Consider the following 57,671-nt stretch of genomic DNA (forward strand, 5'->3'; position numbering starts at 1 on the left):
GCGGTATCTAAAATTGATATCTCCTAAATGGTAGAGTCCGTTGCCGGATCTGATCTCCAAGCGGTCTCCGGGAGTAAAATCAAATTCAGAATCTGATTTTGGAGCCAAAGAAGCTACGGTTTGCGAAGCCTTGACCAACTTCAGTATAAATTGATCGGTTTCTAAGGTTTCAAAGCCCGATTCTAAGCCTAAAGTCGCTTCTCGCTCTTTCACCTTATCCCAATATTCCTGGGCTTGTACTCCGGCGGCAATGCCTATAAAAAGAAGAATAAATACCCCTAAGGCTTTTTTATACGTGTTCATATCCGTTGATTTCTAATTTAATTTGAATTTATAGATTCCCGCCGACTCCCTAGCAATCTCTAAGCTGTTTTGCTCCAACTCAAAAGAAGTTTCTTCGAGGTAAATACTGTTTTTGTGCATCACGTCATTATACACCATATCGTTGGCTCCTGTGATCATAAAAGCTGTTCCTTGTGTTGGAATGTCCTCTGTAATAAAGTCAAGCGCCAATTGATACTCCTGATGCGTAGCATTGATAACCGAAAGCGTTAAATAGTTTCCATCTTCGGTTAGCGTGGCCGCAACATCTAAAGGTTCTGGAGCACCCGAAACCGCAACAGGAATAGTACCGAATTCTTTACGATATACTTTTAAAACCAATCCGGTTCCCTCAAGCCAGCTGTCGGTGGGTGTTGTTTTTATCGCTCCGATCACATTTACCGTTTGCGCATAATTGGCCATATAGTACATCTCAGACTGGCGTGAGAATTCATTCAATCCGGCGGCAATTCCTAGAGCATCACGCAAGAAATAACGTGTACCCAACAATCCAAACTCGTGCGGACCGTACCAATAATTCCATTCATCAAGTGCGATCTTAATATCACGATCTGCAATCTCTGGAACCTCCTTACGAGCTCGACGGTGTTCTTCTGCTATTGCTCTAATCGCATCGGGCATTTGCTTAACGTGTGTAAGCAAACCGCCTGCGTGCCAATCCTGACGGTAAAAATGCTCGCTGATGTAAGTCATATTTTCAGCAGTATTTTGATACATCATATCATTCCATTCCCCGGGATAACCCACAGCGATGAGATCTATATCAGGATCTACTGCCCACATTGCTTCGGCTACTTTGTTATGCTTTTTTACATACTCTTTGATTGGCATATGGCCTAATTGCCAGTCGCCAAACATCTCGTTTCCTACCGCCCAAAGTTGAACATCATACGGCTCAGGATGACCATTTGCCGCTCGGCGTTTTCCCATAGGCGTAGTGGCAGCACCGTTAAAGTACTCCACTTCGTTTGCTGCCAATGCTGCATCACCTAAGCCGGTATTCACGGCAATATTGGCTTCAGCATCTAGAATTTTGCAGAGTTGCATAAACTCGTGAATTCCCACATCGTTATATTCTAAGCCATTCCAAGCGCGCTCATATCGTGTAGGACGTGTATCGGGATTCCCAATACCATCTTTCCAATCATAACCCGAAACAAAATTTCCACCGGGCCATCGGTAAATGGGAGAATCTAATTCTTTCAACAACGCGATCACATCCGGGCGAAAACCATCAATATTATCTTCCGGCATTAAGGAAATTGCGGCGAGCGTGACCGTACCCTTTCCTTCAAAAGAGATCTCTAGACTTGCTAAACTTCCTGAATTCTCCCCTGTATGCAATTCAAATTCTTTGGTAACAAATGCTTCCGATTCCGAAATACTGAAACCAACCGTATTTTTAGAATTGAGCGCCTCCAAACCAATACTAACCTCTTTAAAAGGTCCTTTAGTTTTGTAAACAATTCGGCCTACATAATTCGTATTTGGTTTAACAGCGATTGAGTCTTGTTTCAAGAAAATTTGATTCTCATCCAATTTAAAAACTGGCAATGCCTGTTCTGAGAAGCCATTTTTTGCATCTAAAGCTATCGCTGTACTGTCTACTGAAACTTCCCAAGGCGAAGCTGAAGTACCGGGTTTGTGGTAAAATTTACGGTCGGTAAGCATTTCAGCCCAAAGTCCGCCGTAAATAGATTTTCCCATATGTTCAATAAACTGTCCATAGATATATGGCGACATCGGCACTTTTTGCGCTTCCAGATCGATGCTAACTTTAGGTTCAAGGGTTTGCGAGGAAAGTTCTTCAAGCTTAATATCCTTAAAATAAGCCGTTCCGGAAGCAGGCGCATTTTTCCCTAATAGACATTCTATAATAAAACTGTCGTCTCCTTCTGTATTAAATGTCATTTCGACCGGTGTCCAGTCTTTGGTTCCCTTAAAAACAGTATCTGTTTTAGAGGAAAATTTCCCCAAACCAAATCCCGCTCCGGCATTGGATTTTTCAGTCGAAACATCCTCTGTTTTAATAAATCCGCTAACCTTATATTGAGCATAGGGCTTGACATTTACTTTCTTAAAAATACGTCCCGTTTGAAGACTGTCGTGCGTGATCACTAATACTTTAGTATCGGTATCCTTAAAAATACTGTCTGAATAATTCTCTTGATTGCTCCAATACTCTGTTTCCCATCCGGCATCTTTGAATGCAAGATTTTTATCTGGCGATAAGAGCACCGTAGATGGTTGCTTTTCGGTTGGAGCGCAACCAGAAACCAACACAAACAGAATACTTATAAAATTGATTTTATATATAGTGTGAAGCGATTTAGTCGTGAAATTCATACCCGGAAGAAGTCTTAAAATAACAGATAAAAAGTCTGACTAAAATAAATGTAATTAACCAAGACCTTATTTGTTAAAGTTAGCGAAAGATAATAGCATATTAACTGAAATACAGTTTTTACTATACCGTTATAGTTAATCAAGTACTAATACCGATGAAATATCGCCCAAATAAAACGTTTTATGCAGTTCAAGTAGAAGCCAAATGTTAAAGTCTCTTTTTTATGATGAATAAGTAACCTATGTTGATACTATATTACCCCTAAACTTGACATGAATCATTTTTTAATGCCAATTTTATAGCAAGCACAAACAAATAGTCACCCTTACCCCTATGAAAGTTCTTCCTTTTAAAATACCCAAGCCCGGTAAAGAAGCGCTTGTTTACCAAGAAGATCACGAACTCAAATTTTACGACAAACTTCACGAGCACGAGGAGATCCAAATCAGTTATATCGCAAAAGGTTCGGGAAATTTAATTCTTGGTGATACGATTAATGATTATCGAGAAGGCGATATTCTGGTCATTGGCGAACACGTTCCGCACGTATTTAGAAGCGATGATAACGCGATCGATAAATCTGTTATGTACACGCTATTTTTCACTAAGAATTCCTTTGGAAAAGAGTTTTTCAAGCTTACTGAAATGTCAGGAATAGATAGTTTTTTTGATGAAGCCGAATACGGAATGAAGATCGAAACGAATACCGAATCACTCATTAGAAAATTTTCTAAGTTGAAACATCAAAGCCGTATTGAACGCTTGGCTTCATTTCTTCAAATTCTTGATTTGATTCAGCAGTCAGATAAAACTCCACTTTCATCCTTTGTCTACCATAAAAAATACACAGATATCGAAGGGAAACGTATGAGTGACGTGTATCAATACACGCTTGATCATTTTCACGAAAATATTACGCTTGACACCATCGCAGAAATCGCCAATATGACCAAAAACGCGTTCTGTCGTTATTTTAAACGGCGTACCAATAAGACGTTTTTACAGTTTTTGATCGAACTGCGTATCGAGCACGCGTGCAAACTTTTGTACAAAGAAAAAGAGCTTTCTGTAGCCGCCATTTCTGAACTGTGCGGGTTTCAGAACATAGCCAATTTCAACCGAAAGTTTAAAGAATTAAAGCATACTACACCGTCACAATACCGCCTGCACGTAGCTTAAGAGATCTTGAGCAATAGATTAGGATCAGGGCAATTATTCTTATAAAAATCCAGCTTTTTATGCGTGGAAACTCCGGGATAATCGCCTTTAAACTCTTGCATATCCTTTATGATTTGAAAGTGCAAGTGCGGCCCGTAATCGCCATTTTCTTCTGAGGTTCCCAGATGCGCAAAGGTTTGACCCGCCGAGATCTTCTGCCCAACGGTTAAAGCAGATAAGGAGGCCCTAGACAAATGACCATAGAGTGTATAAAAATGGAAATCTTCAAAACGGTGTTCTAAAACAATACACGGACCGTAATCTCCATAGTTTGTGTTGTCTTTAAAACTATGAACGGTACCAGCTACCGGCGCCAAAATCGCTGTTCCGGCGGGAACCCAGACATCTAATCCCAAATGGATGTTGCGCTTAAGTTCTGGATCATCATTATTAAAATAAAGGCTTCGGTCATAAATACTACGCTTTTCTAGATAACCGCCATATGCGACACGCCCACCAGTTTTTGCAAGAAATGTATTGATATAAAGCTGAATCGCTTTTGAAGAACTTGTATCTACTTCCTTTAGGATCTCGTTAGTCGTAGAAAGATCTAAAAATCGGTAATCTGAAGCCGCGTATACCGCATCTACCACCGGTGTGAATTGGGCAGTACATTGTGCGATTCGGTTTAAAAAAAGGCTGTGTTCCATCGCGCCAAAAATACAATTCTCTATGCAGTCTAAAACAAAAAAGTCCGTTCTGGCAGGAACGGACTTTTTACAACAATTAAACTAAAAAACTCAATTAAGGACGATATCACTATACTTAGATGAAATCGCTATAATACTGTCTGTATTTCTTGATTTATAGAAGCCGTTAACCATACTGCTGTTGTAGCCTTCCATAACTTTAGCCTCGATCTTTCTCGGATAATTTAGACGACTGCGCACACCATTAAAATTAAAATGGAAAGGTGTTTCCGGCAGGTTGAGTACTACATCGCTGTTCTCTACACTAATGTTTAAGGTTTTAAAATTCTTACCCAATTTTGGGATTGAAAGTTCGCCAAAGCTTCCCGTAATCACCGCCGCATCTTCGAGTTCGTTGATCACGATACTGCTTGCTCTAGAATCTACATTGATGCTTTTTGCTTTATCAATCACACAGTTCTTAATATAATTTGCGCGTAACGTACCGTAATCCCAAGTAGTCACATCAACCGGACTGTACGCAACGTTGATCAAGGTTTTTTCACCAGAAATAGTATTTGCCATAAAATCTCCGTGCGCGAGCGTTACCCGGGCGTTGGTAGCCTCAGAGATCTTCACGTTACCGTGGCGTACGTTAAGGTCTAGCTGTGCCGCTTTAGGCATATGCACGATAATTTTACGAGAAAATGTGCCTTTAGGCTTTACTGCGATAGCAGCCCCAGAAGGAGCCCCCGAATAGCTATAGGTCATTTGCGTGCTCACATTTCCATTAGCGTCTGTAGTAACCGTTTTTTTAAGACTTCCGCCTTGGGCTTCAGCCATTTGCTCTAATTTCTTTGCAAAGTCATTACTCCAACTTTGCATTGCTTTTTCAACATTTTGCCCTAAAGCCGCCATATCACTCTCAATAGCACGGCCAAAGGTAGCTCCCAAAGCCTCAGTAGAACCGCCCAGCTGCTTACCAAAACGTTCTCCCCAAGCCTTCATATCTGCACTAAACTCATCGCCCCAATCTTCAATGGCACTACGCCACTGATCTACTTGAGAAACACTTACATTGGTTCCGTATTTTTTATTCATCGCGGCAACGTAGGCTTTCTTATCGCGATTAAAAGCAGCGCTGTCAAAACTCATATCTTCTCCGAAAGGTGATTTTGGCATCCCGAGTAGACTGCTTCCGGCAAGACCTTGCCCTGCGGCAACTCGCTTTTTATTATTCTGCTCCCATTTTTTCATTACCACATCAAAATCTTCTCCCAGATTCTGCTCAATCTTGCGCTTATACTGCTCTAAATATTTAGCCCCGTCACGTTTATACGCCTGGTAGTCAAATGAAACAGCATTCATCCCCTTGTAGAATTCTGCAGGAATCTGCATAGATGCAAACTGTTGCAAAACTGGTGAAACATTAGGTTGCTGCATCACCGGCTGAATCATTTGCTGCATAGATGCCGTGATCAAGTCATTGATGCCACGTACTTGAGTATCCCCTAAAGCTATACTGGCCGTCGAAGGCGCACCACTGCTAATGATACGTACAGCTTTACTATTGCCTTGAACGTTAACTTGCCAGCCTTTAAGCAGCTGATTGATCTCTTCTTTACTTAAATCTTCAGACTCAATAACAGCTTCGACTTCAACTTCATTTTTATTCCAATCTTCAAAAACAATGTCAGCGTATTGTGACTCTGTAAGGATGGCCACGTTAGCATTAGTAGCAAAGCGCTCATTGAGCTTGCTGTTTGTAGTTTGTGCGTTTGCCTGCGGAATAAAAACCAAAACCGCCAACAGCTTCGCATAACACTTCATAATCCTCATCATCGATTTATAAGGTATTGGTTTGTATCTCATTATTTTGAGACACTTGTAATTCGTTTAATTTCTCTTTCAATTTGTTCAATAAATCCAATCTAAACTGAAGGTTATCAATCAAAGATTGAATATTGTAATCGTTCACTCCTGTTTCTACCAGATCAGCGTTAAGACGATCATACTCTTGATTCAACTCTTCGAGCTGGCCCATATAAGCATCAACAATGGCTTTGTTATCATCGGTGACGTTAAGTTGTGCCAATTCCATATGAATGGTTGCCAGATAACTATCTTCAATTTGCTTGTACTCTGGAGAGAAGTCGCTCAGCTGCACTTTTACCGGCTGGGTGGTCGCAAGCGAGTTAGCCTCTACGGCTTGCTCAGCCTGAGTGCCGGTACTCAATGGATTGTTTAGCAACAGCCCACTAATTGCGATCAGCACAACCAAAACGGCTGCTATTTTCATCCAGAGATAACCTTCGGCTTTGGCTTTTGCCTCCTTCCCAAAGTGCGCATTCAGACGCGCATTAAATCGCGCTTCGTGCCCTCGTTTAAGCCCCTCATCAGGAATGCTCAAATCATTTTTAAACATTTCTCTAATATCCTGTGCCATGATATTTAGTTTTAAGTTTCTCCTGCAATTTTTTCTTTCCGCGGTGCACCAGCGTACGCGATGCAACCTCAGTTATTTCTAATATTTCTGATATTTCCTGGTGGTCGTATCCCTCTATTAAAAAGAGCATCACCGCATAGCGATACCGCTCTGGTAATTCTTCAATAGCTGCTTTGATTTGATCTAGCGTAATCCCATCATCTACAGACCAGTCATTATGCTCATCTACCGTACCCAATACTTGTTCATTAATGGCGACCAGCTCTAGTTTTTTAGCCTTCAGCATATCAATACTTTTATTGATCACGATACGCTTTAACCAAGCCCCAAAAGTCACCTCTCCGTTGTATTGATGCATTTTAGTAAACGCTTTTACAAAACCTTCCTGCATTGCTTCTTCGGCTTCAAAAGAATTCTTTAAAAACCTAAAAGCAACATAATACATGCCCTCGCTATACTTATTATAAAGTTGCATTTGCGCACGCCGGTCGTTTTGCTTACATCGTTCAAGTATTTCGGTAATTTGCAAAATGGTAAATGGTTAGTTGCTAATTCCTTTTCTAAAGACGAAGTTTTTTCGTCTGCGTTGCAAAGTGCAACATTTTTTTTCGTTTGCTTAAAACTATCTACTAAAACTCAATTACAAGCAAAAAAAAACCCGCTTAAAAAGCGGGTCTCAATCTTTAAAGTAAGTATGAGTTACTCGTCGTCTAACAATAAGTTTAACGTGACATCAATGTTATCCATCGTAGCTCTAGAATATGGGCAAACCTCGTGAGCCTCATTTACTAAAGCCTCACCTTCTTCAACATCCACAGTAGGTAAATAGCAATCAAGCACTACTGCAAGCTGAAACATATCTTCTTCATTCTTACCGATCTTTACCGTAGCAGTCACCGTATAATCGCCAAGATCTACCTTTTTTCCACGTGCTACGTGCGCCAATGCACTACCAAAACACGCCGAATATCCCGCCGCAAACAATTGCTCTGGATTGGTACCTTCTCCACCGGCTCCACCCAGTCCTTTAGGCACACTCAAATCAAGATCGAGAGTTCCGTCATCTGTTGAAACACTACTGTCACGACCACCTGTGGCGGTAGCCTTTGCCTTATATAAAGCTTTCATAATAAAATTTTCGTTGATTAATATTTTGAATATACCAATCCTTTAGAGAGGAATCAACGTGAGATTCTTAAAGATTTCACAAAAATCCGCAAGCCGGATTTTGAGCCAAGATTTTTGAACGGTAAGAGCGGTATCGGTAAGGTTTTCTTTTACCTTTAACAGTTCAGAATAGAAGACTTGAAAACACCTAAGAATAAGCATATTGACCTTATTGCAGCTCAAAAACTGATTAAAAACAGAAAGCGCCCTATTGATCCTCAAGTGTTAAGCGCCGAAATTTTAGCAGGAAATACCATTGCGCTCAGCAGGGCGATCACGCTGATCGAAAGTACAACCTCAGCACATCAGGAAACTGCTCAAGAAGTTCTGGCGGCCTGTCTTCCGCACACAAAAAATGCATTGCGCGTAGGGATCACCGGTGTTCCGGGTGTAGGAAAAAGTACCTTTATAGAAGCGCTAGGAATGCTTGCCATCGCACAAGGAAAAAAAGTTGCTGTTCTTGCCGTAGATCCCAGCAGTTCTATTTCTCAAGGAAGCATCCTAGGCGATAAAACCAGAATGGAACGACTTACGGCTAATGCTAAGGCTTTTATAAGGCCTTCACCGGCAGGTGACGCTTTGGGCGGTGTGGCTCGTAAAACCCGAGAGGCCATAAGCCTTTGTGAAGCGGCAGGCTTTGACCTCATTTTTATTGAAACGGTGGGCGTGGGTCAAAGTGAAACAGCCGTGCATCAAATGACTGATTTTTTCTTACTGCTGAAGCTTGCCGGAGCGGGAGATGAATTGCAAGGTATTAAACGTGGAATTATTGAAATGGCCGATGCGATCGTCATCAACAAGGCAGACGGTACAAATACCACAGCGGCCAAACATGCTAAAACCGAATTTTCAAGAGCGCTTCATTTATACCGACCTAAAGCAAGCGCCTGGCAACCAAAAATCATGTTGTGCAGCGCACTCGAAGAAACAGGCATTGATGAGATCCGGCAGACGCTTCTGGAATTTGAAGCGCACACAAAAGCTAATGGCTTTTTTGAAAGTAATCGTCAAGATCAAAATAAATACTGGTTACAGGCTACTGTTGTGAATGCTTTAAAAGACCGATTTTATAAAGATGAAACGGTTAAACAGCAATTACCGCAACTGTTAGACGCCATAAATGCAGGTGAGGTTTCGGCGTTTCAGGCGGCACAAGAACTCTTGAAAAACTTCAAATAAGTTACCTCTGGCAATTCTATCTATCAGCGATACCTATTAACTACTAACCAAACTTGATCAGGATTTTAAACGTGCATACCGCTTTTCGTTCTTTTGGTATTTTAAAAAGCCTACAACAACACCTAAAACCAAACCGATTACACCAAAAAGTATAAAATCTGTAGTATCAAAAATACCTCCCATAAAATAAGTGATCACTAATTTATAGGTGAGCGCTCCTAAAATAACTTGAAGTGTAACCCCGAGAATAAATTGAAATTTAGCCTCTCGCTTTTCTTTCCAGTCGGTTAAAAATTTTCGGTCTTTAGGATCTAGTCGCATCTCAAATAATTAGTCTACAAATTCTTGACGGTACCATTCTATTTGTTTCTGAAGACCTTCTTTTAAGGTCGTTGAAGGATTGTAATTCAGCAAGCGACGCGCCTTCTCAATATTGGCTTTGGTAAACATCTGATCCCCGCCACGTTTCGGTACAATATCCTTGCGAATTTTAGTATTCAGAAGTTCTTCAACAATCGCAATACCTTCTCCGGTGGTGTGTTCTTGTTCAGTACCCAGATTGATCACTTCGCCGCGCACCACATCTTCTTTTCCGATAACGCTAACTACACCATCAATGATATCATCTACAAACGTAAAACTACGCACGTGATCCTCGCTACCTTCAAACAGCGGAAATTCTTGATGGAAGAAGCCGCAGCCTATTAATTTAGTGTATAACTTTTCTGGACGCTCACGCGGACCGTAAACCGAAAATAAACGCAATGAGCAGGTATTCATTTTTTGCTCTCTGGTTTTAGAGAGTACGATTTGCTCTGCTGCAAGTTTAGTCACGCCATAGAAAGACGCAGGTTCTGGAGCCGCATCTTCGGTCAAGGTCGCTCTTAAACCGTAAATAGACGAAGTAGAAATATTAGCAAACAGTTTAAGACCCTCACATTTTAACGCAAAATCGATCAGGTTTTTAGTCGCCACCAGGTTGTTCATCAAATAATCTTCAAAGCTTGAAGTCGCTGCAATACCGGGCTGTGCGGCAAAGTGAAAGATATAATCAAAATCTGTAGGAAGCTTTTCAAAATCTTTAGGCGTTCTAAGATCTACAATAAGAATTGGGATTCCCGCACACTCCAACGCTTTGGCATTTCGATCTTTTAAATCCGGACTGTAATAAGGAGAGAAATTGTCTATCCCTGTTACTTCGTGATTCATCGCCTGTAAACGTTCGGCGCAATGTGATCCTATAAAACCGGCAGCTCCGGTCACCAATATTTTCATACTAATATGTTTCTTTAAAAATTTTGGCATAGCCAAAACGATGCAGCCACTGCATCAGTAAACCAATGAGGCCGCCAATTATAAATCCGGTGAGTACATCGCCGGGATAATGCACACCTACGTAAATTCGGCTGTATCCTACAAGCAGCGCCCACACGATTAAAAACGGAAAAATCCACTTGAATCTTGAGCGCAAAAGCAAGCCTACAAAAATGGCCAGCGCCATTGTACTTGCTGCATGTGCCGAAAAATACCCGTAGCTTCCGCAGCGTACTGCGATAAAACGCGCCTGTTCCATAATTCCTTCTTGCCCGCAAGGACGCAAACGTTCAAAACCGTGTTTAAAAACATTGGCTAACTGGTCTGTAGCCGTGATCAAAAGGGTAACAGTCACTAGCGTATACAGTGTACCTTTAAGACCGAATTTCTTAAAAATCAAAAACAGTAACAACGCGTACAGCGGAATGCTCGACCATTTATTGGTCAAAAATAACCAGAATGGATCCCAAGTCTCTGACCCCAAATTATTGAGGAAGAGATACAACTCATAATCCAATTCTTTTAATTGATTCATTTAATCTTCTTCGTAGCGTGCTACTTCTCTATCGTAAAAATCAGTTGCCGCTTGAATTAAACCTTCGGCTTCGGTAGCGAGTTCTTCTTCATCATTTTTATCAAAATCCTCCAGCCACTCCACATCGTCAGTTTTAAGGTCAATGATAAACCGCGGAAAATCAGTGTGAATCACAAAGATAGATTCTGGGTAATCAGTGTTATCGCCCAATATAAATTTAGGAAGCTCCATAAATGAAATTTAAGTTTAACGTCTTGATAAAACGGTCGGCAAATTTAGGCATCTCAACTAACATTTAATTTAAAAGCCCGCCGAAAATTGCATTATTCTGAGCAAAGGTAAGTTTCCTAAAGAGAACCGCCTTAAAAGCCCGCACTAGCCCTAAGTTCTCAAAACAGCGACGCCACATTGTTGCAATTTTATACCGTATCTTCGTGCCCAATTCTATAAACCCTCAAGCGCTATGCAGCCCACAACCATTCTCCTATTAATTGCTGGCTATTTTATCACCTTGATGTTGATCTCCTATTTCACCGGAAAAGGTGGCTCTAATGAAGATTTTTTTAAAGCGAGTAAACAATCGCCGTGGTATCTGGTCGCATTTGGGATGATCGGAGCTTCGCTTTCGGGAGTGACGTTTATTTCTGTGCCGGGTTGGGTTGAAGCGTCACAGTTTAGCTACTTTCAGGTGGTTTTAGGTTATACCGTGGGATATGCTGTTATCAGCCTTGTTTTGCTTCCACTCTATTACCGATTGAATCTAACTTCGATCTACACTTATCTTGAAGGGCGTTTTGGTGTCGCTAGTTATAAAACCGGCGCATCCTTTTTTCTACTCAGCCGTGTGGTTGGTGCGAGTTTTAGATTATACCTCGTGGCAAATGTGCTACAACTCTTGGTTTTTGACAGTATGCAAGTTCCGTTTTGGGTAACCGTAACCATCACCATTCTGCTCATTTGGCTGTACACATTTAAGAGCGGTATCAAAACCATTGTATGGACAGACACGCTGCAAACCCTGTTTATGCTTACCGCACTGGGTGTTGCCATCTATTTTGTCTCAACCGATTTAGGCCTTCAGCCCGGTGGGATTTTTAATTTTATTGCGGAAAGTGATCTATCGCAAATGTTCTTTTTTGATAATTGGAAAAGCGAAGATTTCTTCTTTAAGCAGTTCATCAGCGGGGCGTTTATCGCAATTGTGATGACCGGTCTCGATCAAGATATGATGCAAAAAAATCTTACCTGCCGAAGCCTTAAAGACGCTCAGAAAAATATGTTTTGGTTTACGATCGTACTCACCGTGGTGAATTTTGTGTTCCTCGCACTTGGAGTTTTGCTTACCGTTTATGCACAGAAAAATGGGATCGAAGCTTCAAAAGACGATCTTTTCCCATTCATCGCAACAAAAAGCGGATTGGGCTTTGGGATTGCCATCTGTTTTATTTTAGGGTTGATTGCTGCAGCCTATTCGAGCGCAGACAGTGCATTGACTTCGCTCACGACATCTTTCAGTATTGATATTTTAGGGATCGAAAAAAAGTATGATCAGGCGAAGCAGATCGCCATTCGTAAAAAAATACACGTTGCAGCTTCTTTGCTTTTAATCCTTGTGATCATTGGTTTTAAATACCTCATTGCTGATGAAAGCGTGATCGCCAGATTGTTTGTATTTGCAGGCTACACCTACGGGCCTTTATTAGGCTTATATGCTTTCGGATTGTTTACAAAATGGCAAGTCAAAGACAGGCTTGTCCCGGTCGCTGCCGTAGCTTCTCCGATTTTAGGATACATCATCAGTCAGTTGACCTTGACCTACCTTAATTTTGAATTTGGTTTCTTTATCTTGATCTTAAACGGACTCCTAACCTTTTTGGGCTTAGTAGTTATTCGTACTCAAAAGCACTAACGTACACGCAGGATCTACTTCTACATCTGCGGCTTGCAGGAGTTTATAAAACTCCGGATTCTCAGTCCCCGGATTAAAGATCACACGTTTAGGTTGCAATCCTATGATATAGTCGTAATAAGCTTCCTGACGCTGTGCATTGAGATACAGCGTGACCGTATCTATATACTCATATGCTGGCATACCGGTGTCAATGGTTATCCCGGCGACTTCCCCTTCCCTTAAACCGATCGCCACCACAGGTTGGTTATTTTTCACCAATTTATGTATTGCCATATACGAGTAGCGTATAGGTTTTAGAGAGGCGCCAAGCACCAAGGTTTTCTTTGCTTTCATAAATCAAAGTTAAAGGTTTCCCGCAGCTGTAACAATAGCTTTTAAGACTAGTCTATGTAATAGAAGTCGACTTCCAAGTTTGAATCGTTTATAAATTAGTTTTGATGGTTAGTGTTAATTTCTAGCGTTCAAGCTTGATAACCCGAGATTTAGCGGTCTCGGGTTATCTTTTATTCTAGTACATCAAATTTATTCCGCTTACAACCGCTTTAAAATCAATAAACTAGCGTGGCTAAATTAGGGTTTACAGAATAAATGTAACTTTTACTGTAACAGATTTAAAACACGTTCGTCTATTTATAAACCGCTAATCACGGGGTACTTTGTTTCAGCTATTATGCATTACAAAGTATTATGTTTTATCAATCAACAAAATCGAACAGTTATGAAATCTAACCATGGGCTTTTATGCCTACTCTTCACACTATGTACCACGCTGCTTTTTGCTCAGCCAAAACCCAATGAGGTAGTTACCGGCTCTGTAAGTGGTGTTGTACTTGACGCCGACCTAAACCAGCCTATTCCCTACGCTACCGTAATTATTACTTCGGGAGAACAAACGATAACCGGTGGCATCACCAACGACGATGGGGCTTTTGAAATCAACAAAATTCCGGAAGGTATTTACACGCTTAGGGTTCAATTTATAGGGTATGAAGCTTTTGAACGCGATTTAAAAATCGATCGTGACCATCGCAAGCACGATATGGGCAACCTAAATCTTAGCGCTGTTCCGGCAGAATTAGATGCCGTGAACATTGTCGCTGAGCGCACGACGATAGAGCAAAAAATTGACCGTAAAGTGATCAACGTTGGGAAAGATCTGACTACTGCCGGAGCTTCGGCAGCAGATATAATGAACAATATCCCTTCGGTGAATTTAGACCAGCAATCAGGAGCACTTACGCTACGCGGAAACAGCAACGTACAAGTTATGGTTGACGGAAAATTATCTAATATTCCTGCAGATCAATTATTAAAACAGCTTCCGTCTAACTCGATCAAAAAGATCGAATTGATCACCAATCCTTCAGCCAAATACAACCCGGACGGAATGAGCGGGATTATCAATATTGTATTGCACAAAAATGTGAACATTGGCTTTAACGGTGATGTAAGCGCCGGTCTGGCTTATGAGAAAAATCCGCAGTTTAACAGTGGTTTGAATTTGAACTACCGCAACGGTAAATTCAACCTGTATTCTAATTACAGTAACACCATCGCAAAACGTGCCAATTACGGAACGATCTTTCGCGAAGGCGATAATTCGACACAATTTTTTGATATGCTGAATGACCAGAATTCACACCTGCTTAAAGTGGGTCTTGACGTGTATCTTAATGATAAGAACACGCTTTCCGTTTTCACTTCTCAAAATAGTTTTATAGGCACTCCCGGCGGAAATATAAACATTGTTTATGCTGATGATATGACGCGCAATCTGATGCAAGATTTTGGCGCAGATATGGACAATTACTCGCAGCAGTACAACTTTGACTACAAACTTGATTTTGAAAAAGAAGGGCACAACATCGAGTTTGAAGCCGATTACAATACGTTTGACGCAGACGAAGACACCTTCTTCGACTTTACAGGTGCTACGCCTCTACCCGATTACGAAGATTTTGTAGATACCAAGCGCGATCGCACTACCTTGAATTTAGATTATGTCAATCCACTTTCTGAAAGTGAAAAACTTGAAGTTGGCTTACAAGCGATCTTGTTTAACACCGATATTGGCTACAGCAGCACCGGACAATCTTATAACTCAGAGGGCAATCTGGTTCCTACGCCCAACACGCTTTTTGACTACAGTAGGGATATTTATTCGGCATATGTGACTTATGGAAAAAACTACGAGAAGTGGTCGTATCAAGCCGGGGTGCGTGCAGAGCAGGTGAACGTAGCTGCAGATACCAATAGCGTTCGCGCATTTACCAACGACTATTTTGAGTTGTATCCTTCGGCTTATGTAACCTTTAATCCTTCGGAAAAAAATCAGTATCAGGTAAGTTATAGCCGAAGAATTGATCGCCCGGGCGTTGGGCAGGTCAATCCTATTAGAGAATGGAGTTCACCATTGGTAACCGAATACGGAAACGTGAATTTACGTCCGCAGTTTACTAATTCGCTAGAAGCCAATTACACACGTTCTCTGGACAAGGGAAGCATCACCGCCGGTGTATTTTACCGCATCATTGAAGATCAGATCAACCAGGCGGTTTATGTAGATCGCTTCAATCTAGATCGTATGGTATTAACCAACGATAATTTTGATTCAACCACCGCATACGGTTTTGAAGTAAGTGCCAACTATAAACCTACCGAATGGTGGAGCTTGAATGCAAGTTTTGATCTGTTTAGTCAGACGCAGACCGGTATTTCAGAATCCTTAGATCCAGACATTGAGAATCCAACAGCAGCAGATATTATGCTTACGGAACGTGAGGTGACCAATTCTATATTCAACACCCGTATTATCAATAATTTTACGGCTACTCAGCGACTTACCTTTACGGCGTTTGCGATGTTTAGAGGTCCTGCGGAAAGTATTCAGTTTAGAAACAAGTCGATGTTTATGACCAATGTTGGCGCGCGTTATAGCATTTTTGACGGTAAAGGGACCATCAGCTTAAACTACAATGACATTTTTAATACGATGAAAGCGCGCTTTACGGCTGTGAGTCCGTATCGCGTAGAGGGTCAGTTCAACTGGGAAAGCAACACGATATACGTAGGATTTAACTATCGTTTTGGCGATAGTAAGTTCAGAGCGAAGAAACGCAAAAACCGTGATGACAATGAAAAAGACGGCGGTGGATTATTTTAACACAATTTTAATTTTTTTATTATAATTGCAATAGAATTGAATATTTGGTAACATATAATCAATCAACCTATTAAAACATACGGTTATTGTTTATTAGAGTTAGCCTTCTACAGACGAATAACCAATTAATGGGTAAAAAAAACCCGGAGCGCCTGCTCCGGGTTTTCAATTTTAAAAATGTTTTCTCTTTTAGAGTTTCTCCAGCAAGTTTTCGGCCTCTATAGCGCCGTGGGAGGTATGATAGGTAACCGTCCCATTTTTGATCAATAACAATTGCGGACTCTCGTGCTGTACGTTGAATTTTGTTGCAATTGCATTACTGATGTCGCGATGCGCTTTTAGATCTAAAAAATAAGGCTCTAGTTGCTTTTTGTCGTAATTGTATGCTTTCTCAAAACTACGCAGTACCATTCTACTGATTCCGCAGGTGGTACTATGCTTAAAGATTAGCACCGGCACCGCATTAGAAATTTCTACAATTTCATCAAGCTGTTCCATACGCTCGAGTGGGATCCAGTTCATTTCCTTTATCTCTTCCTTCGCAATATCACGCTGACTTTTAAACATATCAAAAAGTCCCATAGTCTTTTCTTTTTAAAGTTTGTTAACGCTCGTAATTCCTAAGCGGTTGTAAATTTAAGGAAACTAAACCGGCTATTGTATTAAGGAAATCCAAAGCCTTTAACCGACAAAAAGACAGCTAATTCCATGCTACAACTGACTAAACGTCGGTTTTAACAAATGGTACAGCAATTGCCATATCAACATCGAAATACAAATACGATGAACTTTAATAATTTCACCATAAAATCACAAGAAGCCATACAGCAAGCCCAGGCGCTTGCTCAAGGGTATGGCCATCAGCAAATCGAGAATGAGCATATTTTTAAAGCCATTCTTGAAGTTGATGAGAACGTTACTCCGTTTCTGCTTCAGAAACTGGATGTGAATGTAAATCTGTTAAAGCAGATTTTAGAGAGCACGCTTACCAGTTTTCCTAAAGTAAGCGGTGGCGATATTATGCTGTCTCGTGAAGCCGGTAAAACGGTAACCGAAGCCAGCAACATCGCCAAAAAAATGAACGATGAGTATGTTTCTTTAGAGCATTTGATCCTGGCGATCTTTAAATCGAGCAGCAAGATCGCACAGATCTTAAAAGATCAGGGCGTTACCGAAAAACACCTGAAAGCTGCGATTGAAGAATTGCGCAAAGGCGACCGCGTGACTTCACAAAGCGCTGAAGAAACCTATAATTCGTTAAGCAAATACGCCAAAAACCTCAACCAACTCGCCCGCGACGGGAAGCTCGATCCGGTGATCGGTCGTGATGAAGAGATACGCAGAATCCTGCAAATTCTTTCACGTCGAACCAAGAATAACCCGATTCTCGTTGGGGAACCCGGTACCGGTAAAACCGCGATCGCAGAAGGTCTCGCCCACCGAATCATCGATGGCGACGTGCCTGAAAATCTTCAGGAAAAACAGATCTGGGCGCTCGATATGGGAGCCTTGATCGCCGGTGCAAAATATAAAGGCGAGTTTGAAGAGCGTCTAAAAGCCGTGATCAAAGAAGTAACTACCAGTGCCGGCGATATCGTCTTGTTTATAGACGAGATTCACACGCTTGTAGGTGCCGGTGGCGGTCAGGGTGCAATGGATGCCGCAAACATCCTCAAGCCTGCGTTGGCTCGTGGGGAATTACGCGCAATAGGTGCCACCACGCTAGACGAGTATCAAAAATACTTTGAGCAGGATAAAGCTTTAGAGCGCCGCTTTCAGAAAGTGAGTGTTTTTGAGCCCGATACCGAGTCTGCGATTTCCATCTTAAGGGGAATCAAAGAAAAGTATGAGACGCACCACAAGGTGCGTATTAAAGACAACGCGATCATTGCGGCAGTAGAGCTTTCGCAACGCTATATCACCAACCGCTTTTTACCCGATAAGGCGATCGACCTGATGGACGAGGCAGCTTCAAAAATGCGTATGGAGATCAACTCCAAGCCCGAAGAACTTGACGTACTCGACCGTAAGATTATGCAACTCGAGATCGAGATCGAGGCGATCAAGCGCGAGCAGGATGAGAACAAGCTCAAGTCCTTACGCGCCGATCTTGCCAATCTTAAAGAAGAGCGCAACGAGATCAACGCCAAGTGGAAGAGCGAGAAAGATGTGGTAGATAACATCCAGAATGCCAAGCAGGATATTGAAAACTTTAAGCTGGAAGCCGAGCGTGCCGAGCGCGAAGGCAATTATGGTCTGGTAGCCGAGTTACGCTACGGAAAGATCAAGCAAGCTCAGGAACAGTTGGAGAAATTGCAGGAGCAACTGGCCGCACAAGCCGATAACAGCCTTATTAAAGAGGAAGTAACCAGCGAAGACATCGCCGAAGTGGTAGCTAAATGGACAGGAATCCCCGTAACCAAAATGCTGCAAAGCGAGCGCGAAAAATTACTGCACCTGGAGGGCGAACTGCACAAACGTGTGGTAGGTCAGGAAGAAGCGATCATCGCCGTGAGTGATGCGGTGCGCAGAAGCCGCGCCGGCCTGCAGGATCAAAAACGACCTATAGGTTCGTTCTTATTCCTCGGGACCACAGGGGTGGGTAAAACCGAACTCGCAAAGGCGCTGGCAGAATATCTGTTTGACGATGAGAACAACATCACCCGTATAGATATGAGTGAATACCAGGAGCGTCACAGCGTGAGCCGTCTGGTAGGTGCACCTCCGGGATATGTGGGTTATGATGAAGGCGGGCAGTTGACCGAAGCCGTACGTCGCAAGCCCTACAGTGTGATCTTGCTCGACGAGATCGAGAAAGCACACCCAGACACCTTTAATATCCTGTTACAAGTGCTTGATGAAGGTAGACTTACAGACAACAAAGGCCGTCTGGCTGACTTTAAGAACACCATCATCATTATGACCTCAAATATGGGAAGTCATATCATACAGGAGAAATTTGAGACCATCAAAGATCCTGAGACCGCGATGGAAGGTGCAAAAACCGAAGTGCTGGGGATGTTGAAACAAACCATACGTCCTGAGTTTATAAACCGTATAGACGATATCGTGATGTTTACCCCGCTTACGCGAAAAGACATCGAGCAGGTCGTGAGTTTACAACTCAAAGGCGTGACCCGTATGCTGGCAAAACAAGGCATCACGCTAGATGCTACGGCCGAAGCCATCAAGTTTTTAGCAGACCGCGGTTTTCAACCGGAGTTTGGGGCACGTCCTGTAAAACGTACCATACAGAAAGAAGTGTTGAACAAACTGTCTAAAGAGATCTTAGGCGGAAAAGTCACCACAGACAGTATCATTTTACTCGATGCTTTTGATGACGAACTCGTGTTTCGTAACCAAAGCGATCTGGTAGAAAATGACTGAAGAGCATTGCTCGTATAAATCAAAAGCGACATCGTAGTGATGTCGCTTTTTTTTGGTTTTAGATTGTCGCGTTGATAACTCGTTGATAAGAGCTTCTGATTTTCTGCAGGTTGCGTTTTTAAAAAGGGTAGTTTTAGGAATATAAAATTGGTAATCTACTTAAGAATTGCATATCAACAATAGATGCATAATAAAAATAGTTGCCACACATTTGAAAAAACTATGGAATTGAAAACAGTTAATCAAATTCGAGAAAAAAGAGACGAAATTCGAGAGCAAATTAAAGGTTTGAATTTGAGAGACTATAGTGATACAAAATATGGAGGTGAGAACGAATACAGTTTTAAAGGTTTAATAGGGGGGAATTGAAGCGCTATTAACCGACGTTTCAACACTAACTCGTTATCCATCTAAATTTGTTAAAATATCGTCCCATACCGAGAGAAGTAATATTCTATCATATTTAATACGAATAGACACATATTTAGAGACACCTGTAAACTATATTACCCAATTCGAAGCGCTAAAAACACTTTTACGAAGTTTCAACGTTCGCTATTTTTCTGATAGACAAGTTGAGTTTGAATCTGAAATCGACGAAGTCCGAAAAATTAAATTACAGCTTCAACAGGTACTTGTAGATTCTAAAAAACTAAAAGATGATATTGATGAGAATAATAATAGTATAGAAGAAAAATTAGAAAAGGCAACCGAAAAACTAGCAGAAATTGAGAGTGAGTTAGAAACTATTATTGATCGCAAAACTCAATTAACAGAACAATCAGAAACTTTAGAATCACTAAATAAAGATTTAGAATCAATTAAAGAAACTGCTAGCGGAAACCTTGCAGAAATAGAGGAATCACTTACTGAATGTAAATCAAACGAAAAGCTAATTACATCATTTGCTAACAAGGTTCAAGACAGAGAGAAAAGATTAGATGATTTAGAACAGAAAACTGAAGAAAATAATAAGAAGCTATCAGAATACGAAACAGAAAGAAAAGCAATATTAAACCAGGCCAATCAACTTATCGAATCATCCAAAAAAGCTTTAAACTATACTACTGCAGAAGGTATTAGTGCTTCATTTCAAGGTCAATACGAAAATTCAAATAATAAGTGGATTTTTGGAAGTTGGATTTTAGGTGCTGTAGCTTGTTTAATTGGTACTGTATGTTTAGGAATTTGGATTTTAAAAGCTAATCCAAATAATATTGGTGTTTTGGTCGGTAGAATATCTCTATTACCTTTACCCATAATTGGAGCGATCTTTTGTGCAAATCAATACACTAAACAAAAGAACATCATAGAAGACTATGCTTATAAAATGGTATTATCTAAAGCTATTGTTGGTTTTTCAGAACAATTAAAAAAGAATGGAACTGATGGGAACGAAGAGTACGTTCATTATATAAAAACAGCATTAGAAGAAATCCATAGAGATCCATTGAGAAAAAGGGACTCCAAAAAATCAAGCGAAGTAAAAGAGTCAAGTTTAAAAGATTTGGTTGAAATGGCTGAGCGTATTGTTAAAATGACCAAATTGGATTAAAAAACCTGTGGTGACAATGTTTAAGATTTGCGTCAATGTATATTAAGGTCACAACCGTTCCAATATATAGGTCGATAATTTTAGTCAAACTCCTACATTTTATAAAATATTAACCAAATAATATACTTTAAAATTTAACTAACTTATAATAAATAAAATTTTGAAAGTTCTTAAGTATACTATCCTAGCAACTTTTTGTTTACTCATTTCTTGTAATCAAAAAAATGAAAATGAATTTACATACTCCGAATTTAAAGAGGCACTCTATTACAATGAATCTTCAGGTAGTTTTTCTGATTTAGGCAATCTAGAAATGTGTATCAATAGATGGGGAGAACCTAAATATGTGAAATCAATTGGGACTATGAGTGATCTTTATGGTACAAATTCAAAACTTCATACAATAGTATTTAAATGGAGTAATATAGAAGTAGATAATAAACACGTAGAGATTTATTTCGAAATGGATGATAGTGGTAAAACTATCAACGATGTATTTAATAGAAGTATAAGATCCTTAAATGCAAAGCACGCAATTGTAAAAGAATTCAGACTAACAAATTGATATATTTTACCTCACTCCCCTATTGCCATACTATGGCATCAATTATAACAAGCTAGTACAATCGCGCAGGAGCACATAAAAAAATAAACTAATCTCCAGTTACCCTCTTGTTACCGCGCGATTGTATCGCGTGGGAAGATCCTACCCGCCACCTTCAGGGTCATTTCCTGTAAAAAAATAAGAGCGATTTCCTTTTTAAAAAGGGTCAACCGCTCTGATAATGTGACGCATAGCCTTGCTAAGTTTGTATCAAACGAATCCAAAAAAACTTAAGTTATGCCACATTATGCACAAGGAACTTCAGGATGGACCAAATTAAACGGCTATCAGGCGCTTTGGGATCCTAAGATCGATCTGGGTAAATTCTATTTTACCACCTTTCAAGGTAAACGCGAAGAAACGCCGTATATGACCGCAGAAAATTTTGCCCGCGTCATCGACATCCTTAGAAACGAAACGCCGGTTTATGGTAACGCCAGCACCGGCTCGGTCACCACCCAAGCCGAAGAAGTGGGTGAAGAAGAAAGTTAGTCTTCAAAACTTCAGAGAATTGCTAACAACCAGCCAAAACGCAGCAACGCCTATATCTTTTGATGTAGGCGTTGTTTTTGTTGTTGCGCGATACAATCGCGTAGGAGCACCATAAAAATAAACTCATCTTATGTTACCGCGCGATTGTATCGCGTGGTAAAAAGTTAGAATTACTCTTACTAAAATCAACTACACAGAATAATAGAATAATAAATCATATAGTATAAGTTGCTACCTCTGCGCGATGCAATCGCGCAGGAGCAAAAAACTAGAAAAAACTACCTTTAAAGAATAGATACCGTTACCGCGCGATTGTATCGCGTGGTAAAATGTTCAAATTATAAAAGAGGCTAGCCTATTTGCAAAACTGCTCTAGTTTCTAGAATTTTAGGTAAACAATTAATCCCAAGCAGCGCGATACAATTGCGCTGTAATAAAAACTAGAAAAGAACTACCTTTTAAAAATAGACACCGTTGCCGCGCGATTGCATCGCGTGGTAAGCCACAACGAGCCACGCGATACTCGCGATTGAGCAGCTTTTTTAGTTTAAATAAACCAATCTAAAATGAGCAGAAACTATAAATTCCATAATCCTGAGGGTTTGTATTTTGTAAGTTTTGCTGTTGTAGAATGGCTTGATGTTTTTACAGGAGATTACTATAAAGATATTCTTGTAGACAGTTTAAAGTACTGCCAATCAAATAAGGGAATGGAACTTATAGCCTGGTGTATAATGACGAATCACGTACATCTGATTTATAGAAGTTGCGCCGGGCAAAAACCGGAATTACTCCTCGGAGACTTTAAAAGACATACTAGCAAAACATTAGTAAGAGTCATTCAAGAAAACCCCGAGGAAAACCGAAAGGAGATTTTCCTAAAGCACTTTCAAAAAGCAGCTCAGAAATCATCAAATGTTAATAATTATCAATTTTGGCAACACGACAACCATCCTATTGAACTCTGGAGTAATGAAGTGATATGGCAAAAGGTCAACTATGTCCATAATAACCCGGTAAAAGCAGGTTTGGTTGAAAACCCGGAAGATTATACCTATAGCAGTGCCAAAAACTATGTAGACGAAAAAGGTTTGCTAGACGTAGTAGTATTTCAATATTTTGGATAAACTAGAAATATATTTTGTGTTCAATAGTGAGGAGCTGCGCGATACAATCGCGCAGGAGCAGAAATATTGGAGATCTAGCTCTAAAGAATAGATACCGTTGCCGCGGTGCCTCTCGGAAAAGAAAGGAAGCCCAGTTGCCGCGCGATTGTATCGCGTGGTAAAACCAAAAATCATCCTCTTTTCCAAATCTAAACTTTGGTTAGATTCCTATCTTACCGAGCTATCTGTCCCAGTACATATAAAATTACCTTAGGTCGGATAAGCTTCAATCGTCTGATGCTAAATTGGTGTATATTTACACCAAATATAATGTTATGGCACGTCAAAGTATTTCCTTTACAAAACCCAATGATGATTGGTTAAAAGAACAGGTGGACTCTCAAGAATACACCAGTAAAAGTGAACTGATCAATGATCTTGTTAGACAAGCCCGCAAACAGCAAGCTGAGATAGACTGGATACGCACTAAACTCGACGACGCCGAACAAAGCGGCTTTACAAGCGAAAGCAAAGAAGAAATTTTAGCTCAGGCTAAGTCTTCTTTAAAATGAATTATCGGCTTAGCAATACCGCTAAAGACGATTTAATTCGCATTTACAGATACGGTGTTTACAAATTTGGTAGTGCTCAGGCTGAGCAGTATTTTGAGAACTTCTTTCTGTATTTTGATCGCATTGCCAAAAATCCATATGCTTTTGAAGCAGTTGATTTTATTAAAATAGGATACAGACGTTGCGTCTGCGGAGTAGACAGTATTTATTATAGAATCAATAAAAATACGGTGGAAATTATGACCATCATTGGCAGGCAAGACACTCAAACTAAAATCTAATAGTATTTTCATTTGCTACGCTTAATTCGATATCTATTGGTATTGAATCGACTGATTTTATACAGATTCAACTAAATCAAAAAAACTACTAGAGTACTAGCCTCACAGGCGTTATTTCCATATTTGCGCCCATAAAAAACAAATTCCTTTGAGGCCTTTTTACCATCTGATTGTTCAGAATAATTGAACCGTTTTAAGGGTCGCTAGGGCGTCATTTTTAAATTTTATTATTTTTATTTATTCTAAATAAAAACATTTTATACATTCGCATCGTAACTTTTTAACCTTTAATAACTATTCAAAATAACGACGCAGATGAAACAACTAACTACACTGCTCGCCCTAACTCTTCTAAGTTTTTCGTTGTTTGCACAACAAGGAAATGCTATCAGCGGTACGGTAGTCGACCAAAATGGAAATGCATTGCCCAACGCCAATGTATATCTTGAGAACACCAATTATGGCACCTCTTCTAACGAAGATGGTTTTTATCAAATAAGCAATATCAGTAACGGTACTTATGTGGTTAAAGTTTCTGAAATGGGTTTCAAAACCTTCACTTCAAAAGCGATCACGATCAATGGCGCAGTAACGCTTAACGTGAAACTTCAGGAGGATGTGAGCGCACTTGATGACGTGATCATCTCAGGTGCGGGAAAATCTGAATATGTCGAACGCAACCCTTCGGCTTCTTTACGCCTGCAACAGGATCTTAATAAAATTCCGCAGAACATACAGGTGATTAGCGCAGACGTGATCAAAGATCAGCAAGCCATTAGTATGATGGAAAACATTACCCGTAACGTGAGTGGTGCGCAGATGATTGAGCACTGGGGCAATTTTGCACGTATCAATATGCGCGGATTTAGAATTCCGCCATTTAGAAATGGACAAAATGTGTTGTCTACTTGGGGACCTCTCGCCGAAGATATGGCGCTTGTAGAACGTATTGAAGTGGTAAAAGGTCCGTCTGCATTTATGCTTTCAAGTGGCGAACCCGGTGGTTTGTATAACGTGGTCACTAAAAAACCTACCGGCATTTCTCACGGTGAAGTTGGCTTAGTGACCGGTAGTTACAACACCTTGAGAGCCACCTTAGATGTAGAAGGCAAGCTTAGCGACGATAATAAATTGCAATATCGCTTTGTGGGTGCCGGTACTACACAAGAAGCACACCGCGCGTACGAAGACCAAAATCGCTATACGTTTGCTCCTTCGGTAAAATACTTGATTGACGATAAAACTTCGGTTACTGTGCAATACACGTTTCAGTATTACAAAACCCGTTTAATAGGTTCTGCTTATGTTTTTGCTCCTGAAGAATATGCCAGCCTCGACAGAGATTTTACTTTAAACGATCCTAAGTTAGGCCCGTCAATTATGAAAGAACATTACGGACTTGTAAATTTTGAGCATAAGCTTAGCAACAACTGGTCAGTTAGCGCGCAACTCGCGTATCTTAATTACCAGCACGAAGGCTCTAGCCTTTGGTTAGATGGTAGTTTTGGTGTTCAAGCCAATGGGGATCTAATTCGTCGCGTGAGCATTTGGGATGCCAAAGAAGAGAAAAAACTGGGGCAGGCTTTCGTAAACGGAACCGCAAAAACCGGTGGCATGAGTCATAAAATTTTGGGCGGACTTGATTTTGGAAATAGTTCGTATATCGCAGATTGGTCTACCGGAATCAATATTGATACCGAAGAAAATCCGTTTAATATTTACAATCCGCAACCGGCGGCGATCGCTCCTGTTTTTGACCGTTCTACTCCCCTTACCCAGCGTGCCGTAGGTTATATCACTTATGAGTATCTGGCCTATTACGCACAAGATGAATTGGGCTTTTTTAATGATGATTTACGCCTTACCCTTGCCGGAAGGTACACCGAAATGAAGACCAACAGTTACGGTTCTACCTCTACAGATAAAGTGTTCACCCCGCGTGTCGCAGCTTCCTACTCTATCTTAGATAACTTGAGCGCTTATGCTATGTTTGATCAGTCATTTTTACCCACGCAAGGTGCAGATGCCGAAGGAAATTCTTTTGATCCCGTTACTGCCGAAGATATCGAGGGAGGAATCAAATATGAATTTGGCGATGGAAAGTGGAATGTAGCCGCAGGATACTTCAACATTACCAAAGATAAAATCTTAGTTCCGGGGCCAGATCCTAATTATTCTATTCAGATTGATAGTGATGTGACTTCTCGTGGGTTTGAATTTGACCTGCGCGGTGAGCTTTTTACCGGTCTGGGTGTTGTGCTTAATTATGCCAACACTAATGTAGAAGATGCAGACGGAAACAAAGTCGTAGGCTTCTCTAAACACATCACAAACGGATGGTTCAATTATAAATTTCAAGAACGCGCTTTAGAAGGCTTTGGAGTTTCGCTTGGCTATCAATACCTCGTAGATCGCTCTACTTGGGCTTGGGGCGCTGATGGAGAAACAGACCTTCCTGATTACTTTAGAATGGATGGTGCACTGTCTTGGGAAAACAACAAATTCCGTGTGGCGCTTAATCTTAACAACCTGCTGAATGAGTACCTCTACAGCGGTGCTGATTATGGCTCGTATGTATATTGGCAAAGTGAGCCGGGTCGCAATTTTAGACTCAGCTTGAATTATAAATTTTAGAGCGCTCGTGCTTTGCGTTCTTAAACCAGAAAAGCTATCTCTCGCGAGATAGCTTTTCACTTTTTATAAAAATATTGATTATCCTAAAATAGCTGTTTCTTGCTCCAAGATCATATACGGCTGACGGTAATAGCGCTTGCTCGTCGCTTTATACAAAGCATTGGCCAGAGCTCCTGCAACCGGTGGCAAACCGGGTTCGCCCAATCCCGTAGGTGCGATTTCGTTTTCTGCGAAAAATACTTCGATCTCTAGCGGAGCTTCGTTGTTTCTGATCAATCGGTAGCGGTCAAAATTCTGTTGTTCCGGCGCCCCGTCTTTAAACGTCAACTGGCTGTACATCGCGTGTCCTAGTCCGTCTACAATTCCACCTTCAATTTGATTTAAAGCGCCTTCTTTATTGACTACAATTCCGCAGTCTACCGCACACCATACTTTTTGTACAACCGGATTTCCGCGATCATCCATCACCAGATCAATCACCTGCGCCACATACGAATTGTGACAGTAATACGCCGAAACACCGCGGTAAACACCGTCAATCTCGGTTCCCCAATTACTCTTCTCACGCACGAGTTTTAGAACTCCGGCATAACGCTCGGCATCATAATCGTTGCGCTCCCCAACCGGATTGGCGATCGCGTTATCAAAAAGCTCCAATCTAAAATCAATAGGATCTTTACCTGCGGCTTCAGCAACCTCATCAATAAAGGATTGCTCTGCTCCCGCGGTAAAATTAGAACGCGGGGCACGCCAGGCTCCTGTTGAAATATTAGTGTCAATACCAAAATTCTCAGCACGATAGTTGGCGAGTGTTCCCGCCGGATAGCGATCTGCAAACACCGGACTTGATGGAATACCACTTCCTTGCACCTCAAAAGCTGTCAGGTTTTTATTGGCGTCCAAGGCGGCTTTATATTTTAAAGTGTACGAAGGACGATAGGTCCCCTGCGTCATATCATCTTCCCGGGTGTAAATGAGTTTTACCGGAGCTCCTATTTTTTGCGAAATAGCAGCAGCCTCAAGACCGAAATTTCCATACAATCTGCGACCAAAACCGCCTCCCATACGTGTCATATCTACGTGAATGTTATTCTCAGGGATATTGAGCATTGCAGCAGCCGAACCGCGTAAAGCTTCCGGAGTTTGAATAGGCCCGATCAAACGCGCCGAATCTGCTTTGACATCGGCAAAAAAGTTCATCGGCTCTAACGTATTATGCGCTAAAAACGACCCGAAATACGTGCGTTCGATCACGGTATCGGCATTGGCAAAAGCTGCATCAGGATCGCCGTCTTGACGCGCTACTTCTCCCTTTCCTTTAGAAAATACTGAGGCAAATTGCTCTAAATGCGCTGCGGTACTTTCCGCAGTTGCTTCGGTTTCCCATTCGGCTTGTACCGCCTTTTTAGCCTGCATCACCTGCCAGGTACTCTCTCCCACTACAACAATGAGTTCATTAAACGCATTTACATCTGCCCAGCTTGGGTTTTGTAAAGAAGTGTCTACGGTAAATACGTCTTTGATTCCCGGCATCGCTTTCGCTTCGCTAGCATCAAAACTTTTGAGTTTCATTCCAAAAGCGGGTGCGTGAATGAGCATGGCAATCGCTGCGCCCTCTTCCATATAATCTAATCCGAATAAGGGTTTTCCCGTAGCGATCTTAACGCCATCTACGTTTTTAACCGCGGTCCCAATAAGTTTAAAATCTTTAGGCGCTTTCAGCGGAACTTCTTCCGGTATTTCAATTTTTGAAGCCTCATCGATCAGTTCTTTGTACGCAATAGTTTTATTGGTAGGTAAATGCTTGACCATTCCTTCTTCGGTTACCAGATCTTCCGCAGGAATATTCCACAGTTTTGCAGCTGCATTCACGAATAAATACCGCGCAGTGGCGCCTGCCATACGCAAGCCGTCCCAACCGGCGCGAATAGACTGACTTCCTCCTGCGATTTGACGACTGAACTTTTTAGTATCCAGAGGTGCTTGCTCTACCGTTACCTGATCCCAGGCTACGTCTAATTCTTCGGCCACAATTAGCGGCATTGAGGTTTTTACGTTCTGACCGATTTCAGGATTGGGTGAAAAGATAGTCACGGTGCCATTCCCATTTATGCGTATGTATGCATTGAGGTCAAACGCTATATCTTCTGGTTGCGCATCGCTTTGAGCCAAGCCCGAAAACCAACTGAATTGCAACAGCAGTCCCGCGCCGCCGGCAGCAGAAACTTTTAAAAACGATCTACGGTTGTGTTTTGTCTTAATAAGTGCCATAATCGATTATTTTTTTGTTGCTGCAAGAGCGACAGCTTTATTGATTCGGGTATAGGTTCCGCAGCGGCAAAGGTTACCGCTCATTGCGTTTTTGATCTCATCTTCAGAAGGAGTTGCATTGCGATTGAGCAAAGCGGCTGCGCTCATAATCTGGCCAGCCTGACAATATCCGCATTGCGGAACGTCAACTTCTACCCAGGCTTTTTGTACCGGATGATCACCGGTTTCTGAAAGCCCTTCTATTGTAGTAATCTTCATCGAAGCATTTGCGATGGCACTCACTGGTAGCGAACACGAGCGCACGGCGTTTCCGTTTAAGTGAATGGTGCAGGCTCCACATTGGCCAATACCACAGCCGTACTTGGTTCCTACCATTTTAAGATGGTCTCGCAACACCCAAAGAACGGGAGTATTTGCGGCGACATCTACTTGATGTTCTTGCTCGTTAATCATTAGGGAATACTGTGGCATAGCGCATTATTTTTATTAAACATCTGTAATTGAGCGCAATAGAAAAGCGCAATGCTTTAAAGTTACTTATTTTAAACGTGCGCCACTTATACTTTTCAAACCAAATCTTAAGCTAGAAACCTTTAAAAAATTAGCATTTCCTTACAATTTGAGCTGATTTTATCCGCTGTTAAAGGGCTACTTTTGCCTGAAAATCAACAATGCCGAGAAACTTACGCGCGCTTTTATTGGGTCTACCCCTCGTGCTTTTAGCTGTTCAGCTGCAAGCGCAAGACACTTCAATTCCCAACGAAACTCCCAAAAAAGGATTTATTTCCCGTTATCTCAACAGGGTTTTTAACGATACCGTCTCTCAAGAAAAACCACAATTCTTGATCTATCCGGTTTTAGGTATTCGGCCTGAAACAGGTCTGGAATTTGCCGTTGCGCCACTCTTTGTGTTCTATGCCAATGAGGACACTAATAACCGACTTAGTGAAATTAATACTTATGCGTTTTTTACCTTTAATGGGCAGTACGGTATACGCATCAACCACGCCGTTTATTCTGATCAGGACAAATGGTTTTTCTTAGGTGATCTAGATGCAGAACGTTTTCCGCTGAAATATTACGGAATAGGAAATGATGTTCCTAAAGACAATATTGCTCTGGTAGATGCTACGCAAATTCAGATTAAAGAACGGGTATTGCGCAAGGTTGTAAAGAATTTTTATGTAGGTCTCGAGACCGACTTTAGAAGTCTGTCTAACGTTTCTTTTGAAGCTCCCGAAGACAGCGATGAAGCTCTGGACATTGAGCTTCCCTTTGGTGCCGAGGGAACGACCAGCTTTGGTATGGGTGCCGGTCTGGTTTACGACGCCCGTCACAATGTATTGAATGAGCGGAATGCCTTTTTTAGCGAATTGGCTTACCTCAATTACAACCCATTCTGGAAAAGCGATGTAGAATACCAGACCATCACCACAGACAACCGGTTTTTTACACCCATAGGCAAAAGAGATGTACTGGCGGCTCAGGTAATTGGTCAGTTTAGTTTTGGTGGCGAAGTGCCCTTTAACCAGCTATCGTACTTAGGCGGTGAGAATATTATGCGTGGTTATTTTAGCGGAAGGTTTAGAGATCGCAATCAAGTCGCAGCACAAGTAGAATATCGTTTTCTACCGCTCAAACTGGGTTTTACTGACCGTTTAGGAGCAACTGTTTTTACCGGTGTAGGCGAAGTATTTGACGATTGGAACGAGCTGGAGATGAATAAGATCAAATGGTCTGCCGGTGCCGGTGCACGCTTTCTGATCTTTAGAGAAAAAGATATTTTTATTCGCTTTGATTATGCGTTTACCAAAGATGGAAATAACTTTTATCTGAGTATAGGAGAAGCTTTTTAGTCCAACTTGACCAAAAACTTTCAGACAATAATTTAATAAGCTTTTGGCTATTCAATCCCTTGCCCACTACTAAAAATAATTTCTGAAGAGCGCTTTACTAATTTCTTCTTGCAATTTATTTTCAGGGGCTTTTCGCTTTAATTGATAAGCGCATTTTACACGCTCAGTTGACGGGTCGTCGTTTACCGTCAGATCAAGCTCCAGCGCTCCATAGCTTAAATACTTCTCGTAATCTGGGGTCTCTGTAGTTTCAACGTAATGGCGCAATTCGTCTAAAGGTTTACCCGCCATTTGAGCGACCGTTTCCCAAAACTCTTCTTCGGTATAGCCGCGCTGTTGTTCACGAAAATAAGTTTTATACATCGCTCGCATCACATCATCTAACGACTTTTCATTTTCACTCTCGTGGCGAATGGCAAGATCAAGCAACAGCCCTATAATTGGGCCTTTATGATAATAGGAAATCGTTGTGGCATCTGAAACAGCATCGTTGTTCAAGAAATGATTCCAAACATCATAACTGGAGCGTTCTAAAGACATATGCTCTTTCCCCTCTTTATTTTCGATCGCCTGAAAGTGACTGCTTAAATACTGCAGCATATCTTCTTCAGTTATCAAATCTGCATCACGCATAATGAGATATTCGTAATACACCGTAAAACCTTCAGCCACCCAGAGCATCGTCGTGTAATTTTCTTTGCTATAGTCAAACGGTCCCAATTCAATAGGCCGTAAAGCTTTTACATTATACAGGTGAAAATATTCGTGCGTGATAAAATTGAGAAAGGCCTTGTAGTCAGCATCGGTTTTAAAGTCAAAACTTCCATAGGTGAATACCGCTTGCGAGTTGGCGTGTTCTAGTCCGCCTCCGCCGGGTTCCATCATAATGAAAGCATATTCCTCAAAAGGAATGTGCTGCATTAAATCGGTCGTACGCAAAATGATCTCTCGCAAATCTGTTACAAATTGCTGCTCATCTAATCCCTCTGGTGTTGCGATAGCCAGCGTAAACTCTTTACCCAATTGCTGAAACTCGATCATTTTCTGATTTCCCAGATAAAACGGACTGTCATAAAGCACGTCTGCTGACGCAGCATAAAAAGTGGTTTGATTTACTTTTCCTAGTCCAGTCGCAATGTGCTCCCAAGTTTCCGGAAGTTGAAAGGTCACCGAAATGGGTGCTTCTTTTTGCCCTTCGGGAAACATAAAAATATCAGTATTCGCCAGAAAAGCCCGAGTCTCCTTCACATTAGATTCTGCCACCGAAGTACGATTAGCATAAACCCGGTAGGTCACCTCTAATTCGGTATTTTTAGGATGCGTGATCGTCCATTTGTTTTTAGAAGTTTTCTTCCAATCTAGTGCAACACCTTTAGAAGCCTGCACCTTAAAATCAACAATATGCGCCGGGTTGTCGAGAATCTTGTAATATCCCGGAGTCCAAACCGGCAAAACGAGTGTGGTTTTGGTAGTGTCTTGCTGATCAATATGCAAGGTAACTTCAACATAATGCGCTTCTGCCTGAGGAAAGGATAGTTGATACTGCATTTGTGGATCGCCCTTCTGCGCGAAAAGAGTTCCGGAAATCAGAAGAATAACACAAGTCAGATAAACACGTAGAATCATAAATGGAAATTAATTGTGCCTGTGAAATTACTCAATCTATCACGAAGAATAGTTGCCGTTTATCCCTAAAATATTCGCAAGAGCTGATACGATGTTAACCTAAAATACATCCCTCTATTTAAACAACTACCAATCAAGTTAGCGTAATTTTAAAATACTGCAAGACTCTATTTAGTATGTAAATTGAGCATAAGGTGTTTTTAAAGTTTGTCTATGAATAAAAAACTATCTAGAACTGAAAAACTAGGATATTACCTCACTCCTATTGAAGTTGTTTTTACCGGTTTTCGGCATAACTATACTGATCGACTTAAGAAAAAACAGGATAAAGAATTAAAAGCTTTAAAGGAATTCGGGGAACTTGAGAAAGTGAAAGAGCTCAGGGCTATTCACAAAAGCTATGGGAAATTTTATGTGTATTGCTGCATAGCAATGATGCTAGTTTCCCTAGCAGAGTTTCTTTTTGAAACCCAGATTAAGCTTTATTGATCTTTTTTGTTACTACCTTATTCGCAAAAATCAAACGGATTAGATAAGTTCCAGTAATTAAGCTACTCAAATCGATACTTTTCTTTGATTCTATTTCTCTAAGATACCTCCCACTTAAATCAAATAACTCTATTTTTTCAGGGAGTTCATCGTGATACTGAATGGTTAAAAAATCACTTGTTGGATTGGGATAAAAACTTAAAGAAATAAGATTGGGGTCTTCTATGCTTAAACCACCTCTACACTGTTCTAGAACCTCTTCTTTACTCGAGCAGCCTTCTTTATTGTAACCGAAAGAAATAATTTTGTCCTCTTCTAAAAATTCACAAATGATCTTTAAATTACAAGTGCTTAGATTGGGATTGTTATAAATTCCTATTGAACTACCAACTTCTTCAATATTATCTAAAGAACCTATGTAATCTAAATTTTTGTTGTTCCCTAAGTAAAAACGATCGCCTATACTTTTTAAATTCTGAAATCCTTCAATTCGCTCAAATCCTTCATTAATATTTATATCTAGATTCTCCCCAATGACAGTCAAATTAGAAAAGCCCTTAAACTCATTAATGTGAGAATATGACATCTCAAAACTTACTTCAATATCTTCCAAAGCATCAAACCCGGTAAAGTTTTGAACACTTGTGTTATTTATACGTATCCATCGTATAGAAGTTAATTTGTTAAAGCCACTGAACTCGGAGATACTTACTTTATAGGTTGAAAAATCTCCCATATAACCTTCAAGATTATTTAACCCTCCTAAATTGATAACCCCGGTATTGTATGATATAGACATTGATCCTAGGTGTACGAGACTGTTAAACCCACTAATATCTTCGAGTGCATTTTCACTTAACCTTAAATCACCTTCAATCCTATCAATTGTACTGAAGCCTTTAATCGTTTTTAAAACAGGATTATTCTCAATTTCCAGACCTCCTCGCAGAATTCTCAATTGATTAAATCCGGATAGCCCCATCAAAAATTCATTATCCCAAATCCTGAAATCTCCTGATACTTCTTGAAGTTTATCAAAACCGTCTACTGCTCTCAAATTGTAACCTGATCTAATCGAAAGGTTAGAGACCCCAAGGGTTAGTGCATTAAAACCATCTATATTTTCTAAGGCATGTAGGAATAGCATAAATTCTCCTTGTATACTTTCTAATTGCTCGAATTGACTCAAAGAGTTGAGTTTAGAATTATACATAAAAGACAAGTTCCCCTCAATTTTTCTTAAGTTATTAAACCCCTCTATTCTTAATAATTCTTCATTCTTATAAAAAGACAACCCATCTCCTATTGTTTCGATTTCTTCAAATCCAACCACTTGTTCCAAAGTCCTATTATCTTCAAAACTTAAATAACCTCCTATACTTTGTAGTTTATTAAAACCAAGTATTGCTACTCCATTCCCTTCGAATTCTAAATTACCTTCAACGTTTTCTAAGTTTTCAAAACCTTCGATTCTCTCTGATCGATTGTGTATTATCCTAACAGAGCCTAAAATGTTTTTAATCGTTTCAAAAGCACCTAAGGAACTTAAAGCATGATTATAGCTTATATGTAAATTTCCTGCTAAGTGACTTAGAGAACTAAATCCATCAAAATTCACAAGATTTTCGCAATCACTGATCGTAAGGTTCCCTTCTACAGTCGTTAATTTTTCAAATCCCTGTACGTCATTTAGCTGAGTATTATTCTCGATTGTGAGATCACCCCCTAGCCTCTCTAGTTCGTCAAATCCTTTAATCAAGTGACTTTCGTTTTGTCTTAATTGTAAACTCCCCTCGATCTCCTTTATTGAAGAAAAACCTGAAAATTCAGGTATTCGCGTATAAGCTATATCGACATTTCCTCCTATAGTTTGTAATGCATTGATTGAATTTAAAACCTCCGCATCGCCAGTACTACTAAAAATAAAATCTCCACCTACAGACTCTAGATTATCTAATATAGATACTTCATTATTTGTGTTGTAGGTATAGGTTAAATCATCTCCTATAGAAACTATACTTTTAAAACCTACAAGTTGATCAACTGTGATATTGGAAATTAATAAGTTACCAGATATGGTCTCTAAATTATTTAAGCCATCAATATTTATAGTCCCGTCGAAGAATTGAAAAGTCAAAGTCCCATTGACTGCGGTCAGGTTTGAGAAAGCATCCAAATTCTCAATAGAGCCATTATTATTCATTAATACCAAATCATAATCTAATGTTGTACAATTAGGATAATCTATTTTAAATGCGTCTACATCCTCTTGTGAATATATATAAAGTGTTTGAGGAGGGCACTGCGAAAAAGCTATTGCTGATGAAAATAAAATTAAGAATAAGTAGTTTTTTTGCATAAAGAAATGGTTTAATGCAAAGTAACATTAATTACATTTAGTAATACAAAATATTATTTGGTATATATTTTTTCTAAAATATATAAACCAAAGGCTCTTTATTGTCCGCAATAATTAAAATTGTAATTCCGTACAAACCTCTCAATTTTCGTAACTTCACGCCTCCTCCTACGCGATTAAATCCAAAGTCATGAAAATCCTGCATACGGCCGACTGGCACATTGGCAAAAAACTGCACAAACACTATTTATATACCGATTTTGAACGCTTTATTTCTTGGCTGATTGCGGTTATTCAAGAGGAAAAAATCGAACTCGTTTTGGTCTCCGGAGATGTTTTTGACCTTGCTAATCCTTCCGCCGAAGCGCGCAAACAATACTACAAATCTTTAAAACAGTTAAGCAACCTCAATTGTAAACTCATCATCACTGGCGGAAACCACGATTCGCCGTCCATGCTTGATGCCCCACGCGAAATACTAGAAGCACTTAATGTGCATATCCTTGGCGGAATGCCCGAAAATCCGGCAGATTGCTTGATTCCTGTACAGGGGAAAAAGGAGAATGACGAGCTTGTTGTTGCTGCAATTCCGTTTTTACGGGATGGAGATATTCGTGCGGCAGAATCTGGCGTCACTTATGAAAATCGCATTGAAGCCATAAGAAAAGGGATTGAAGCAGTCTTTACTCAGGCAGCAGAGCTTTGTAAGCATAAATTTCCCGGACAACCGGTGATCGCTATGGGGCATTTGTATGCAGCGGGTATCGAACCTTCAGAGAGTGAACGCGACATACAGATCGGTAATCAGGCTGCCTTTCAGGCGAGTCAGTTTGGAGAGTATTTCAGTTATGTGGCGTTGGGACATATCCATAAACCACAACGCGTGAATGCTGCGATTCCCGCATTTTACAGCGGTTCGCCTTTACCGCTTTCTTTCAGCGAGCGTACCGATGAAAAACGGGTGCTGATCTTGGATACTTCAACGGGTTTTGAACCCAAAAGTGTTGCGATTCCAACATTTAGAAAGCTGAACAAATTGAGTGGCGATCTGGAGCGTATACAAAGCAAATTGCAAGCATTAACATCTGAAGGCGAACTCACCAACCTCATCGAAGTCGAGTTGATCGAAGAAAACTTTGATACCAACCGCATTGCACAGCTCGACACGCTGGTTACCGAATTTAATACACCTGGTCTGGAGATCGTTAAACATCGTGCGACCTTTAAAAACCGACTAAAAGCAACCGGGAAATTGTTTGATGCGGAGCAACATCTAGAAGATCTCAAACCGCTGGAAGTTTTTACTAAAATGTTAGAGCAAAACTCGTATGATGCAGAAACCAAGGCGAAAGTAACTTTGGCGTTTCAGGAACTTGTAGAACACCTCAACACCGCAGATCCCGCTTAACATGAAAATATTAAAAATTGCTTTTAAAAACATCAACTCGCTGCGTGGTGAGCACGAGATCGATTTTACTCAAGAACCCTTTTTGCAAAACAGCCTTTTTGCGATCACGGGCCCAACTGGAAGCGGAAAAACCACGATCCTTGATGTGATCTCCCTGGCGTTATTCAATCACGTGCCACGTTTAGGAAAGATGAGTACGAACGAGGTGCTCAAAAAAGGAGCTATTCTTACCCGCAATCAGGAAGATGCGAATGCGCAAATCACCTATCAATGCAATCAAGGGATTTTTACCTCGCGCTGGGAAATTTCGACCAACCGAAATGGTAATCTACGCGATTATCATATGGAGCTCATAAACACAGTAAGCAACGAAATTCTCGATTTAAAAAAATCGGATGTCCCGGGAAAAAATGAGGAGCTGATCGGTTTGAATTATGATCAGTTTATCAAGTCGGTTGTATTGGCGCAGGGCGAATTTGCCAAGTTTTTACAAGTGCCCAAAAAGGAACGCGGTGCACTTCTTGAAAAAATCACGGGTACCGATATCTATCGCAGAATTGGGATAGAAGTGTTTCTTCGGAATAAAGAGCGTGCTAAGGAAATTGATGCTAAACGCGCTAAAATTGAGACTTTCAGAGAGCAATTGTTGGAAGAAGATACGTTCGCAACAAAGCAAAAAGAAGCTGAAACTTTAGCCAAAAGGCAAAAGGAATTAAAGCAATCGATCGAACAATTTACCAAAGAGATCGAGCTTAAAAAGAAACTGCAAGCCGAAGAACGCGAACTGCAAAAAACACAGAAAGAATTGGGCGAAGTGCTTGCGCTTCAAGAAAATTTTGAAAAAGAAAAAGGAGAAGCATTAAAACATCACGAGACTGTTCAACTTTTTGCTGAAGAACTCAATCAATGGCAGGGTTTACAGGAAAAGCAAAAGGAAAAACAAGCAGAAATTGCCAAGGCCTCGGAAGCTTTAGAAACTGCAAAAGCCCAACGAGAAACTTTAACGCAGCAAATTAGCAAGCAATTTAAACTTACAGTCACGCCAACTGATTTTCCGCAAAAAATGGAACGTTACAAAGCGGAAGTCCGTGCCTTGATCGATGAGCGCAATGCTTTACGCACCGCTTTTGAAACCAGTAAAAACCCGTTGCAAACCGCAGCTAGGGAATTCGATTTACATTTAGACCTAAAAGATCTCAAAGGTTTTGAAACTGCTTTACAGGAGAAACAGACGAGAGCCAAAACAACGTATGCAGCTTTAGAGAACCGATTTGACCTTAAAAATGCTTCGGTAGCAGAACGTCTGGCAACAATTCAATCCAAACTGAAAAACATCCGCGCAGCTGAAAAAGCGCACACAGCTTTAAACACTTTGCAAAGTCAGCGTAAGGAACGTAATGAAGAATACGTTTCTATTCAAAAGCAACAAGCGCAGTTGCCCGAAGAGGTCAAACAACTGAAACAGCAGATCGAGTTAAAAGAAGCTCAGCACACCGCTAAGCAAAAAACGCTGGAAGTAGAACAGCTGCAAAAACAACTTGAGGATTACCGCAAAGACTTGAAAAATAACGAACCTTGTCCTCTTTGTGGTTCGCTCGATCATCCTTTTGCAGCCCATATTCCGCAAGAAGAAAACGGACTCAAAGCTGCGGTGCTTCAATTAGAACACGAATTAAAAACGCTGAACAAAGAACTCGTGACTAAAGAAAGTTCGCTTCAGCAATTAACGCAACAAATACAACAGCTCGAACAGCGTATAAAAGTTCTCGATGAAGAACTGAGTGCTCAGCAAACCACTTTTGATGCCCAATTCAAAAAACTCATGCAATCCAAGGGCAGCGCCACGTTTAACGAATTAGAGCTCCAACTGGAACAGCAAGAAAGAGAGTTGAATTCCGCTGAAAAACTTCAGCAAAACATAAAGGTGCTTGCGCAAATTCAGCAGCAAACAACCGATCTAAAAGGGCTGTTGGCAAAGGGTAAAAAGAAAGCGGAGGCCATTGCACAATTATATCCTGCAATCAAAAACTTTGAGCAAAAGGTTAGTCAGATTGAAACCTCTTGGAATCGTAACGAGCAAACCGCAAACCAGCAACAACAGCTGCTCACAGCAGCTAAAGAAACAGAACACGATCTTGCAAAAACCTTAGAAAGTCTCACTACCAGCCTAGTAGAGCAATTGAACAAGAAAGGCTATGAATCTATTGAAGATGCATTACAAAAGCGTTTGAATGCCGCAACCGCTCAAGCTTGGAAACAAGAATTAGAAAAGATCAACGAGGATGCTTTACGTCTAAAAACCTTGCGTAACAAACTCATTGAAGAAATTCAAACCCTAACGGATACGGCGAGTGAGGCACCACTTGAAAAACTTCAAGATCAGCATCAGGAACAAACAGAAACGCTTCAGCAAAATGAACATTTAGCCTCTGATCTATCGCGGCAACTCTTAAATCATAAGGATAATCTGGAGCAGATTAGAAAACTTCAGAAACAGATTGATCAGGAACTTAAAGATGGTGAACATTGGTTGATTCTCAATAACCTGATCGGTGATGCTAACGGGAATAAGTTTAATGATTTTGCGCAAGATCTTACACTAGCGCAATTGCTACAGCTAGCCAACAAGCGCCTAAAACATCTTACCGATCGTTATCAAATAGATCAACCGGCAGAGGATGAAGACGACAGTCTGGTTGCGATTGATGAGCATATGGGTGGGCAACGGCGATCGATCAAAACGCTGAGCGGTGGCGAGACTTTTATTTTAAGTCTGGCATTGGCCTTGGCACTATCTGATCTCGCATCACGCAATATTGAGATCAACAGCCTGTTTATTGACGAAGGTTTTGGAACTCTTGACCCTGAAACTCTTGATCAAACGCTGGACACGCTTGAGGTGCTGCAAGCCGAATCTTCAAAAATGATCGGGGTGATCAGCCACGTAGATAGTTTAAAAGAGCGTATTGCAACGCAGATCCAACTTACGCAAAATGGGCAGGGATATAGCAGTCTAAAAATCGTATAATCCTATATAAATTGGTTATCATACCATAGAGGAAACCGCAGCGATCGGGGAGCTTTTGGGCATTATAAGTCTTAAATTTACAGTAGAATTTTTAAGAGAAAAACTATGAATTTTCACACTAGAAAATGGATTAAACCGCAAGACCTCAATCCCAATCGTTCACTCTTTGGAGGCCGACTTTTAGAATGGATTGATGAGGAGGCAGCGCTTTATGCCATTATACAATTAGAGAATCCGCGTACGGTTACTAAATACATTTCTGAGATCGATTTTAAGTCCAGCGCTCGTGAAGGTGATATTGTTGAAATTGGTATCGAACCGGTAAAATTTGGTACCGCTTCCCTAACCTTAAAATGTGAGGTACGTAACAAAATGACCCGCGAGACCATCATCACCATCGACAAGATCGTGATGGTAGGCTTAGATGAAAACGGAAATGCCAAACCCCACGGAAAAACGAAAGTTGAGTATGTAAAGGACCGTTTAGAAGACAAATAAGGTCTATCACAAATAGAATTGTTTGCACAAAAAGAGGCTTTGAGCGCCTCTTTTTGCATTCAGAATGCTAATAAGTGCATACAATAGGGCAATCGCCGGTTATTCTTTCTAAAGAGGTTTCGGTAATTTAGCAGCCATTAGCGGTTTTAAAGTTTCCTATAAACCATAAAACTCACAAAATTTTATTCACTTTATGTTCCCTAAAAGCACATACGTCAATAGACGAAATAACTTAAAACAAACCTTAAAAAGTGGCATCATCCTCTTTCCAGGAAATGGCGAAAGCTCAATGAATTATGCCGATAACTGGTATCCTTTTAAGCAGGATAGCAGCTTTTTATATTATACAGGAATTGATCATATTCCAAATCTGTATTTCTTGATCAACATTGATACCGGTGAAGAAATCCTCTTCGGAAACAATGCCACTCCGGAAGAAAAAGTATGGATCGGTTCTGCTGAAAAATTAGAAAGCTTTGCTGAAAAGTCAGGCTTCAGTACCGTAAAACCTTTAGATCAGGTAGCTTCTTATTTAAAAACGCAGTTAGCCAAAGGACAACGGGTGCATTACCTTCCACCCTATCGTTCGGCTCAAAAAATTGCGATCAGTGAACTTTTAGATATTCCGCTCAATGAAGTAGAAGCTAACAAATCTGTTACCTTGATTCAGGCGATCGTTGCTCAGCGCGAGCGCAAGTCGGCTGAAGAATTGGTACAACTTGAAGAAGCTGTGAATATTACCCGCAAAATGCACGAGTATGCCATCATCAATACTAAAGCGGGAATGACCGAAATGCAAATGGCAGGTACGCTTAACGGTATTGCAGTAAGCGGCGGCGGTGGACTCGCTTTCCCTATAATCTTAACCAAGGACGGCCAATACCTGCACAACCACGCAACCACAGCGGTGTTGAATGAAGGTGATCTGGTACTTTGCGATTGCGGCGCGTATAACACGATGGGTTATGGTGGTGATATGACGCGCACCTTCCCTGCCGGAAAAACGTTCAGTCCGTTGCAAAAAGACGTTTATAATATCGTGCTTAATGCGCACGAGAGTGCCATTGCTGCATTAAAACCGGGTACGCGTTTTAAAGACATTCACCTGCTGGCTTCCAAGAAGCTCGTAGAAGGTCTTACTGATCTTGGCCTGATGAAAGGTGACGCTGACGAGGCCGTTGCCGCAGGTGCACACACGCTTTTCTTTCAATGCGGTTTGGGTCATATGATGGGCTTAGACATTCACGACATGGAAAATCTGGGCGAGCAATATGTGGGCTATACTCCTGAGCTGAAGAAAAGCACTGAATTTGGTCTGAAATCCTTAAGATTAGGAAAAGAACTTCAAGAGGATTTTGTACTTACGGTAGAACCCGGTTTGTATTTCAATCCGTTCTTGATCGATGAGCGCAGAGCGCAGAAAAAGTATATGGACTTTGTGAATTATGATGAAGTCGAAAAATTTAAATCTTTTGGCGGAATACGCGTAGAAGAAGATTTTGTCATTACCAAAGACGGCAGCAAACTATTGGGTGAACCACTTGCCAAAACATCTGAAGCCATCGAAAAACTTAGAAATAACTAACCTATGAAAGCCATAAAACTAGGCCTGCTTTGCTTATTTACAATTGCAGTAAATAGTACAGCAAATGCTCAAGACGCCTCTCAATTAACATTAGATCGAATTTATTCCTCTGAATTTCGCGGCGAGAGCGCCCGAGCAATAAGTTGGATCAACAATGGGGATGCCTTTGTCACCATCGAACAAACCGAAGACGGCCAAGACCAACTCATCAAGTATGCAAGTAAATCAAATGCTCAAGAGATCTTTTTAAGTGCGGAAGCACTAACCCCTTCGGGTGAAGATCAAGCGCTTCAAATTGCTGATTTCAGTCTTTCTAATGATGAAAGCAAAGTGCTCATTTTCACTAATACCAGTCGGGTGTGGCGCTCGAACACTAAAGGAGATTATTGGGTTTATGATTTAGATACCAAAGCTTTAAAGCAATTGGGTGCGGAGCTTCCTTCGTCCTCGTTGATGTTTGCCAAGTTTTCTGACTCTAATGAAAACGTAGCCTATGTTTCGGGCTTCAATCTTTATGAAGAGAACTTTAAAACAGGCGAGGTGACCCAGCTTACGACAGACGGAACCGGCGATATCATCAACGGAACTTTTGACTGGGTCTATGAAGAAGAGTTTGGGGCGCGTGATGGTTTTAGATGGAATCCTGACGGTAAACACATCGCCTATTGGCAGCTTGATGCATCACAAATCGGTACGTTCTATATGATCAACACCACCGATTCTGTGTATGCTAAACCAATTCCGTTGCAATACCCAAAAGTGGGTTACGATCCTTCTTCGACTAAAGTAGGCATTGTTGATACCAAAACACAAGAGACTACCTGGATTCCGGTTCCCGGTGATCCTGTTCAGCATTATTTGCCCGCTTTACAGTGGATTGATGAAGATCTTTTGTTGATTCAGCAGTTGAATCGCAAGCAAAATACGCTGAAGATCTACACCTATGTACCTTCTTCAGAAGCTCTAAAAGAAGTATATACCGAAACCGAAGAAACCTGGGTAGATCTTGATTATCCCGATGTTTCTGCCAACCAGTGGGGTAAAAATGATTTGCTCTTAACACCGGATAAGACTGAGTTTCTAAGAATGACCGAAAATGATGCGTGGCGGCATATTTACAAAGTAAGTTTAGAAACCGGCGAGCGTACGTTATTAACTCCGGGCGACTACGATGTGGCGGCTTTTTATACCGCAACAGATAAGGAAGTATTCTTTTCAGCTTCGCCGGAAGATCCTGCGCAGCGTTATTTATTCTCGACTTCATTAAAAGGAAAAGGTACTCCCAAACGGCTTACACTAGAAGAATTTGAAGGGATCAATACCTATCAAATCGCACCAAACGGAAAGTATGCGATTCATTCGCACACAAGTGTTGATGAACCAACGACCGTACGCTTGATAAGTCTGCCTAATCACAAGACCATCAAAGTCTTGGTTGACAATGCCGGTTTAAAAGAGAAACTAAGCAGCTTAGCGCTTCCGGAAACTGAATTTTTTCAAGTAGAAACCGAAGACGGTATTCTGGTTGAAGGTAGAATCACCAAGCCTGTAGGTTTTGATGAATCTCAAGAATACCCTGTGCTTTTCCATGTTTATGGCGAACCTTGGGGACAAATGGCCACCGACAATTTCATTGGTTTGTACGATATCTTTTTAGCGCAGCAAGGCTTTGTGATCATCAATATGGATAACCGCGGCACGCCATCTTTAAAAGGTAGCGCTTGGCGTAAATCGATCTACCGCAAGGTTGGTGTGGTGAATTCGCGTGATCAAGCGATGGCAACCAAAGCTTTACTAGAAAAATGGAGTTTTCTTGATGAAGATCGGGTTTCAGTCTGGGGCTGGAGCGGCGGTGGCTCAATGACGTTAAACCTGTTATTCCGCTATCCTGAAATTTATCAAACCGGAATGGCGGTAGCCGCAGTGGCGAATCAACTGTTTTATGACAATGTTTATCAAGAGCGTTATATGGGACTTCCGCAGGAAAATCTTGAAGATTTTATTGAAGGTTCTCCGGTAACCTATGCTAAGAATTTAGAAGGCAATCTATTGGTGGTTCACGGTACCGGCGACGATAACGTGCATTACCAAAATATGGAGTATCTAGTAAATGAACTCATCAAACAAAACAAGCAATTTACGATGATGGCGTATCCTAACCGCTCCCACAGTATTTACGAGGGAGTGAATACCCGAAGACATTTATACACCTTGCTCACGAATTACCTTTTTGAGCACAACAAAAAATAAGCTTCAAAAAGCTATTTTGTTAAAACATAAAACCTCGGCTTTTCAGCCGAGGTTTTTTTGTCAATTAAGGGGTAAAAGACAAAATTAAGCAGCTACAACGGCAGCTTGCTTTGCGGTTAATGCGTTTTGAATATCAGACTTCCAGGCACTTGCACGCTTCATCTCAAAATTCTGAGCTGAATCTATAAGCGAGTCGTAAAAATTTAGAAGTATTGGCGCTCCACTGTTTTGTGGTATCAGTTCTAATGTAAGATTCTCTAAAGTGCTACTTACTTTTCCGTCAATGCGTTTAGTTTGTAGATCCTCAAGAAGATTCACGCGAGAAATTGTAGATAGATCAACCGCTTTGTGCACGATTTGCTCTTGTACTAACTGTGCGTAAAATAGCACATTATTTTTAAGATCAATACCAATGATGCGCGAAGCCCAATGCTCTGTTTTATCAAAAGCGAGGTTTTGTTTTGTTGCTTCGGTTTTAAAAAAAGTACTGAGTTTTTTAGTGTTTGATCCAAAAAGGATAAAAAGAATATAGGGTACTGCTACGGCTCCCACCACAACGGCAAAAACCAAAATCATATTTAATTTCATAATATAAAGAATTGTTTAATTTTTAAGCGTCCCAGTAGCTATCGGGACTGCGTATTAACACCTTTAGCGATGCCGAATACATTTTGATGCATAAAGCGCATCTAAGCCGAAGCTTAAAAGGATAAGCCCGACTTTTAAAGTCAAAAAATTAAAACTCTTTACGGAAACAAATGAAAAGGAAAAATGATATCTAGCCGACTGAGCGAAGGGGTAATACGTTCACACAGCGTCAAATACTGAAGGTTTAGTGTCGTAGGTAGCGTAGTAGACTCTGAAGCAAGACCTGCCCAAAAATCAGAACCATTAAGAGAATGATCCTTTTGCTGGTGCAGAGAAACTTCAGGAGCAGTAAGCAGAAGTTGCTCGACTGCAACCGCCTTGTCATTGCCCTCTTGAACAGATGCACGGTGTTCTCCCGGCACAACTGGCGCAAAAGTATCTGCCGGAGTAACTCCATAAGAAAACTCTCCAGCTCCCAAAAGGAGCAGCAAGAAGAGAAAAACAGATTTTACAAATGCCTTCATATTAGGCACAAAGTTAAAGCAGCAACCTGTTAAGTTGCTGCTAAAATTTAAATAATTTAATGAAACCCCAAACGCTTAATAAACGACCTCTTCGGGCACATCAGTGAGAGTTTTCAAGAAAGCTACTAAAGCTTGCTGTTCTTCGGCGGTAAGTTCGAGGTTGTCAAACGGTAGTGTTTGATGCGGCAGATCAAAGCCAAGGCCACCACCGCCGCCTTTATTATAAAAGTCAATAACTTCTTCTAAACTTTCATACACACCGTTATGCATATAGGGCGCAGTAAGTGCTGCGTTACGCACAGTTGGCGTTTTGAACATTCCCAATTGTATGGGTTCTTCATACATAAAATAAAAGCCCAGATCGTCGTCAAGCTCTTTATTTGCTGCAGTTTCCGGAACTCCGATCACTTCTTTCTCTGTATCAGTAAAAAAGGGAGGCACTGTCCCACTGGTGAGCGGCATAAAATGACAGGTAGCGCAAAGCGCTTTTCCCATAAATAAGTTTAACCCCAGTTTTTCTTCCGTAGTAAATGTGTTTTCTTCTCCACGCATATTTTTATCGAACTTTGAACTGAAACCATTAAGCGTACTGATGTATGCCGAAAGTGCTTTGATGGTTTCGTCGTTAGTCCAACTTCTGCGCGTACCGAATACTTCTTTGAAAGCTTCGTAATAGGTGGAATCGGTTAACACTTCTTCAGAAAATTCGTGTACTGTACTGTTGAATTCTTCTTTATTGGTAAATACCCCTGAAATCTGAGCAAGCAAGGTCTCGGCTCTGCCATCCCAAAAAAATGCGCGTTGAAAAACCGAATTGATCAAGGTGGGAGAATTCCGTTTTAACGGCGAACCGGTATTATTCATATTGGTTACCTTCCCGTCTGTGTAGGCTAGTTTGGGATCGTGGCAAGTAACACAAGCCATATCTTTTCCTTTTGAAAGATTTTTGTCAAAAAACAGACGCTTTCCTAATGCAATTTGAGCTTCAGAAGGATTACGATTTGTGATCTCTCTGAAATATTCCACATTAAAAGAATCCTCTTCAAAAAAGGTAGGTGCGTCAAAATTATAGGGTTTATTAGTCACCGGTTCCCAAACGTCTGAAGCTTTGCGTATCGCCACCCAACTGCGCGTAATGGGATTAAAATATTCCCGTATAAATGTGTAGCGATCAAAAGTTGCAAAATCTTTATAGGTCGCTATAAACGCAATAGCCTTCTCAACCTGATCTTGAAATTGAAGATCTAACTGTGCATCAGCAGCTTTTACACGCTCTTGTATACTCAATGCATAAACATCCTTGAGACTCTGTAAAGACTCTTGAGTTTCTCCTAAACCTAATCCGCTTACCGGTGTATCAAAACCAGCGATCGCTAGACTCACCATACGCATCAACTGTTGATGTGTTGCGATAAAAAATCGTTCAGCGTTGAGTTCGCGCTCTGCAATATTTCCTTTTAAAATTTCTAGTAAACCTTTGGTGAGACGCAGTTCTTTTTGATAAGCAGTTTCGTTCTCAATTCCCTCATAAATAGATTCTTCAATTTTTTGAAGTCCCACGGGCTCCAAAACCTTTTGAGAATCATCTGTTAAAAATGGCAGTCCGGGACCATTGGCGCGATGCCCTACCACAGGATTGATGTACGAAGCGTAGGGTTCGGCTTTTTTAAAAGCCATGCGGGCTTTACTAAAATAGATTTTGGCCTTAGCACTTTCAGCGGGAGTGACCGCTAACGAATCTAAGTACTGCATCGCTTCGGTTAAATGCATTTTATAATAGTTCTGAGTAGGTTGCCAGTCTACTAAAGCGGTAAGCGTTTCATCAGCCTTCTTATCGTTTTTACAAGCCGAAAAACACAGTAAAACAATCAGGCCGAGTCGGGTAAGTAATTTCATAGGAACAGGTACTAGGTATTTATGACAAAACCTCCACAAGAATTTGTGGAGGTTTAAAGACTATAATGATTTGGTTGTTATCTTGGTAAGCCTTGTAATAAAATTACTTGAGAACCTTGTCTGTTTTCACGTCCAGAAATGATGTGACCATCTAATCCTTGGAAGAAATCATCAGTCCAGTAATGAGGCTGAAGCGCTAGTACAAAAGTACCGTCTACACCTATCTTATCCGAAATATCAATTAAAGAACCAAACTCTCCGTTGTAAACCACACCTGGATCTTCAGCTAAGTTCTGGTCAACGCGTAGGCGCAATACAACTTCGATATTATCTCCATTTAAATCACTTTGATAGATGTATGAATTGTGATTTCTGTTGAATGAATTTGGATCTTCTTGAAAGTATACATAGTTCTCAGTCACACAAATGTTGTCAGGGCTCTGCAAGCTTGCAAGGTTCCCGTCCATATTGTTAGTATCTGTGTTTCCGCTTACTACTTGGGTAAGCTTTCCGGTTAACGGAGCATCTGCATCAAGTTCTAATTTGTAAACGGTTCCCCAGTCGTTATATGTTCCTGCTCCAGGACCTCTACCGGTTACAGCGAAATACACATTGCGACCGTTAGCATCAGAACCTTTCTGATAATCTACATCTTCAACACGCATAAATGCCGAAGCACCAACTTCAATACAAGCATCTTCCATCTCGCTTGCGCTTAGGTTTGCAGCATCAGGAATTTCAACAAATTCTACATCATAAGTCGCTTTGAAATCAAGATCACCTTCGTTGTAGATCTGGCCTTCTTCAGCAGCGATTACGCCACCGTTTCCGTCAGAGATTTGCTTCAGTTTTAAAACATAAACTTTACCTCCTTCAAGATCTGCGTCGCCATTTTCTGAATAATATAGAACAACTTGGCCTTCAGAACCGCTAGAATCGTCATCACCACCTATGATCACCGTTTTTCCGGTATAGGCATCTTTAGGTAACGGAACCGCGTTTTCCCAAGAGAATTCGCCCAATGCTGCCAGACCAAAATCTGCAGTAGGCGTTGGAGTCTCTACATAAGGATCAATAGCTTTTACTTTATAGCTATAGCTCTCTGAAGCTGATAAGAAAATATCTTCGCTACCTCCGTGAATGTCTGCTTCCCACATTGTAGCACTACATTGGCGTGCCCAATCTGCCACACCAGAATTCAATAAGTAATCACCTTTAACAGGGATCAAGTTCTCGTCTAAGAAAATACGAGATACCGCATAGTGATCTTCGTTATTAACTACATAAATATATCCGTCGCTGTTAGGGTCTTTTAAGAAACCTGCACCGTCAGCTGAACCTGCCATTTGAAAATTGGTCTCACCAATTACATCAGAAGTACTGATCAACGAATAAGGCTTTACAAAGTTAAAAGCCGGCGACATTTGTACTAGCGGCTCTAAACTTGATTTGTTTGCAAAAAGCTCAGCGGTTGGAGTAAAGTCTTCTCCATCTTCACCATCCTGGCCGTCAACACCATCGGTACCGTCAACGCCATCAACGCCGTCTGCCCCATCAAGGCCATCTTCACCCTCACAAGCAATAAATACCACACCCACAGATGCAAGCATCATAAGGTTGAATAAAAGTTTTTTTAATGTAGTCATGTTTAATAGAAATTTGATTTTTAGTTGGAAACAAATCTATCTAGACCAGCATTTTTCGGCGTTAACTCAGTATCGTGCTTGAATTAATTTTAAATCAATTGAAGGTTAAAAAAGTTACCTCAACATTACTATTTAAAATTGTTCTAAGGCTTTATGTTAAGAAGCTCATTTGAGGGTAAAATTGAAGGTTGCGAGGTAGCTGCTTTAAATGCATACCAATAGAAAATTCACCTTCAATAGGTTGCAAAAAAAAATCCGCTACAGGAGCGGATTTCTAATAGTATGTTTTGAAACGTTTTATGCTTCGGTTAAAATTTGGGCGGCGTGGTCTTTGGTTTTTACCTTTCCTATAACCCGGGTTACCGTTCCGTTTTCTACGATAAAGGTGGTACGATGGATTCCATCATATTCTTTGCCCATAAACTTTTTTGGTCCCCAAACACCAAAAGCGTTGATCACGGTTTTATCTTCATCTGCTAAAAGCGGAAAAGGAAACTCATACTTATTTCTAAAATTGGTTTGACGACGTTCTGAATCTGCACTAACGCCTAGTAGTTCGTAACCTTCTGCTTGTAATTCTTTGTAATTATCTCTCAAGTTACAAGCTTCGGCAGTACAACCCGGTGTTGACGCTTTTGGGTAGAAAAACACAACGACTTTTTTGTCTGCATAATCGCTCCATTGTACTTCGTTTCCGTCCTGATCCTTAGTGGTGAATGCAGGTACTTGATCTCCTTCTTTTAGCATATTCATGATTTTCTATATTTTAATGTGTAGAATTGATTCTTTTTAAGGTTTCAAAAAATCCCTTCTTTGTATTTTCGTTTTCAAAATTACAGATAATGACTAAAGCCGAGAAGGTAACCTTTGTTATAGATACGTTAAAGCAACTTTATCCTCAGATTCCCATTCCGTTAGATCATAAAGATCCGTACACCCTGCTTATCGCGGTTTTGCTGAGTGCGCAGAGTACTGATGTCAAGGTAAATCAGATCACGCCGCTTCTTTTTGAAGTCGCCGATAACCCTTATGATATGGTCAAACTCTCTGTGGAAGAAATACGGGAGATCATCAAGCCGGTGGGTTTATCGCCGATGAAGGCAAAAGGTATTCACGGTCTTTCTCTTATACTTATCGATAAATACGATGGAAAAGTTCCTGAAAGTATCGAAGCGTTAGAGCAGCTCCCTGCGGTGGGTCACAAAACGGCAAGCGTAGTGGTTTCTCAAGCATTTAACATTCCGGCATTTCCTGTGGATACGCACATTCACCGTTTGATGTACCGGTGGAATTTAACCAATGGAAAAAACGTAGTTCAAACCGAAAAAGATGCTAAACGCCTTTTTCCGAAAGATCTTTGGAATGAACTGCACTTACAAATTATATGGTACGGTCGACAGTACAGTCCGGCCCGAGGTTGGGATCTAGAAAAAGATATTATCACCGCAACCATTGGCCGTAAAAGTGTTTTAAAAGAATATTATAAGTCAAAAAAATGAGCGATTCTTGGAAGACTTAAAAGTTCTTTTCTAGCTTTTATTCTTCTCTTTAAGCGCGCGTTTTATTTTGTTTAAGATATTGATTTTTTTCTCGGAAATAATAGCTGTATGCTTGGTTAAAAATTCAATCTGAGCAATCTCAATGCGTATTTGCCGAGCGCTATGAAGTAATCTAAAGGTTTCATTAAAACGCTTATTGATCTCTGCAAAAAGATGCTCTTCTTGAGCTTCGTCTTTATCTAATAGAAGTAGACAAAAGCTGACTTCTGTCATCCCGAGAAGTACCGAAATATCTAAATCTTCCGGATCTACATCGTCTAGTTGCTTATGAAAATCCCTCAGATAGGTCAGCGGATCTTTAGTCGTAAACCGTTCAAACAAAGCTTTGAGACTTCCGTGGCCATAACCTTCTAGCAAATATGCAATAAACACCATATTTGAAAAAGCATCCAGACTGTTGCCATCATAGAGATCGCTGTTGATCATAAAAGCTTCGGTGTAATAATCTAGCGCAAATTTGAGGTACAAATCGCGCTTTTTTGGCTGCTCATAGGCCGAAGCAAATTTGTAGGCATTACCTACCACACCCAGTCGCAAAGTGGTTTTGCCTATCATAGCGAGTTTGGTCACCTGATCTAATTCTGCCAAACGTTTTTCGGCATCTTCTGAAAAATTATGAGAACGCAACAAACAAAAATGCTCTAATACTTTCAGAGAAAAGTTAGCATCTTCTAGCGTAAGTACTGCACCAAAAGTTTCTAATGCCTTTAGTGGCTCATTCAATTCATCGTAAATAAGTGCCTCTTTTTCTCGAATGACACCATCGATTAAATTATTACTCGCCGCATTGTTCAGAATGGTTTCCAAGCGCTTTTGACCTTGTTTCTTTTTCGTTGCATTATGCTTTACTTCTGAATAGAGATTTTCAAGATCAATGTAAACCTGCGAACTCAACACATAATCGTAATCATCATCTTGTGCCTTGCTAAGGTCAAAAAACTTATAATGCTGATTTCCGTAGCATTGATACGCTCCCCACGTATTGGTATGCCCGTGATTCTGATAACACATTTTACGCGCCATTTGCACCGCTTCGCCAAATTCATATCCCAAAAGCATGCGCTTGTAGAAATGTTCAGAAAAGGTCGCGGCCGCCGCGTCATCTACTGCCCAACCGGTTATCACAATGGCTTTAACTCCCATATTGATCAACTGCGTTCCCACATTGGCGGCCAGCTTAAATCGGGATTGCGTGTATGCCGAATCTTTAGCATCTAAAGTTCCCGAATAACAGCAATTGATAAAAACAAATTCCGGCACGTAGCTGAGTTGCTTGATCATTGCGGGATTGATGCAAATACCATCCCCGATGGCAATCCCTACACGCTCGTTAGCTAAATCATAAAGACCGTGACCTGCAAAATGCAGGATCTTATAAGGGCGCGTATAGAGCTCCAGCATAATTTCTGCCGGTTCTGCGTTAATGAGGGAAAAGGTTTCAAATGCAGCCTGCTCTAACTTTGCATTGACATCCTGAGCTTCTTTTTTTGCTGCCGGCAGCTGCGGCAAATTTTCTTCATTATAAAGTGGATCGCCAATAATGAGTGCCGAATTGCTAGCAGCTCGTAACGGAAGGCTTTCGTATTCTGAAGTGAGCAATTGACGTATGAGTCCGCTGTTAACGGCAGCCGGAGTTTCATCTGAATCAAAATCGTGAAACATTTCCCACGGAAATTGTGCTGCTTCAAGATCTAACTTAAGTAAAATATTGTTTTGATTGCGAATTATATCTTTAAAACGATTGGGAATGAGCAGCTCAAACAACGCCTTTGACAAGCGTTTATCCCAAGCAGCACTGTGCGACATACGTTCTAGCAGAACCTCAACCTGGTCTAACCCGTTATGTACCTCTTCTTCTTCAATACGCGCCAAACCGCTTGATGAATTGAAGGCAAACCCTTTGATACATTCTTTGGTGAGCAAACTTTCAATATTAAATTGATGCCACCAATCATCACGATCGTTGATGAATGCTCGTTTCTTTTTGGCGCCTTCTTTACTTTTCACTCCTTTAACCAACTCAAAACTAAAGCGGTTATCTGCGTGTTGTAATCTGCTTAAGCCCCAATACGCCTGACTCGACAAAGACTCATAATGATTGATCAACTCAATTTCGGTAATGGGCATTAAGCCGTCTTGATGTTGACGGATGTAGGCATTAGCATTACTAACACCTAACAAAATTCCTTTGAGCGAATCTTCTACCTGTAACCTTCCGTAGCCGGTTCCTATAAAAATGAACGAGATTCCTTCAGCAAAAGATTTAGCTCGCGCTAGCGTGTAATTATCCCGCATAAACATGGCGTATTTTAAAGTCGCCATTTCTGTAGTTTTTGCCAGCAGGTAATGCGTGAGTTCCTGCGTATTGCCCAATCCACAAACGATAGCTCCTCGCGGGTTTGTATTCAGATTAAAAAACACTTCACTCTCTCCTATTTTACCGGGATAATAGCCCATATCGTAACGCTGCATCAACCTACCGCCCAAACAGCGGTTAAGCGCTTTTTCTGCACTATGCACGCCGTCGTTATTAAAATGTCCCACCATCACCGGGTAGCGCGCCACTTTAAGGTCTGCATTGATCACTTCAACCTTAACTTTGGGTTGTTGTTCTGCAGTAGGTTGTTGCACTGGCGTAATCCCGAAAAGTGCATCTGCTGCTTCCTGCTGATTGCTAAATGGTTGTGGTACGCCGTGCATTTCAGTGATGACTTCTCCTGCCCTGCTCAACGGTTTTGTTTTAGACAAAAGTTGCGTTTTCCCCTCTTGTAAGAGTTCTACGATTCCTTCAAATAATTTTGGGTCGTTAGCCAATTCACCGTGCGAAGTTTCGGTGTAGTACAAATTGGTTTCCGGCAATCTTGACGGAATTCCGGTTGCCCAAGTTACACTACTGTCACCATGCGTTGTGGCCAGATATACTAACTTTTTCTTTTTAGACAGAAATCTGGACTTTGAAGTATAATCGTAAACGGTTTGCTCCGCGTGCCCGGCAATATAGTACACGTTTTTTAGATCATCTTCTTTGATCTTCGTTATTAAATCGAGCACCTTTTCACGGTATTTCTTAAATGCATCTAACTCTTTTTTAAGCGGAATAACCATTGCGTCATCGCATTCCTCTTTTATCTTTTTCCAAAAATCAGTCTCCCAGAATTTTCGCTTTAGATTGTTTTCAATGGGGAGTAATTCAAATATGCCCGGGTATTCTCTAAACACATACAACAGATCTCTTTTAGTGTTTTTAAAGTCCATCATCGCAAGTTGTTTAACCCTGCTGCTGTGCCCTGTGAGTACTTCCATAATTAGATACGAACCTAACCAAGGAGTTCCCAGCATGATAAATTTGGTTGAAGGTTTATTGATGAGCTTTTTCCACAATGCAGGAAAATCGATCATCACTTGTCTAACGACCAGACCACCCATAGAATGCGCAATGATCTGAATAGGCTGCGTTGGTTCAACGAGCAACTGCTCTATTTTTTCTGCTAGAAGCTGGGCTGCGCTTTTTACACTTTTCCGCCAATCAAAAGGAAACGTGATCACATCGTGTGTTTTGCCCAAATGCTGAGCAAAATCATCATAATATTTTTTGATTACTCCGCTTGCGGAAACATCTTCGGTTTTAATACTTAAGTCATCTTTGATTGCGCCGCGATTCAGTTCTCTAAAATCAATCCATTGGGGATTTCCATTATGATCAAGACTAGATCCCATAATTCCCGGGAGTAACAGTGCGATTGGTTTTGTTCCGCTAATCTTTTCATAATGCACACCTTTCATAGAAAGCAAGCCCAGCAGTACACCCCTGCTCCCCGAAGTATTGCGTTTTTTAATAAAGAAATTTGCAAGTTCACCCGGTGGCGTGATCGCTGCCTGCAGAATAGCATCACATGTATTTTGATTCCTGAAATAATTAAAGTGATTGGTTGCTGCATTTTTAGAAAGAAAGTAGTTGATGCCGTTTAAGCGCGGTGCACCTTGCTCCATTCGGTTGGAATCTACCACCAGATCATTAGCTTTCCAATAAAATAGGTTGGCCAAAATCACTTTAAGTGTATCTACTAAAGATCCACCTGCCTCGGCATCTCCTGCGATCACATAAAGATCGCTTTCTACAGGATTAGCAGAATAATTGAGCATTTTTTGAAATGCACTATCAGGAACCATACTATACAAACCCGCCATAGCTTCAGGATTGGCTTTTTGTTTAACCACCTCCAGCAAAAACAAGCGTACAGTGGTGTACAGCACATTTGCCTGCGCACCTATTGCAAGGCCCATTGCGTTCATAATCACATTTAAAAAGTGATCAAGTCGTCTAGATAAGATGGTCGTCCCGCTTGCCGGCGCAGCAACGCGTATTACTTTATGTATTTGAATTTGTTTTTTTTGAGCAAGCTTATTCAGCTTCACCATCAATTTATGCGTGCTGTCATCCTCTCTGAGCATCATTCCCAACTCGAGATCGCTAAACCCAATAATCTGATTGCGTCGATCGCATTTAGCGAGAATATCAGCGACGAGTCCGCCGCGGGAATGACTTAAAATATCCAGATCAATCCCTTTTTCTACCGACTCTAAAAAGTCTATCGCATTCTGAATAGGACTAACCGAAAGCGTGCGATGCTCTAAGGCTAAAATTCCGGAGGCATATTCTTGCAACAGTTGATCCCAGATAGGATTGGCGCCTATTCGCAGATCAGAAAATGCAGCAAAGGTATTAGAAAGTGTGCCGTGAATTAGTAGTAAATATGGTGTAGTTTGCTTATCAACTTTAGCAACAGGCAGATATTGAAATGTAGCATCCATCTTAAAAACACCGGGTTGCGGCATTACCTTTTTATCATAAGCTTCGGCCAATACTGCTGCTGTTTCCTCAGCGGCGATCGCTGCTGCTTTAGGTTTGAGCAGGTGCAGCGCTTTAATGATCACTTCACTTACAATTCCGCGAGACGGACTCGTTTCTACAAGTTTGGCTTCAAAAACCAATGCCTCACCAGAGCGTGAGGTATTCAAAGGTGTATTGTAAATTTCCTGAACGTCTAACGCATTACCTATCCATTCGGTATCGTCTGAAAAAGTGAATTGAATGATAGCATCATCATCAAGATCTAAAGGAATCGCTTTGCCCGATGCCCTATTTTTAGCCAATTCGACACTTTTTACAATTTCAAATTCAGCATAAATACCTGAAAGTTGCTTTTGGGCGGGAGCGCTCTCTGTCCCGTAAACTACGGCCTTGATCATAATACGTTAGTTTTAAGTGTATTATAAATGTAATAAAAGCCTAATAGGCAAAAACTTAGCCATTGAATTTAGGGGCAAACACCCCTAAACTAAAGGGGGAAATGCAGTAGCAACTAGAGTTCTTTCATTCTCATTATCTTTGAAGCACATTACTAAAAATATAAACTTTGAAAACCACCAAAACCCCAGATAAAATAGCGGTCAAAGCACTCATTTTTGATATGGATGGGACGATGATCGATAATATGATGATTCATCATCGCGCTTGGCAAAAGAAACTCAAAGAGCTAGGTCTTGAAATGACACTAGACGAAGTAAAGCGTGACATTCACGGCGTGAATAACGAGATCATTAAGCGCCTTTTTGGTGACCGTTTTACTGCGGAAGAAATTGCACAGATCGCTTGGGACAAAGAAGCTGCCTATCGAGAGATCTATGCAGATAAAATCAGAATGCTTCCCGGACTACAGCAATTTTTAGATACGGCAAAAGCTTTAAAAATCCCGATGGGAATTGGTACTGCGGCTCCTAAAGAAAATGCTGAATTTGCCGTTGAAGCGCTACAGTTGGAGCCGTATTTTCAAACCGTGGTGCACTCTGATATGGTTGATCGCGGGAAGCCGGATCCTCAAGTTTTTGAGATGGTTGCAGCGCGGCTTCAGGTTGATCTTAAAGACTGTGTGATCTTTGAAGACAGTCCTACCGGAGCTCAGGCAGCTGCCAACGGAAACGCACAATCGGTGATCTTAAACACTACACACACTCCTGACGAGTTTGAGCGTATTTCAAGAATTCAACACTTTATGACCGATTATAAAAACATTCAACTTACAAAGTCAGATGATGGAGCGTTTTACCTTCAGTTTTAAAGAAACTAAAAATATCAGCGCTACTCGTTGTAAAATCTTTTCATTTAAATAAAAACAACCTTACTAAAAGCGTATTTTTAACGCTTTAATTAAAAGTACCTATGAAACAAATTGTTTATATGGCCGGCGTTCTTGCCAGTGTTATGCTGGTAAATTGCGGCCCAAAAATGACCGAATCTTCAAATCATTCTGGTAAAGAGGTAACCCTTACCGATGTTGACCCAATGCCGTATGCCGAAAGTATTACTGCAGATGAGTTAAAAGAAATGCTTTACGTTTATGCTTCAGATGAATTTGAAGGTCGTAACACCGGTGAACCGGGACAAAAGAAGGCAGTAGCTTATCTTAAAGACTACTATATCGATCAGGATATTCCATCTGCGTTAGAAGACTCGTATTTTCAGATTGTTCCTGAAAGTTTTTTCAGAGCCGGAAGCGGGATCAAAGCTTCAGAAAATGTAGTGGCGTACATCAAGGGAAATACTAAACCAGAAGAATATATTGTTATTTCTGCACATTTAGATCACGTAGGTGTACGTGATGATGGTGAAGTATTTAATGGTGCTGATGATGATGGTTCTGGAACAGTTGGTGTTCTGGAGATTGCCGAGGCATTTAACAAAGCTGTTGAAGCAGGTTACAGACCACAGCGCTCTATTGTTTTCTTGCACGTAACCGGAGAAGAAAAAGGACTTTACGGTTCACGCTATTATGCAGAAAACCCTATTTTCCCTATTGAAAATACCGTGGCTGACTTAAATATTGATATGATTGGCCGTGTTGATGATGCACACAAAGACAACGAAAATTACATTTATTTAATAGGTTCAGATAAGTTAAGCACACAGTTAGATAGTATTTCTACTGCCGTGAATAATAAATATATGAACATCGATCTTGATTATACTTACAATGATGAGAACGATCCTAATCGTTTTTATTACCGTTCTGATCACTACAACTTTGCTAAGCAAGGTGTACCTATTATCTTCTATTTCAACGGAACCCACGAGGATTACCATAAAGTAACTGACACACCAGATAAGATCAATTACCCAATGCTGGCAAAACGCGCACAGCTTGTTT

At 40.9% G+C, this 57,671-nt stretch carries 45 protein-coding genes (2 of these 45 running past the window's edge); 22 read left to right on the forward strand and 23 right to left on the reverse strand.

Annotated features, from left to right (window positions below; all coding sequences use genetic code 11):
• Together HCN54_RS09200 and HCN54_RS09205 are read right to left on the reverse strand one after the other, a co-directional pair.
• Positions 1-303, reverse strand: partial view of a DUF5695 domain-containing protein gene (locus tag HCN54_RS09200; protein ID WP_167597535.1) — the 5' end (the start) only. 2,394 nt of this gene lie to the left of the window's left edge; the window shows 303 of its 2,697 coding nt (coding positions 1-303); its start codon is at positions 301-303; the stop codon falls past the left edge of the window.
• 12 nt (positions 304-315) lie between these two features.
• Positions 316-2,688: an alpha-L-arabinofuranosidase C-terminal domain-containing protein gene (locus HCN54_RS09205; protein ID WP_167597537.1), complete on the reverse strand. Its 2,373-nt coding sequence runs from the start codon at positions 2,686-2,688 to the stop codon at positions 316-318.
• A gap of 334 nt (positions 2,689-3,022) precedes the next feature.
• Here HCN54_RS09205 and HCN54_RS09210 point away from each other — a divergent pair, with 334 nt between their 5' ends.
• Positions 3,023-3,868: an AraC family transcriptional regulator gene (locus HCN54_RS09210; protein ID WP_167597539.1), complete on the forward strand. Its 846-nt coding sequence runs from the start codon at positions 3,023-3,025 to the stop codon at positions 3,866-3,868.
• Here HCN54_RS09210 and HCN54_RS09215 read toward each other — a convergent pair.
• The 5 genes from HCN54_RS09215 to HCN54_RS09235 form a co-directional block, all read right to left on the reverse strand.
• On the reverse strand, positions 3,865-4,557 hold the full coding sequence (locus HCN54_RS09215) for a peptidoglycan DD-metalloendopeptidase family protein (protein WP_167597541.1): 693 nt from the start codon (positions 4,555-4,557) through the stop codon (positions 3,865-3,867). The genes HCN54_RS09210 and HCN54_RS09215 overlap by 4 nt on opposite strands.
• Positions 4,558-4,647: 90 nt before the next feature.
• A complete protein-coding gene (locus HCN54_RS09220) occupies positions 4,648-6,366 on the reverse strand; it encodes a hypothetical protein (RefSeq protein ID WP_167597542.1) in 1,719 nt (572 codons plus the stop codon).
• Between the two features lie 16 nt (positions 6,367-6,382).
• On the reverse strand, positions 6,383-6,982 hold the full coding sequence (locus HCN54_RS09225) for a hypothetical protein (protein WP_167597543.1): 600 nt from the start codon (positions 6,980-6,982) through the stop codon (positions 6,383-6,385).
• Entirely contained in the window at positions 6,966-7,457 is a 492-nt protein-coding gene (locus tag HCN54_RS09230) for an RNA polymerase sigma factor (protein WP_072980443.1), read from the reverse strand. The genes HCN54_RS09225 and HCN54_RS09230 overlap by 17 nt, the downstream gene beginning before the upstream one ends.
• A gap of 224 nt (positions 7,458-7,681) precedes the next feature.
• Positions 7,682-8,110, reverse strand: a complete 429-nt coding sequence (locus HCN54_RS09235; protein WP_072979803.1) for an organic hydroperoxide resistance protein — start codon at positions 8,108-8,110, stop codon at positions 7,682-7,684.
• 177 nt (positions 8,111-8,287) lie between these two features.
• Between HCN54_RS09235 and meaB the strand changes: the two genes are divergently transcribed.
• On the forward strand, positions 8,288-9,328 hold the full coding sequence (meaB, locus tag HCN54_RS09240; protein ID WP_167597544.1) for a methylmalonyl Co-A mutase-associated GTPase MeaB: 1,041 nt from the start codon (positions 8,288-8,290) through the stop codon (positions 9,326-9,328).
• Between the two features lie 57 nt (positions 9,329-9,385).
• Here the strand turns inward: meaB and HCN54_RS09245 are convergent, their stop codons facing one another.
• From HCN54_RS09245 to HCN54_RS09260, 4 genes are read right to left on the reverse strand one after another with little or no spacing between them, the layout of a single operon-like run.
• Positions 9,386-9,649 carry a hypothetical protein gene (locus tag HCN54_RS09245; RefSeq protein WP_167597545.1) on the reverse strand — a complete coding sequence of 88 codons (264 nt, stop codon included), beginning with the start codon at positions 9,647-9,649 and terminating at the stop codon, positions 9,386-9,388.
• A 9-nt stretch (positions 9,650-9,658) separates the two neighbouring features.
• A complete protein-coding gene (locus HCN54_RS09250) occupies positions 9,659-10,603 on the reverse strand; it encodes an NAD-dependent epimerase/dehydratase family protein (protein WP_167597546.1) in 945 nt (314 codons plus the stop codon).
• 1 nt (position 10,604) lies between these two features.
• The gene (locus HCN54_RS09255) at positions 10,605-11,177 is read right to left on the reverse strand and encodes a phosphatase PAP2 family protein (RefSeq protein WP_167597547.1); all 573 of its coding nucleotides are present in this window, start codon (positions 11,175-11,177) and stop codon (positions 10,605-10,607) included.
• On the reverse strand, positions 11,178-11,408 hold the full coding sequence (locus HCN54_RS09260; RefSeq protein ID WP_072979813.1) for a hypothetical protein: 231 nt from the start codon (positions 11,406-11,408) through the stop codon (positions 11,178-11,180). It abuts the gene before it with no gap.
• Between the two features lie 232 nt (positions 11,409-11,640).
• Between HCN54_RS09260 and HCN54_RS09265 the strand changes: the two genes are divergently transcribed.
• A complete protein-coding gene (locus HCN54_RS09265; RefSeq protein ID WP_167597548.1) occupies positions 11,641-13,086 on the forward strand; it encodes a sodium:solute symporter in 1,446 nt (481 codons plus the stop codon).
• Here the strand turns inward: HCN54_RS09265 and HCN54_RS09270 are convergent.
• A complete protein-coding gene (locus HCN54_RS09270) occupies positions 13,057-13,422 on the reverse strand; it encodes a CoA-binding protein (protein ID WP_167597549.1) in 366 nt (121 codons plus the stop codon). The genes HCN54_RS09265 and HCN54_RS09270 overlap by 30 nt on opposite strands.
• Before the next feature lie 385 nt (positions 13,423-13,807).
• Here HCN54_RS09270 and HCN54_RS09275 point away from each other — a divergent pair, with 385 nt between their 5' ends.
• Positions 13,808-16,252: an outer membrane beta-barrel family protein gene (locus HCN54_RS09275; protein ID WP_167597550.1), complete on the forward strand. Its 2,445-nt coding sequence runs from the start codon at positions 13,808-13,810 to the stop codon at positions 16,250-16,252.
• A 189-nt stretch (positions 16,253-16,441) separates the two neighbouring features.
• Here HCN54_RS09275 and ytxJ read toward each other — a convergent pair whose 3' ends face one another.
• Positions 16,442-16,834: a bacillithiol system redox-active protein YtxJ gene (gene ytxJ / locus HCN54_RS09280; protein ID WP_167597551.1), complete on the reverse strand. Its 393-nt coding sequence runs from the start codon at positions 16,832-16,834 to the stop codon at positions 16,442-16,444.
• 201 nt (positions 16,835-17,035) lie between these two features.
• On the opposite strand from ytxJ, the gene clpB reads away from it, so the two are divergent.
• The 8 genes from clpB (at position 17,036) to HCN54_RS09320 (ending at position 26,883) form a co-directional block, all read left to right on the forward strand.
• Positions 17,036-19,639, forward strand: a complete 2,604-nt coding sequence (clpB, locus tag HCN54_RS09285; protein WP_167598871.1) for an ATP-dependent chaperone ClpB — start codon at positions 17,036-17,038, stop codon at positions 19,637-19,639.
• Positions 19,640-20,864: 1,225 nt separating this feature from the next.
• Positions 20,865-21,194, forward strand: coding sequence for a hypothetical protein (locus HCN54_RS09290; RefSeq protein ID WP_167597552.1), 330 nt, complete (start codon positions 20,865-20,867; stop codon positions 21,192-21,194).
• 160 nt (positions 21,195-21,354) lie between these two features.
• A complete protein-coding gene (locus HCN54_RS09295) occupies positions 21,355-21,759 on the forward strand; it encodes a hypothetical protein (RefSeq protein ID WP_167597553.1) in 405 nt (134 codons plus the stop codon).
• A 276-nt stretch (positions 21,760-22,035) separates the two neighbouring features.
• Positions 22,036-22,290, forward strand: coding sequence for a hypothetical protein (locus tag HCN54_RS09300; RefSeq protein ID WP_167597554.1), 255 nt, complete (start codon positions 22,036-22,038; stop codon positions 22,288-22,290).
• Between the two features lie 566 nt (positions 22,291-22,856).
• The gene (locus HCN54_RS09305) at positions 22,857-23,417 is read left to right on the forward strand and encodes an REP-associated tyrosine transposase (RefSeq protein WP_167597555.1); all 561 of its coding nucleotides are present in this window, start codon (positions 22,857-22,859) and stop codon (positions 23,415-23,417) included.
• A gap of 314 nt (positions 23,418-23,731) precedes the next feature.
• Positions 23,732-23,968: a type II toxin-antitoxin system ParD family antitoxin gene (locus HCN54_RS09310; RefSeq protein ID WP_167597556.1), complete on the forward strand. Its 237-nt coding sequence runs from the start codon at positions 23,732-23,734 to the stop codon at positions 23,966-23,968.
• Complete coding sequence (locus HCN54_RS09315) at positions 23,965-24,249, forward strand: type II toxin-antitoxin system RelE/ParE family toxin (protein WP_167597557.1); 285 nt, start codon at positions 23,965-23,967, stop codon at positions 24,247-24,249. The genes HCN54_RS09310 and HCN54_RS09315 overlap by 4 nt, the downstream gene beginning before the upstream one ends.
• A 315-nt stretch (positions 24,250-24,564) precedes the next feature.
• Complete coding sequence (locus tag HCN54_RS09320) at positions 24,565-26,883, forward strand: TonB-dependent receptor (protein ID WP_167597558.1); 2,319 nt, start codon at positions 24,565-24,567, stop codon at positions 26,881-26,883.
• Between the two features lie 78 nt (positions 26,884-26,961).
• Here the strand turns inward: HCN54_RS09320 and HCN54_RS09325 are convergent, their stop codons facing one another.
• Together HCN54_RS09325 and HCN54_RS09330 are read right to left on the reverse strand one after the other, a co-directional pair.
• Positions 26,962-29,154 carry a xanthine dehydrogenase family protein molybdopterin-binding subunit gene (locus tag HCN54_RS09325; protein WP_167597559.1) on the reverse strand — a complete coding sequence of 731 codons (2,193 nt, stop codon included), beginning with the start codon at positions 29,152-29,154 and terminating at the stop codon, positions 26,962-26,964.
• A gap of 6 nt (positions 29,155-29,160) precedes the next feature.
• Entirely contained in the window at positions 29,161-29,625 is a 465-nt protein-coding gene (locus HCN54_RS09330) for a (2Fe-2S)-binding protein (RefSeq protein ID WP_072979857.1), read from the reverse strand.
• A gap of 200 nt (positions 29,626-29,825) precedes the next feature.
• Here HCN54_RS09330 and HCN54_RS09335 point away from each other — a divergent pair, with 200 nt between their 5' ends.
• Positions 29,826-31,010, forward strand: a complete 1,185-nt coding sequence (locus tag HCN54_RS09335) for a BamA/TamA family outer membrane protein (RefSeq protein ID WP_167597560.1) — start codon at positions 29,826-29,828, stop codon at positions 31,008-31,010.
• A 69-nt stretch (positions 31,011-31,079) separates the two neighbouring features.
• On the opposite strand, the gene HCN54_RS09340 is transcribed toward HCN54_RS09335, so the two are convergent.
• Positions 31,080-32,636 carry a M61 family metallopeptidase gene (locus HCN54_RS09340; RefSeq protein ID WP_167597561.1) on the reverse strand — a complete coding sequence of 519 codons (1,557 nt, stop codon included), beginning with the start codon at positions 32,634-32,636 and terminating at the stop codon, positions 31,080-31,082.
• A 213-nt stretch (positions 32,637-32,849) separates the two neighbouring features.
• On the opposite strand from HCN54_RS09340, the gene HCN54_RS09345 reads away from it, so the two are divergent.
• The gene (locus HCN54_RS09345; RefSeq protein ID WP_167597562.1) at positions 32,850-33,125 is read left to right on the forward strand and encodes a hypothetical protein; all 276 of its coding nucleotides are present in this window, start codon (positions 32,850-32,852) and stop codon (positions 33,123-33,125) included.
• Here HCN54_RS09345 and HCN54_RS09350 read toward each other — a convergent pair.
• Complete coding sequence (locus HCN54_RS09350) at positions 33,112-35,484, reverse strand: T9SS type A sorting domain-containing protein (RefSeq protein WP_167597563.1); 2,373 nt, start codon at positions 35,482-35,484, stop codon at positions 33,112-33,114. The genes HCN54_RS09345 and HCN54_RS09350 overlap by 14 nt on opposite strands.
• Before the next feature lie 190 nt (positions 35,485-35,674).
• On the opposite strand from HCN54_RS09350, the gene HCN54_RS09355 reads away from it, so the two are divergent.
• The 5 genes from HCN54_RS09355 to HCN54_RS09375 all read left to right on the forward strand — a co-directional run bounded on the left by HCN54_RS09355 (position 35,675) and on the right by HCN54_RS09375 (position 44,253).
• Positions 35,675-36,892: an exonuclease SbcCD subunit D C-terminal domain-containing protein gene (locus tag HCN54_RS09355; RefSeq protein ID WP_167597564.1), complete on the forward strand. Its 1,218-nt coding sequence runs from the start codon at positions 35,675-35,677 to the stop codon at positions 36,890-36,892.
• A 1-nt stretch (position 36,893) separates the two neighbouring features.
• The gene (locus HCN54_RS09360) at positions 36,894-39,920 is read left to right on the forward strand and encodes an AAA family ATPase (protein ID WP_167597565.1); all 3,027 of its coding nucleotides are present in this window, start codon (positions 36,894-36,896) and stop codon (positions 39,918-39,920) included.
• A gap of 105 nt (positions 39,921-40,025) precedes the next feature.
• Entirely contained in the window at positions 40,026-40,418 is a 393-nt protein-coding gene (locus tag HCN54_RS09365; protein WP_009780854.1) for an acyl-CoA thioesterase, read from the forward strand.
• 193 nt (positions 40,419-40,611) lie between these two features.
• Positions 40,612-42,003 (forward strand): aminopeptidase P family protein, encoded by a 1,392-nt coding sequence (locus tag HCN54_RS09370; protein WP_167597566.1) that lies wholly within the window; start codon positions 40,612-40,614, stop codon positions 42,001-42,003.
• Between the two features lie 3 nt (positions 42,004-42,006).
• Positions 42,007-44,253, forward strand: a complete 2,247-nt coding sequence (locus HCN54_RS09375) for a S9 family peptidase (RefSeq protein WP_167597567.1) — start codon at positions 42,007-42,009, stop codon at positions 44,251-44,253.
• A gap of 84 nt (positions 44,254-44,337) precedes the next feature.
• Here HCN54_RS09375 and HCN54_RS09380 read toward each other — a convergent pair whose 3' ends face one another.
• From HCN54_RS09380 to bcp, 5 genes are all read right to left on the reverse strand, one after another.
• Positions 44,338-44,841: a hypothetical protein gene (locus HCN54_RS09380; RefSeq protein WP_167597568.1), complete on the reverse strand. Its 504-nt coding sequence runs from the start codon at positions 44,839-44,841 to the stop codon at positions 44,338-44,340.
• 158 nt (positions 44,842-44,999) lie between these two features.
• A complete protein-coding gene (locus HCN54_RS09385) occupies positions 45,000-45,365 on the reverse strand; it encodes a hypothetical protein (protein ID WP_167597569.1) in 366 nt (121 codons plus the stop codon).
• A 75-nt stretch (positions 45,366-45,440) separates the two neighbouring features.
• Positions 45,441-47,261 carry a cytochrome-c peroxidase gene (locus HCN54_RS09390; RefSeq protein ID WP_167597570.1) on the reverse strand — a complete coding sequence of 607 codons (1,821 nt, stop codon included), beginning with the start codon at positions 47,259-47,261 and terminating at the stop codon, positions 45,441-45,443.
• A 77-nt stretch (positions 47,262-47,338) separates the two neighbouring features.
• Positions 47,339-48,907 (reverse strand): hypothetical protein, encoded by a 1,569-nt coding sequence (locus HCN54_RS09395; protein ID WP_072979895.1) that lies wholly within the window; start codon positions 48,905-48,907, stop codon positions 47,339-47,341.
• Positions 48,908-49,204: 297 nt separating this feature from the next.
• On the reverse strand, positions 49,205-49,660 hold the full coding sequence (gene bcp, locus HCN54_RS09400) for a thioredoxin-dependent thiol peroxidase (RefSeq protein ID WP_167597571.1): 456 nt from the start codon (positions 49,658-49,660) through the stop codon (positions 49,205-49,207).
• Between the two features lie 89 nt (positions 49,661-49,749).
• Here bcp and HCN54_RS09405 point away from each other — a divergent pair, with 89 nt between their 5' ends.
• Positions 49,750-50,406, forward strand: a complete 657-nt coding sequence (locus HCN54_RS09405; protein ID WP_167597572.1) for an endonuclease III domain-containing protein — start codon at positions 49,750-49,752, stop codon at positions 50,404-50,406.
• Between the two features lie 30 nt (positions 50,407-50,436).
• Here HCN54_RS09405 and HCN54_RS09410 read toward each other — a convergent pair whose 3' ends face one another.
• Positions 50,437-55,716 carry a CHAT domain-containing protein gene (locus HCN54_RS09410; RefSeq protein ID WP_167597573.1) on the reverse strand — a complete coding sequence of 1,760 codons (5,280 nt, stop codon included), beginning with the start codon at positions 55,714-55,716 and terminating at the stop codon, positions 50,437-50,439.
• 167 nt (positions 55,717-55,883) lie between these two features.
• On the opposite strand from HCN54_RS09410, the gene HCN54_RS09415 reads away from it, so the two are divergent.
• Together HCN54_RS09415 and HCN54_RS09420 are read left to right on the forward strand one after the other, a co-directional pair.
• A complete protein-coding gene (locus tag HCN54_RS09415; protein ID WP_240924842.1) occupies positions 55,884-56,585 on the forward strand; it encodes an HAD family hydrolase in 702 nt (233 codons plus the stop codon).
• A gap of 101 nt (positions 56,586-56,686) precedes the next feature.
• Positions 56,687-57,671 carry the 5' portion of a M28 family metallopeptidase gene (locus HCN54_RS09420; RefSeq protein ID WP_167597574.1) on the forward strand. The gene runs 62 nt beyond the window's last position, so the window shows 985 of its 1,047 coding nt (coding positions 1-985); the start codon lies at positions 56,687-56,689; the stop codon falls past the right edge of the window.

Source organism: Leeuwenhoekiella sp. ZYFB001 (genome assembly GCF_011784865.1).
Taxonomy (GTDB): domain Bacteria; phylum Bacteroidota; class Bacteroidia; order Flavobacteriales; family Flavobacteriaceae; genus Leeuwenhoekiella; species Leeuwenhoekiella palythoae.

Coding starts and splice junctions, on each gene's coding strand:
- HCN54_RS09245 (WP_167597545.1), bottom strand. CDS start 9,649: ATGCGACTAGATCCTAAAGACCGAAAATTTTTAACCGACTGGAAAGAA.
- HCN54_RS09255 (WP_167597547.1), bottom strand. CDS start 11,177: ATGAATCAATTAAAAGAATTGGATTATGAGTTGTATCTCTTCCTCAAT.
- HCN54_RS09310 (WP_167597556.1), top strand. CDS start 23,732: ATGGCACGTCAAAGTATTTCCTTTACAAAACCCAATGATGATTGGTTA.
- HCN54_RS09395 (WP_072979895.1), bottom strand. CDS start 48,907: ATGACTACATTAAAAAAACTTTTATTCAACCTTATGATGCTTGCATCT.
- HCN54_RS09270 (WP_167597549.1), bottom strand. CDS start 13,422: ATGAAAGCAAAGAAAACCTTGGTGCTTGGCGCCTCTCTAAAACCTATA.
- HCN54_RS09370 (WP_167597566.1), top strand. CDS start 40,612: ATGTTCCCTAAAAGCACATACGTCAATAGACGAAATAACTTAAAACAA.
- HCN54_RS09320 (WP_167597558.1), top strand. CDS start 24,565: ATGAAACAACTAACTACACTGCTCGCCCTAACTCTTCTAAGTTTTTCG.
- HCN54_RS09380 (WP_167597568.1), bottom strand. CDS start 44,841: ATGAAATTAAATATGATTTTGGTTTTTGCCGTTGTGGTGGGAGCCGTA.
- HCN54_RS09330 (WP_072979857.1), bottom strand. CDS start 29,625: ATGCCACAGTATTCCCTAATGATTAACGAGCAAGAACATCAAGTAGAT.
- HCN54_RS09365 (WP_009780854.1), top strand. CDS start 40,026: ATGAATTTTCACACTAGAAAATGGATTAAACCGCAAGACCTCAATCCC.
- HCN54_RS09375 (WP_167597567.1), top strand. CDS start 42,007: ATGAAAGCCATAAAACTAGGCCTGCTTTGCTTATTTACAATTGCAGTA.
- HCN54_RS09215 (WP_167597541.1), bottom strand. CDS start 4,557: ATGGAACACAGCCTTTTTTTAAACCGAATCGCACAATGTACTGCCCAA.
- clpB (WP_167598871.1), top strand. CDS start 17,036: ATGAACTTTAATAATTTCACCATAAAATCACAAGAAGCCATACAGCAA.
- HCN54_RS09350 (WP_167597563.1), bottom strand. CDS start 35,484: ATGCAAAAAAACTACTTATTCTTAATTTTATTTTCATCAGCAATAGCT.
- HCN54_RS09410 (WP_167597573.1), bottom strand. CDS start 55,716: ATGATCAAGGCCGTAGTTTACGGGACAGAGAGCGCTCCCGCCCAAAAG.
- bcp (WP_167597571.1), bottom strand. CDS start 49,660: ATGAATATGCTAAAAGAAGGAGATCAAGTACCTGCATTCACCACTAAG.
- HCN54_RS09230 (WP_072980443.1), bottom strand. CDS start 7,457: ATGCAACTTTATAATAAGTATAGCGAGGGCATGTATTATGTTGCTTTT.
- HCN54_RS09300 (WP_167597554.1), top strand. CDS start 22,036: ATGCCACATTATGCACAAGGAACTTCAGGATGGACCAAATTAAACGGC.
- HCN54_RS09220 (WP_167597542.1), bottom strand. CDS start 6,366: ATGAAGTGTTATGCGAAGCTGTTGGCGGTTTTGGTTTTTATTCCGCAG.
- HCN54_RS09265 (WP_167597548.1), top strand. CDS start 11,641: ATGCAGCCCACAACCATTCTCCTATTAATTGCTGGCTATTTTATCACC.
- HCN54_RS09385 (WP_167597569.1), bottom strand. CDS start 45,365: ATGAAGGCATTTGTAAAATCTGTTTTTCTCTTCTTGCTGCTCCTTTTG.
- HCN54_RS09210 (WP_167597539.1), top strand. CDS start 3,023: ATGAAAGTTCTTCCTTTTAAAATACCCAAGCCCGGTAAAGAAGCGCTT.
- ytxJ (WP_167597551.1), bottom strand. CDS start 16,834: ATGGGACTTTTTGATATGTTTAAAAGTCAGCGTGATATTGCGAAGGAA.
- HCN54_RS09345 (WP_167597562.1), top strand. CDS start 32,850: ATGAATAAAAAACTATCTAGAACTGAAAAACTAGGATATTACCTCACT.
- HCN54_RS09260 (WP_072979813.1), bottom strand. CDS start 11,408: ATGGAGCTTCCTAAATTTATATTGGGCGATAACACTGATTACCCAGAA.
- HCN54_RS09390 (WP_167597570.1), bottom strand. CDS start 47,261: ATGAAATTACTTACCCGACTCGGCCTGATTGTTTTACTGTGTTTTTCG.
- HCN54_RS09360 (WP_167597565.1), top strand. CDS start 36,894: ATGAAAATATTAAAAATTGCTTTTAAAAACATCAACTCGCTGCGTGGT.
- HCN54_RS09275 (WP_167597550.1), top strand. CDS start 13,808: ATGAAATCTAACCATGGGCTTTTATGCCTACTCTTCACACTATGTACC.
- HCN54_RS09205 (WP_167597537.1), bottom strand. CDS start 2,688: ATGAATTTCACGACTAAATCGCTTCACACTATATATAAAATCAATTTT.
- HCN54_RS09305 (WP_167597555.1), top strand. CDS start 22,857: ATGAGCAGAAACTATAAATTCCATAATCCTGAGGGTTTGTATTTTGTA.
- HCN54_RS09315 (WP_167597557.1), top strand. CDS start 23,965: ATGAATTATCGGCTTAGCAATACCGCTAAAGACGATTTAATTCGCATT.
- HCN54_RS09355 (WP_167597564.1), top strand. CDS start 35,675: ATGAAAATCCTGCATACGGCCGACTGGCACATTGGCAAAAAACTGCAC.
- HCN54_RS09325 (WP_167597559.1), bottom strand. CDS start 29,154: ATGGCACTTATTAAGACAAAACACAACCGTAGATCGTTTTTAAAAGTT.
- HCN54_RS09225 (WP_167597543.1), bottom strand. CDS start 6,982: ATGGCACAGGATATTAGAGAAATGTTTAAAAATGATTTGAGCATTCCT.
- HCN54_RS09235 (WP_072979803.1), bottom strand. CDS start 8,110: ATGAAAGCTTTATATAAGGCAAAGGCTACCGCCACAGGTGGTCGTGAC.
- HCN54_RS09340 (WP_167597561.1), bottom strand. CDS start 32,636: ATGATTCTACGTGTTTATCTGACTTGTGTTATTCTTCTGATTTCCGGA.
- HCN54_RS09335 (WP_167597560.1), top strand. CDS start 29,826: ATGCCGAGAAACTTACGCGCGCTTTTATTGGGTCTACCCCTCGTGCTT.
- HCN54_RS09250 (WP_167597546.1), bottom strand. CDS start 10,603: ATGAAAATATTGGTGACCGGAGCTGCCGGTTTTATAGGATCACATTGC.
- HCN54_RS09405 (WP_167597572.1), top strand. CDS start 49,750: ATGACTAAAGCCGAGAAGGTAACCTTTGTTATAGATACGTTAAAGCAA.